The 56,466-nt window shown below is 64.0% G+C and carries 54 protein-coding genes (2 of these 54 running past the window's edge); 28 read left to right on the plus strand and 26 right to left on the minus strand.

Annotation, left to right across the window (positions count from 1 at the left end; genetic code table 11):
* Together QQK43_RS06695 and QQK43_RS06700 are read left to right on the plus strand one after the other, a co-directional pair.
* A protein-coding gene (locus QQK43_RS06695) for a hypothetical protein (protein ID WP_234266969.1) crosses the window boundary here: on the plus strand, positions 1-107 show its end. Its footprint begins 730 nt before the window's first position; 107 of the gene's 837 nt are visible here — the last part of the coding sequence; its start codon lies off the left edge, out of view; the stop codon is at positions 105-107.
* A 110-nt stretch (positions 108-217) separates the two neighbouring features.
* A complete protein-coding gene (locus QQK43_RS06700; protein ID WP_234266968.1) occupies positions 218-2,167 on the plus strand; it encodes a polysaccharide biosynthesis protein in 1,950 nt (649 codons plus the stop codon).
* 10 nt (positions 2,168-2,177) lie between these two features.
* Here QQK43_RS06700 and QQK43_RS06705 read toward each other — a convergent pair whose 3' ends face one another.
* Positions 2,178-3,467: a leucine-rich repeat-containing protein kinase family protein gene (locus QQK43_RS06705; protein ID WP_234266967.1), complete on the minus strand. Its 1,290-nt coding sequence runs from the start codon at positions 3,465-3,467 to the stop codon at positions 2,178-2,180.
* Between the two features lie 70 nt (positions 3,468-3,537).
* Positions 3,538-5,247: a glycosyltransferase family 2 protein gene (locus QQK43_RS06710; protein WP_284307169.1), complete on the minus strand. Its 1,710-nt coding sequence runs from the start codon at positions 5,245-5,247 to the stop codon at positions 3,538-3,540.
* 189 nt (positions 5,248-5,436) lie between these two features.
* On the opposite strand from QQK43_RS06710, the gene QQK43_RS06715 reads away from it, so the two are divergent.
* A complete protein-coding gene (locus QQK43_RS06715) occupies positions 5,437-6,021 on the plus strand; it encodes a DsbC family protein (protein ID WP_284307170.1) in 585 nt (194 codons plus the stop codon).
* Positions 6,022-6,039: 18 nt separating this feature from the next.
* On the opposite strand, the gene QQK43_RS06720 is transcribed toward QQK43_RS06715, so the two are convergent.
* The gene (locus QQK43_RS06720; protein WP_284307171.1) at positions 6,040-10,029 is read right to left on the minus strand and encodes a response regulator; all 3,990 of its coding nucleotides are present in this window, start codon (positions 10,027-10,029) and stop codon (positions 6,040-6,042) included.
* A gap of 218 nt (positions 10,030-10,247) precedes the next feature.
* Positions 10,248-10,715, minus strand: coding sequence for a MarR family winged helix-turn-helix transcriptional regulator (locus QQK43_RS06725; RefSeq protein ID WP_284307172.1), 468 nt, complete (start codon positions 10,713-10,715; stop codon positions 10,248-10,250).
* Between the two features lie 49 nt (positions 10,716-10,764).
* Here QQK43_RS06725 and QQK43_RS06730 point away from each other — a divergent pair, with 49 nt between their 5' ends.
* The 5 genes from QQK43_RS06730 to tnpA all read left to right on the plus strand — a co-directional run bounded on the left by QQK43_RS06730 (position 10,765) and on the right by tnpA (position 13,721).
* Positions 10,765-11,325 carry a PaaI family thioesterase gene (locus tag QQK43_RS06730; protein WP_284307173.1) on the plus strand — a complete coding sequence of 187 codons (561 nt, stop codon included), beginning with the start codon at positions 10,765-10,767 and terminating at the stop codon, positions 11,323-11,325.
* A 33-nt stretch (positions 11,326-11,358) separates the two neighbouring features.
* Positions 11,359-11,808, plus strand: a complete 450-nt coding sequence (gloA, locus tag QQK43_RS06735) for a lactoylglutathione lyase (protein ID WP_284307174.1) — start codon at positions 11,359-11,361, stop codon at positions 11,806-11,808.
* 716 nt (positions 11,809-12,524) lie between these two features.
* Complete coding sequence (locus tag QQK43_RS06740; RefSeq protein WP_057595609.1) at positions 12,525-12,815, plus strand: hypothetical protein; 291 nt, start codon at positions 12,525-12,527, stop codon at positions 12,813-12,815.
* 113 nt (positions 12,816-12,928) lie between these two features.
* Entirely contained in the window at positions 12,929-13,168 is a 240-nt protein-coding gene (locus QQK43_RS06745) for a hypothetical protein (RefSeq protein ID WP_057598560.1), read from the plus strand.
* 121 nt (positions 13,169-13,289) lie between these two features.
* Positions 13,290-13,721 carry an IS200/IS605 family transposase gene (tnpA, locus tag QQK43_RS06750; RefSeq protein WP_026437438.1) on the plus strand — a complete coding sequence of 144 codons (432 nt, stop codon included), beginning with the start codon at positions 13,290-13,292 and terminating at the stop codon, positions 13,719-13,721.
* Positions 13,722-13,791: 70 nt separating this feature from the next.
* Here the strand turns inward: tnpA and QQK43_RS06755 are convergent, their stop codons facing one another.
* From QQK43_RS06755 to QQK43_RS06780, 6 genes are read right to left on the minus strand one after another with little or no spacing between them, the layout of a single operon-like run.
* Positions 13,792-14,841 carry a KAP family P-loop NTPase fold protein gene (locus QQK43_RS06755; protein WP_273424626.1) on the minus strand — a complete coding sequence of 350 codons (1,050 nt, stop codon included), beginning with the start codon at positions 14,839-14,841 and terminating at the stop codon, positions 13,792-13,794.
* Complete coding sequence (locus tag QQK43_RS06760) at positions 14,838-16,031, minus strand: hypothetical protein (protein ID WP_172705556.1); 1,194 nt, start codon at positions 16,029-16,031, stop codon at positions 14,838-14,840. The genes QQK43_RS06755 and QQK43_RS06760 overlap by 4 nt, the downstream gene beginning before the upstream one ends.
* Complete coding sequence (locus QQK43_RS06765; protein WP_057595603.1) at positions 16,018-17,316, minus strand: hypothetical protein; 1,299 nt, start codon at positions 17,314-17,316, stop codon at positions 16,018-16,020. Before QQK43_RS06765 ends, QQK43_RS06760 begins: the two co-directional genes overlap by 14 nt.
* A gap of 40 nt (positions 17,317-17,356) precedes the next feature.
* Positions 17,357-18,274, minus strand: coding sequence for a restriction endonuclease (locus QQK43_RS06770; RefSeq protein ID WP_057595601.1), 918 nt, complete (start codon positions 18,272-18,274; stop codon positions 17,357-17,359).
* Complete coding sequence (locus QQK43_RS06775) at positions 18,271-19,185, minus strand: hypothetical protein (protein ID WP_057595599.1); 915 nt, start codon at positions 19,183-19,185, stop codon at positions 18,271-18,273. The genes QQK43_RS06770 and QQK43_RS06775 overlap by 4 nt, the downstream gene beginning before the upstream one ends.
* Positions 19,185-20,279 (minus strand): helix-turn-helix domain-containing protein, encoded by a 1,095-nt coding sequence (locus tag QQK43_RS06780; protein ID WP_057595597.1) that lies wholly within the window; start codon positions 20,277-20,279, stop codon positions 19,185-19,187. The genes QQK43_RS06775 and QQK43_RS06780 overlap by 1 nt, the downstream gene beginning before the upstream one ends.
* A 422-nt stretch (positions 20,280-20,701) precedes the next feature.
* On the opposite strand from QQK43_RS06780, the gene radC reads away from it, so the two are divergent.
* The 3 genes from radC to QQK43_RS06795 all read left to right on the plus strand — a co-directional run bounded on the left by radC (position 20,702) and on the right by QQK43_RS06795 (position 22,587).
* Entirely contained in the window at positions 20,702-21,223 is a 522-nt protein-coding gene (gene radC / locus QQK43_RS06785) for a RadC family protein (RefSeq protein WP_273424616.1), read from the plus strand.
* A 254-nt stretch (positions 21,224-21,477) separates the two neighbouring features.
* Positions 21,478-22,032, plus strand: a complete 555-nt coding sequence (locus QQK43_RS06790; RefSeq protein WP_273424613.1) for a thioesterase family protein — start codon at positions 21,478-21,480, stop codon at positions 22,030-22,032.
* 207 nt (positions 22,033-22,239) lie between these two features.
* Positions 22,240-22,587 carry a DUF2958 domain-containing protein gene (locus tag QQK43_RS06795; protein WP_273424610.1) on the plus strand — a complete coding sequence of 116 codons (348 nt, stop codon included), beginning with the start codon at positions 22,240-22,242 and terminating at the stop codon, positions 22,585-22,587.
* 33 nt (positions 22,588-22,620) lie between these two features.
* On the opposite strand, the gene QQK43_RS06800 is transcribed toward QQK43_RS06795, so the two are convergent.
* A complete protein-coding gene (locus QQK43_RS06800; protein ID WP_273424606.1) occupies positions 22,621-23,289 on the minus strand; it encodes a DUF6988 family protein in 669 nt (222 codons plus the stop codon).
* A 534-nt stretch (positions 23,290-23,823) separates the two neighbouring features.
* Here QQK43_RS06800 and QQK43_RS06805 point away from each other — a divergent pair.
* From QQK43_RS06805 to QQK43_RS06820, 4 genes are all read left to right on the plus strand, one after another.
* The gene (locus tag QQK43_RS06805) at positions 23,824-24,651 is read left to right on the plus strand and encodes a DUF932 domain-containing protein (RefSeq protein WP_284307175.1); all 828 of its coding nucleotides are present in this window, start codon (positions 23,824-23,826) and stop codon (positions 24,649-24,651) included.
* Between the two features lie 92 nt (positions 24,652-24,743).
* Entirely contained in the window at positions 24,744-26,756 is a 2,013-nt protein-coding gene (locus tag QQK43_RS06810) for a ParB/RepB/Spo0J family partition protein (protein WP_284307176.1), read from the plus strand.
* A gap of 342 nt (positions 26,757-27,098) precedes the next feature.
* Positions 27,099-27,851, plus strand: a complete 753-nt coding sequence (locus tag QQK43_RS06815; RefSeq protein ID WP_284307177.1) for a hypothetical protein — start codon at positions 27,099-27,101, stop codon at positions 27,849-27,851.
* A gap of 736 nt (positions 27,852-28,587) precedes the next feature.
* Positions 28,588-28,899 carry a DUF736 domain-containing protein gene (locus QQK43_RS06820; RefSeq protein WP_086920778.1) on the plus strand — a complete coding sequence of 104 codons (312 nt, stop codon included), beginning with the start codon at positions 28,588-28,590 and terminating at the stop codon, positions 28,897-28,899.
* A gap of 58 nt (positions 28,900-28,957) precedes the next feature.
* Here the strand turns inward: QQK43_RS06820 and QQK43_RS06825 are convergent, their stop codons facing one another.
* Positions 28,958-29,248 (minus strand): helix-turn-helix domain-containing protein, encoded by a 291-nt coding sequence (locus QQK43_RS06825; RefSeq protein ID WP_273424596.1) that lies wholly within the window; start codon positions 29,246-29,248, stop codon positions 28,958-28,960.
* A 312-nt stretch (positions 29,249-29,560) separates the two neighbouring features.
* Between QQK43_RS06825 and QQK43_RS06830 the strand changes: the two genes are divergently transcribed.
* The 10 genes from QQK43_RS06830 to QQK43_RS06875 all read left to right on the plus strand — a co-directional run bounded on the left by QQK43_RS06830 (position 29,561) and on the right by QQK43_RS06875 (position 36,797).
* Positions 29,561-29,914, plus strand: a complete 354-nt coding sequence (locus QQK43_RS06830) for a DUF2958 domain-containing protein (protein ID WP_273424594.1) — start codon at positions 29,561-29,563, stop codon at positions 29,912-29,914.
* A gap of 84 nt (positions 29,915-29,998) precedes the next feature.
* On the plus strand, positions 29,999-30,151 hold the full coding sequence (locus QQK43_RS06835) for a hypothetical protein (protein ID WP_273424592.1): 153 nt from the start codon (positions 29,999-30,001) through the stop codon (positions 30,149-30,151).
* A 57-nt stretch (positions 30,152-30,208) separates the two neighbouring features.
* Positions 30,209-31,030 (plus strand): DUF2285 domain-containing protein, encoded by an 822-nt coding sequence (locus QQK43_RS06840; protein ID WP_284307178.1) that lies wholly within the window; start codon positions 30,209-30,211, stop codon positions 31,028-31,030.
* Between the two features lie 84 nt (positions 31,031-31,114).
* A complete protein-coding gene (locus tag QQK43_RS06845) occupies positions 31,115-31,423 on the plus strand; it encodes a helix-turn-helix domain-containing protein (protein WP_284307179.1) in 309 nt (102 codons plus the stop codon).
* 35 nt (positions 31,424-31,458) lie between these two features.
* A complete protein-coding gene (locus QQK43_RS06850; RefSeq protein WP_284307180.1) occupies positions 31,459-32,304 on the plus strand; it encodes a replication initiator protein A in 846 nt (281 codons plus the stop codon).
* A 244-nt stretch (positions 32,305-32,548) separates the two neighbouring features.
* On the plus strand, positions 32,549-33,187 hold the full coding sequence (gene parA, locus QQK43_RS06855) for a ParA family partition ATPase (protein WP_284307181.1): 639 nt from the start codon (positions 32,549-32,551) through the stop codon (positions 33,185-33,187).
* Positions 33,184-33,456, plus strand: a complete 273-nt coding sequence (locus QQK43_RS06860; RefSeq protein ID WP_284307182.1) for a chromosome partitioning protein ParB — start codon at positions 33,184-33,186, stop codon at positions 33,454-33,456. Before parA ends, QQK43_RS06860 begins: the two co-directional genes overlap by 4 nt.
* A gap of 8 nt (positions 33,457-33,464) precedes the next feature.
* Complete coding sequence (locus QQK43_RS06865; protein WP_440589172.1) at positions 33,465-34,034, plus strand: DUF2840 domain-containing protein; 570 nt, start codon at positions 33,465-33,467, stop codon at positions 34,032-34,034.
* On the plus strand, positions 34,031-34,570 hold the full coding sequence (locus tag QQK43_RS06870) for a S26 family signal peptidase (RefSeq protein ID WP_284307184.1): 540 nt from the start codon (positions 34,031-34,033) through the stop codon (positions 34,568-34,570). The genes QQK43_RS06865 and QQK43_RS06870 overlap by 4 nt, the downstream gene beginning before the upstream one ends.
* A 271-nt stretch (positions 34,571-34,841) precedes the next feature.
* Positions 34,842-36,797, plus strand: a complete 1,956-nt coding sequence (locus tag QQK43_RS06875; RefSeq protein ID WP_056265729.1) for a relaxase/mobilization nuclease and DUF3363 domain-containing protein — start codon at positions 34,842-34,844, stop codon at positions 36,795-36,797.
* A 200-nt stretch (positions 36,798-36,997) separates the two neighbouring features.
* Here QQK43_RS06875 and QQK43_RS06880 read toward each other — a convergent pair whose 3' ends face one another.
* The 5 genes from QQK43_RS06880 to QQK43_RS06900 are packed head-to-tail and all read right to left on the minus strand — an operon-like array spanning position 36,998 to position 41,245.
* Positions 36,998-37,735, minus strand: a complete 738-nt coding sequence (locus QQK43_RS06880; RefSeq protein ID WP_284307185.1) for a maleate cis-trans isomerase family protein — start codon at positions 37,733-37,735, stop codon at positions 36,998-37,000.
* Between the two features lie 16 nt (positions 37,736-37,751).
* Entirely contained in the window at positions 37,752-38,741 is a 990-nt protein-coding gene (locus QQK43_RS06885) for a Bug family tripartite tricarboxylate transporter substrate binding protein (protein WP_056265723.1), read from the minus strand.
* A gap of 52 nt (positions 38,742-38,793) precedes the next feature.
* Entirely contained in the window at positions 38,794-39,708 is a 915-nt protein-coding gene (locus tag QQK43_RS06890; protein WP_284307186.1) for an amidohydrolase family protein, read from the minus strand.
* A 7-nt stretch (positions 39,709-39,715) separates the two neighbouring features.
* Complete coding sequence (locus tag QQK43_RS06895; protein ID WP_284307194.1) at positions 39,716-40,240, minus strand: cupin domain-containing protein; 525 nt, start codon at positions 40,238-40,240, stop codon at positions 39,716-39,718.
* Positions 40,241-40,267: 27 nt separating this feature from the next.
* Positions 40,268-41,245 (minus strand): Bug family tripartite tricarboxylate transporter substrate binding protein, encoded by a 978-nt coding sequence (locus QQK43_RS06900; RefSeq protein ID WP_056265712.1) that lies wholly within the window; start codon positions 41,243-41,245, stop codon positions 40,268-40,270.
* A gap of 502 nt (positions 41,246-41,747) precedes the next feature.
* Here QQK43_RS06900 and QQK43_RS06905 point away from each other — a divergent pair.
* From QQK43_RS06905 to QQK43_RS06915, 3 genes are all read left to right on the plus strand, one after another.
* A complete protein-coding gene (locus tag QQK43_RS06905) occupies positions 41,748-42,737 on the plus strand; it encodes a Bug family tripartite tricarboxylate transporter substrate binding protein (RefSeq protein ID WP_056265708.1) in 990 nt (329 codons plus the stop codon).
* A 112-nt stretch (positions 42,738-42,849) separates the two neighbouring features.
* Positions 42,850-44,565, plus strand: a complete 1,716-nt coding sequence (locus tag QQK43_RS06910; protein ID WP_370465233.1) for a thiamine pyrophosphate-binding protein — start codon at positions 42,850-42,852, stop codon at positions 44,563-44,565.
* The gene (locus QQK43_RS06915) at positions 44,562-46,064 is read left to right on the plus strand and encodes an aldehyde dehydrogenase family protein (protein ID WP_056265705.1); all 1,503 of its coding nucleotides are present in this window, start codon (positions 44,562-44,564) and stop codon (positions 46,062-46,064) included. Before QQK43_RS06910 ends, QQK43_RS06915 begins: the two co-directional genes overlap by 4 nt.
* Before the next feature lie 74 nt (positions 46,065-46,138).
* On the opposite strand, the gene QQK43_RS06920 is transcribed toward QQK43_RS06915, so the two are convergent.
* The 9 genes from QQK43_RS06920 to QQK43_RS06955 all read right to left on the minus strand — a co-directional run.
* The gene (locus QQK43_RS06920) at positions 46,139-47,434 is read right to left on the minus strand and encodes a citrate/2-methylcitrate synthase (protein WP_284307196.1); all 1,296 of its coding nucleotides are present in this window, start codon (positions 47,432-47,434) and stop codon (positions 46,139-46,141) included.
* Positions 47,435-47,733: 299 nt separating this feature from the next.
* Complete coding sequence (locus QQK43_RS06925) at positions 47,734-48,663, minus strand: LysR family transcriptional regulator (protein WP_235501430.1); 930 nt, start codon at positions 48,661-48,663, stop codon at positions 47,734-47,736.
* 763 nt (positions 48,664-49,426) lie between these two features.
* On the minus strand, positions 49,427-49,696 hold the full coding sequence (locus QQK43_RS23460) for a LysR family transcriptional regulator (RefSeq protein WP_082585976.1): 270 nt from the start codon (positions 49,694-49,696) through the stop codon (positions 49,427-49,429).
* Positions 49,697-49,927: 231 nt separating this feature from the next.
* Entirely contained in the window at positions 49,928-50,479 is a 552-nt protein-coding gene (locus QQK43_RS06930) for a hemerythrin domain-containing protein (protein WP_082585977.1), read from the minus strand.
* Positions 50,480-50,542: 63 nt separating this feature from the next.
* Entirely contained in the window at positions 50,543-52,054 is a 1,512-nt protein-coding gene (locus tag QQK43_RS06935; protein ID WP_056277395.1) for a tripartite tricarboxylate transporter permease, read from the minus strand.
* A gap of 18 nt (positions 52,055-52,072) precedes the next feature.
* A complete protein-coding gene (locus QQK43_RS06940; RefSeq protein WP_056277398.1) occupies positions 52,073-52,561 on the minus strand; it encodes a tripartite tricarboxylate transporter TctB family protein in 489 nt (162 codons plus the stop codon).
* Positions 52,562-52,793: 232 nt separating this feature from the next.
* Positions 52,794-54,161 carry a fumarylacetoacetase gene (gene fahA, locus QQK43_RS06945; RefSeq protein ID WP_056277401.1) on the minus strand — a complete coding sequence of 456 codons (1,368 nt, stop codon included), beginning with the start codon at positions 54,159-54,161 and terminating at the stop codon, positions 52,794-52,796.
* Positions 54,158-55,444, minus strand: coding sequence for a homogentisate 1,2-dioxygenase (gene hmgA, locus QQK43_RS06950; RefSeq protein ID WP_056277405.1), 1,287 nt, complete (start codon positions 55,442-55,444; stop codon positions 54,158-54,160). Before hmgA ends, fahA begins: the two co-directional genes overlap by 4 nt.
* 55 nt (positions 55,445-55,499) lie before the next feature.
* A protein-coding gene (locus QQK43_RS06955) for a tripartite tricarboxylate transporter substrate binding protein (protein ID WP_284307197.1) crosses the window boundary here: on the minus strand, positions 55,500-56,466 show its 3' portion. Its footprint extends 32 nt past the window's final position; 967 of the gene's 999 nt are visible here — the last part of the coding sequence; the start codon falls outside the window, past its right edge; the stop codon is at positions 55,500-55,502.

Below are 56,466 nucleotides of genomic sequence, written 5' to 3' on the forward strand. Positions count from 1 at the left end.
CCGGCATCCGGACTCCCGCGGGCTCCGGCGAACCCGAAGCACAACGCCGCCGCCAGGCGGTGCGGCATTATTTCGAGCACCGACGGGTGGCTTTTCAGCCCGGATGACCCCTGTGGTGGCGTCACCATACAACGCCTGACCGCGACCAAACGGTCAAAAAATAGGGCCGGGAGAGGCTGCAGGCGTAAAATCAGCCAGCTTCACGACACACCTGCCCATGCCCATCCACCGGCTCGCCCTGCCCATCCTGGGCATGCCCCGTGCGGCCAAACGCATCGTGGTCCTGGCGGTAGATGCCTCCCTGTGCATCCTGACCGTCTGGCTCGCCTACTACCTCCGTCTGGGCGAATGGATCACGCTCTCGGGTGATCCCGTCTGGCGCCCCATGTGGGCCGTCGGGGCCTCGCTGCTGCTGGCACTGCCCATCTTCATCGTCAACGGCTTTTACCGGGCCATCTTCCGGTACGCCGGCCTGACCGCGCTCATGACCGTGGTCAAAGCCATTGGCGTCTACGGTCTGGTCTACGCCACCATCTTCACCGCTTTCGGCATACCGGGTGTACCCCGGACCATCGGCCTGATCCAGCCCGTGCTGCTGCTGGTGCTGGTGGGCGCCTCGCGCATGCTGGCGCGCTTCTGGCTCGGCGGCATCTACCGCGACCAGTTGCGCACGGCCGCACTGCCCAAGGTGCTGATCTACGGCGCGGGCAATGCCGGCCGCCAGCTCGCAGCGGCCATGGCCAACAGCCACGAAATGCGCGTCATCGGTTTTCTCGACGATGACGACCGCCTGCACGGCCACGTGCTCAATGGCCTGGCGATCTACAGCCCCGCCGACCTGCCCAGCCTGGTCAACACCCTGAAAGTCAGCACCGTGCTGCTGGCCATTCCGTCGGCCAGCCGCCACCGCCGCAACGAACTGATCACGCGCATGCTGCAGGCCCATGTGCAGGTGCGCACGCTGCCCAGCGTGAGCGAGCTGGCGCAGGGACACGTGGGCACGTCCGACCTGCGCGAGCTCGATATCGACGACCTGCTCGGCCGCGAGCCGGTGCCGCCCAACCACATCCTGCTGGGCAAGAACATCGCCGGCAAGGTGGTGATGGTGACGGGTGCCGGCGGTTCGATCGGCAGCGAACTGTGCCGCCAGATCCTGGCCATCGAACCGGCGGTGCTGCTGCTGATCGAGCAGAGCGAATTCGCCCTGTACGAGATCCACCAGGAGCTGGAAAAACGGATCACGGCGGCCAGCAGCCCGGCCCGTCTGGTGCCTTTGCTGGCCTCGGTGCGCGACGAAGAGCGGCTGCGCGAGATCATGGCCGCCTGGCAGCCCCAGACCGTCTACCACGCCGCGGCCTACAAGCACGTGCCCCTGGTCGAGCACAACCCCATCGAAGGCATCCGCAACAACAGCCTGGGCACCCTGGTGGCGGCCCAGGTCGCGGCGCAGGCCGGCGTGAGCGATTTTGTGCTGGTGAGCACCGACAAGGCTGTGCGCCCCACCAATGTCATGGGCGCCAGCAAGCGCCTGGCCGAGATGGTGCTGCAAGCCCTGACCGAGACCCACCCCCGGACCCGGTTTTCCATGGTGCGGTTCGGCAACGTGCTGGGTTCGTCCGGCTCGGTGGTGCCCAAATTCCGGCAGCAGCTCCGAGATGGCGGCCCGATCACGCTGACCCACGAGGGCATGACCCGGTATTTCATGACGATTCCCGAGGCCGCCCAGCTCGTGATTCAGGCCGGCGCCATGGCGCGGGGTGGCGACGTGTTCGTGCTGGACATGGGTGAGCCCGTGCGCATCATGGATCTGGCCCGCCGGATGATCGAGCTGTCGGGCCTGACCGTGCGTGACGCGCAGAACCCCGAAGGCGACATCGCCATCCAGGTCACGGGCACCCGTCCCGGCGAGAAGCTGTACGAAGAACTGCTGATCGGCGACAACCCGCAACCGACCTCCCACCCGCGCATCATGAAGGCGCACGAGGAGTTTCTCGCCTGGGAGGTGCTGCAGCCGCGCCTGCTGGCGCTGCAGGAAGCCCTGGACCAAGGGCAGGTGCAACTGGCGCGCGATCAGTTGGCAGGTCTGGTGACCGGTTACACCCCCGACCGCGAACTGGTGGACTGGGTGCTGCTGGCCTCGCGCCGGCAAGCGACAGCCGGACACTGACGGCACACGGTCAGGCCCGCCTCAAACGCTCCCGGCACATCGCCATCGTGGGGCGCTCAGCGGGGTCTGTCTGCAGGCAAGCATCGGCCAGTTGCTGCAAAGACGCGCTGGTGGCGCTGTCCAACACGCCCGATGCCAGTTCCTCCACCAGGCAACCAAACGCACGCACCTCAAGGGCCATCATCTTCCCGGCCAAGTCGGGGCAATGCATGGGCAGGCGCGTGGCCGCCCCCAAATCGCAGAGGATGGCCTGGCCGGTGGCGGAGTCCCAGCGGATATTGTGGGCGTACAAATCACCGTGCATCACCCCGTGTGCATGCAGGTGCGCGACCGCAGAAGCCACGTCGCCAGCGAGGCGCCAGGCTTGTGCAGCCCCGATCCGCCACGGCACGGGGTAGACATCGCGCGTGCAGCGCTCAAGGCTGGGTGGCGCGGCCAGGTCTTGCCATGCGGCCGGCAGCAACGGCATCAGCACCCCCTTCCGGTGTTCCGGATGCCCCTGAAGCTGCGCCACGGGCGTCATCACGGCAGGATGGGCAGCCACACCAGCCCCCACCAACAGCTCATCGTCCGGCAAGCCATCGCTACCCATGGTGCCCTTGAACAGTTTCAGCGCCAGATGGGGCCGACAGCCGGCACGGACTTCGAACACCTCGCCAGAAGCCCCTTCGCCCAACCGATCGCGCACAGCGAGTTCGGACCAATCCACCTTCGGCAAGGCATCGCTGGCGGAGCCGGCCTCGCTACACGGATTGCCGGCCAGCGCGAGCCAGGCCAGACGGGGCAATTGCCCCAATTCGGTGGGCCAGCGACCCAACTGGTTGGCGGCCAGACGCAGCAGCTCCAGCGCCGACGCTGCGGCCAACGTCTCGGGCAAACCACACAGGCGGTTGCCCGTGAGCATGAGCTTCTGCAGATTCGGCATCAGCCCCAGGCGCTCGGGCAACCGTTCGAGCAGGTTGTCGGTCAGCACCAGGGAACGCAGCGAAGCGGGCAAGCTGGCCGCCGGCACCAGGCCAATCCGGTTGGCCCGGAATCCCACGGTTTCCAGGGAGGGGCAATCGCCCAGGGATTCCGGCACAACCGTGAACCGGTTGTTCGAGGCGAAGAGCACGCGCAGGCGCTTCAGCCGTCCCATGTCGGGCGGCAAGGCGTCCAGGTGATTGCCCGTGAGGTTGAGCACCTCCAGGCTGTCGGCCAGATCAAACACTTCGGCCGGCACCTGCGTCAAGCCGCAGGCCAGATCGAGACGGCGGGTCCCGGCCAGGGCACCACTGCGCAGTTGTTCGAGGGTGTGCATCAGGTCAGCCGGCAGGCGCTCTCAAGGACAGCACAGACCGACAGCCTGAGCAGCGGTGTCAACCCGAGGCTCAAGCGCCATGGGCCGTTGGCAGCCGATCGCCTTGTAGGTTCTGCGAGGAGCCTGGCGCAGCCGAACACCCCGGACTCATGGGCTGTGCGCCTTCGGCACTCGCTTCGGCGGCGCGCGGCTGCGCCGCGTGCAGAACCATCGCCGAATCGGGCGGCGCGGCCAAATCGAAGACCGCGACAAAACCACAATCCAGGGCGGCCAGCGGGTGGCAGGCCTGCACGTCAGGCCGCTCCACGCGCTGCAGCATGTGCGCTTCGACCACGAGGGAGCCGCTGCGCAACCACAGCCGCTCGGCCGGCTGGCAGCGATCCAGCAGCACCCAGCCTTCTGCCTGATAACGGCCATCCCGCACACGAACCTGGTCGACATGCCCGGTCATGCGGTTCGGAACCTCCGTTGCGCCCATGGCCAATGGAGACGTGTGCCCCCCACAAGCCGGAATGCCCCGCACCGACCACGGCCGCTCCAGAGACAGCGCGGCCACGTCCAGGCTGGCGACAAAACCACAGCCCAGGTCGCCATCCGGGTAATGGTCGAGCACATCGGGGCGCGCCACGGCGTTCACCAGCGGGACCGTCAACGCCGTCACCCCATCACTCACCAGCAGGGCCGACACCGCCTGCTGATTCCAGGCCAGCGCCCACCCGCGCAGCATGACCACATCCCGCTCAATCCAGAGATCATCCACCTGACCGACCGCCGGCCATGTCACGGACGTGGGTACCGAGCCCGATGGCAAGAGACGAAGCACGCCGGCCAGACCCGACAAGACCTCTGTGCACGTCGCCAGTTCGTGGTCAAGCTGCCGACAGAAGCTCACGTGGAGGTAATCCCTCATCACGCCAGTCCCCAGGGCCCCCGGTTTTTGCGCGGCCGAGCGGACCCCAGGGTCCTTCAAATGCAGCAAGGCCTGGCTCTTCATGAGTTCCAGCAGTTCGTGCACAGCATCAACGGCCTCGGGCGACGGCGGCCGACGGAGGAATCGCGACAGCATGCCCTCATAACCCACCAGGCAGCCCAGGTAGTTGGACAACGTCGAGCGGGAGGTCATGATCGAGCCCGGCCGGACACGGCGGCGGAACCATTTGTGCGGCAGCTCGCGCACCCGCTGCGCCGCCAGGCACACTTCGAAGGTGAACAGATTGTCTTCGTGCAAGCCTGCTTCCGGATACCTGATCGCGGCCGTTTCCAGCAATTCACGCCGAACCAGATAGATGCAAGGGGAACACCGGTACTGGCCTTGCGCGACCTTGCGCGCCAGAAACCCCTCGCCTGTCATCGTCTCCGTCGGACCATGCTCGCCGTCGAAATAGGTGAACATCTGCGGCCGTTGCGCCCGCATTTCGGCATCACCGAACGACGAAGCCCCGAACCACAAGGCGTCCAACTGGTGCTCATCTGCTTCGGCCACGGCCTGCGCCAACGCCTCGGGAGCGAGCAGATCGTCGCTGTCAAAGCAGTAGACATACCGGCCACGGGCCACCGACAGGCCGGCATTGCGCGCGGCACCGGGTCCGCCATTGGCCTGCCGGATGACACGGATCCGGGGGTCTTCCGCCTGAAAGCGCGCCAGGATGTCGGGACAGGCATCGGTCGACCCATCATCGACGCACAGCAGCTCAATGTCCTGCAGGGACTGCCCGCGTATCGACTCCAGCGCAGCCGGCAGGTACGGCGCAGCATTGAACACCGGCATGATGACGGACACGAGGGGCACAGAGACTCCGAAGACAAGAGATGGGACCGCCCGGCAGCGTTGGGGGCGAACAGCGATATTGTCGCTTTTCTCGCCCCTCGAGCAGCCCTCAAGAGGCCAGGGGTTGCGCACCCGCCAGCCGGAAAGGCCCGTCCGGTTCTGCGATGATCGGGCCTCTATCCGCTTCCATTGCGCTGCGCCATGAACACCCGTTTGTTTGCCCTGTCCCTTTCTCTGGCAATGGCCTTGGGACTGTCCGCCTGCTCGCGCGAAGAGTCCGGCAGTGCTGCCACCGCCCCAACCATCGCCACCCCGCAAGCCTACGAGGCCGTGGCAGCGCAAGGCAAAGGCTTTTCGGTCGGCGCCCTGATGAGCGCCCAGACCGTGTACGTGCTGTTCGACCCACAATGTCCGCACTGCGCCCACCTGTGGCAGGCCGCCCAGCCGCTGCTGGGCCAGACGCGCTTTGTCTGGATTCCGGTGGCCATTCTGGGACCCAAGAGTCTCCCCCAAGGTGCCGCGCTGCTGCAGGCTGCGGATCCGCAGGCCACCATGACGGCGCACGAACAGTCGGTGCTGGGCGGCAGCGGTGGCATCGCGGCATCGGCCAGCATCCCGGCCGAGGTGGAACAGGCCATCCGCGCCAACACCACCCTGCTCGGCCAGTTGGGAGCCGATGCGGTGCCGTTCATCGTGGCCCGCCACCGCCAGAGCGGACAGGTCGTGACCCAGGCCGGCGCCATGGCCACCGATGCGTTGGCCCGGTTGATTGGCGCGACGCCCTGACCGGGGCGCCTGCCGCCGTCAGAGCGGGACCGCGTCCCGCCAGTGTTTGAGCACCGTCCGCAGGGCGTCAGCATCCACCGGCTTGTGCAGGACCCCGAGCGAACGGATGCCATGGGCCCGCAGCAGGTGTTCCGCCGCCACAGGCAGGCGTGAGCGGGCACTGCACAGCAGCACGACCGCGCCTTCAAAGCGCCGTTCACCCAGGCAGCGGATCACCTCCAGCCCGTCCATCTGCGGCATCAGCAGATCGAGCAGCAGCAACACCCGGCGGGTATCGGTCGGTGGCAGGTGCGCCAGCAGGTCGCTACCGCGCAGGAAAGTCTGCGGCAGCGGCCCTCCCACAGCCTGAAACGCCGCCAGCAGGCCCGTCAGCACGGACGGTTCGTCGTCCACACACAGGACCGATTCGGCGCTCGCAGGCCCCAGCAAGGGTTCGACCCGCTCGCGCAGGCGGGCCACCGCACCCGATACCTGCCCGGCCAGTTCGGCCGCCACGTCGGAGCGTCCCTCGCGCACCGCCGCCTCCAGTTGTTCGAACAGATCGCCCAGTGCCATGGCCCCGGTGGCTCGCGCCGACGACTTGACCCGGTGCGCCGTGGCACCCACCGCTTTCCAGTCCTGCGTTTCAACACCGCGCTCCACCTCGGCGAGCGCCCGGTCCGCGTTCGCCATGAACTGTTGCCGCAGCTCCTGCAGCACCTGGGGGTCGTCCCCCACCAGGCGGGGCAGAACGGCGGGGTCATACACCTTGTCCGGCCGCTCGACGACAGCCTCGGCAGTGGGCATTGCTCGTCCCTGCCCACCCATGTCGCGGGCAAAAACCCCGGCCATCACCTGCTGCAGGCGCTCCATGGCCACCGGTTTGGTGAGGTAGGCGTTCATGCCGGCTTCCAGACAGCGCTCACCTTCGCTGCCCAGCGCGTTGGCCGTCAGCGCGACGATGGGCAGTGGCTCGCGGACGGAACGCGCCGCCGCCTCTTCGGCCCGGATTGTGCGGGCCAGTGTCAGGCCGTCCAGCCCCGGCATGTACAGGTCGGTCAGCAACAAGGCATAGCGCGCGGGCTCGCGGCGCCAACAGGCCAGGGCCTGCTGCCCGTCGGAGACCACTTCGCTGCGCAGCCCCATGCGGTCCAGCTGGTGGCGCACCACCTTCTGGTTGATGTCGTTGTCTTCCGCCACCAGCACACAGCGATCGCCCACCAGCGCCTGCAGATCGAGCAGGCTGGCGTCGAGCAGGTTCTTGCCGCCCTGACCCGCATCGCTGTCACCGACGCCGGCGGCCGGTTGCCGGCCACTGGCCATGGCGACAGCCTGCACGAGATCGTCCCGGTGCAGGCCATCGATGGACAGTGCCACCCGATCGTCGGCGAGCCGCCGGGGCAGATCGCGCGGCTGCCACCGGAGCAGCACCGTTGCCATCCCCGGACCGGGTTTCTGCCACAGGCCCATGGACTCCGGAACGATCAGCACTTGCGAGGGTGCCGGCGCAACCGGCCAGGTGGCGGTATCCGGCGCCATCAGGTGCACCTGCGCGCCGGCCGCGTGCAGGTAGGCGGACCAGTCGGCCAGCACCTCCGTGTCGTCGTACAGCAGGTGGCACTGCACACCCGTCAGATCGGCCAAAGGTGGTTCGGATTCAGTCACCAAGGGCTTGAGCGGCAGATCGACGATGAAGCTGGACCCACGGCCAGCCTCGCTCTGCACCACGATGCTGCCTCCCATCGCCCCCACCAGCCGCTGGCAGATGGCCAGCCCCAGCCCGGTGCCGCCGTACTGGCGCGTGGTGGAAGCCTCGCCTTGCACGAACGGGCGAAAGATCCGCTGCCGCACTTCGCCCGACATGCCGATGCCGTTGTCGCGCACCAGCAGCCGCAGGCCACCGCCCGGCGCCGGCTGCGCCCGCAGCGACACCCGACCCGGCCGCTCCAGGCCCGACGAGAACTTGATCGCATTGCCAACCAGATTCAGCACGATCTGGCGCACTCGCGAGGCATCGCCCATCCAGCGGGGATCCAGCCCAGGGTCGACAAAGGCGTGCAGCCGCACCCCCCGGGCTGACGCCACAGGCTGGAGCGCGTCGCAGGTTTTTTCGAGCACGCGGCGCAGCTCGAAGGGCGCCGGGGCCAGCTCCAGCCGGCCGGCTTCGATCTTGGAGAAATCGAGGATGTCGTCGATCAGCGTGAGCAGCGCCTGCGCCGACTCGCGGATCGTGTCCACCAGATCCTGCTGGTGGGCGTCCAGCGTCGACAGCTGGAGCACGTCGGCAATGCCGATCACCCCGTTCATCGGGGTGCGGATTTCGTGGCTCATGGTGGCCAGGAACGCGCTCTTGGCATGGCTGGCGGTTTCGGCCATCTGCTTGGCGCGCTCCAGCTCCTGGGTCCTTTGCGCCACCAGCTCGTCCAGGTGCTCGCGGTAGCGGCGCAGGTCCTCGCCCATGCGGCGCTTTTCGGTGACGTCTTCCTTGACCGCCAGAAAGTGCGTGATCCGCCCGGCCGTGTCCCGCACCGGGGTGATCACCGCAAACTCGATGTAGTGCGAGCCGTCCTTGCGCCGGTTGTTGAAGAAACCCCGCCAGGGCTTGCCCGCCATCAGGTTCAGCCAGAGGTCGCGGTAGCGCGAGGTGGGCGTCAGCCCCGACTGCAGCAGCCGCGAATTGCGGCCGATCAGTTCGTCCCGGGCATACCCGGAGGTCTCCACCATGGCCTGGTTGACGTACTCGATGTTGGCCGCAAGATCGGTGATGACGATGGCCTCCGATGCCTGCTCGGCGGCCTGGGACAGCCGGCGCAGCCAGTTGCTTTCGTCTCGCCGGTGGCTGGTGTCGGTCAGCACCACCACCTCCACCCCGTCGGCGAGGCGCTGGCGGCGCTCCTCGATGGCCCTGAGCCGCCCGGCCGGGTGCCAGTAATCCCACTCCACCACGCGCCCGTCCCCCAACGGCCGACGCAGCCCCCCAGGCATCGAAGCATCACCGGCCCTCAGGGCCGCCAGCTCACGCCCCTGGAGCTGCACGCGTGTCAGCCCGAGCAGGTGCTCGGCCTGGAAATTGGCGTCGGTGATCGCCCCCTCGGCGTCCAGTTGCAACACCGCCAGCGGCAGTGCCCGGAGCACCGAATGGGCCGACACCGCCTCCGATGTCAGCGCCTCGGTCAGGTCCAGAATCACGCCCTGCAGGGTGCCACCCCGCTCCTCTCCGGCGGGCACCGGCCCGCCGCTGTCGCGCACCAGGCGCCAATGCCCGTCGCCGGCCCGCAGGCGGTAGCACAGATCGAACGGCTCGCCGGCCCGCCGGCAGCGCGCCAATTCGTCCAGCACGCGACCGCGGTCCTCGGGATGCAAGGCATCGGCCCAGGCCTCGGGCTGGGCCAGCCATTGCTCGGGCTCATAGCCCAGCCGCCGCAAACGGGAACTGACGTACAGCATCGACCGCGTGGGATCGAGCGCAGCCCGGTAGACGATGCCGGGCATCTGGTCCAGCAAGGCCCGGTGCTCGCGCTCGCGGTGGCACAGCTGCAGCCACTCCCGCTGCCGAAGGAACCACTGCGCCACCCCGTCGGCCAGGTCGGTCAACAGGCGGACTTTCGACGGATCGGGGGATCGCGGTTGCGGGGCACCCAGGCACAGCGTGCCGACCACATGGCCGTCGACACGGATCGTCGCACCGGCAAAAAACCGCAACGACCAACCCGCAATCCATGGCACCTGTTCCCCCAGCACGGGATCGAGGGCCACATCCCGCACCACCAGCACGCCCCCCTGGCGGGCGGTCTGTACGTGAAACCGCAGGTCCACCGGCAACACGCCCGCTTCGACCCCGTGCACCGCCACCGCCCAGTGCCGGTCGGGGCCCTCGACGAACACGGCCGCCACGGGGCAGTCCCAGGCATGAGCAGCCAGCCGAACCAGGCCTTCGAGCGTGGCATCGGCATGAGGCTCCAGAGGCGCCAGCGACCGCAGGGTGTTCAGGCGATCGTGTGCTTCGGCAGCAGACGGAAGGTCAGACATGAAATGAAAGCGGCCAGCCTGCACAGGTTCCGCCCATGCCGACGCCCCAACGATAAGAATGGTGGCCGGCGCCTGAACGCCGCCCGAATAGTTTCAATCCGTAACAACTGCAAGGATGCCACACCTGCGCCCCCTGTGCGCAACACCGGCGAGCGCACCGGCAAGGATCGGGCAAAAACAGCGTTCGGAGGCGGACCGCGGTGCGCCGTGCAGGCGGATCAGGCCGTCATCAAAGCCAGTGATTCGTCCAGCAACCGATGCAGGGTCTGCACACGCTCAGGCCCGAGCGTGCTGTTGACACTTTCCTGTGCCGCGCGCCAACGGCGCTGGGCCTCCGCCCGCTTGGCCGCACCCGCGGGCGTGGCCCCGATCAGATGGCTGCGGGCATCGGTGCCCTGCCCTGTCTGCAACCAGCCGGCGGCCAGCAAAGGCTGAAGATTGCGCGACAGCGTGGACGGACTCATGCGCATGAGCTCGGCCAGCTCGACCGCCTTGAGCGGCCCGCTTTTGACCACGCAGGACAGCAGGGCGTACTGCGTGGCCTTCAGGCCTGCCCCGGACAGCGCCGCGTCGTAGCGCTGCGTCACCACCCGCATGAGCTGGCGCAGTTTCAGATTGGTGCAGCCGGTTGGCCGGGCCCCGGGTGCCAGCGTATCCGACCCTGACACGGTGGAGACAGTGTTCATCGGATTGATTGTATCTACAATGAATGCATATGCAACTTATTGATCACACATGACCACCGCCCTGCTCGACACCTGGCTGCACGAAGAAACCGAGGCCAACCGCCTTCTGGCCGCCGGCCCCGGACCGGGTGTGGCCACGCCGGCCCAGGTGGCCGGGCGCAATGGCCTCGAACTCATGCAGGCCATGCTCCGTGGCGAACTGCCTTACGCCAGCATCGCGCGCACGCTGGACTTCATGCTGATCAGCGTCGCCGAAGGGACTGCCGTGTTTCAGGGCATACCCGGCCCCCACCTCCTCAACCCCATGGGCACCATCCACGGCGGCTGGTTTGCCACCCTGCTCGACTCGGCCCTGGGATGCGCCGTGCACACCCGCATGCTCGCCGGCCGGGGCTACACCACCGCCGAGCTGAGCGTGAACATCGTGCGCGCGCTCACCCCCCAGGTCCCGCGCGTGCGCGCCATCGGCAAGGTCCTGCACTGCGGCCGCCAACTGGCCACCGCCGACGCCCAGCTCGTGGGACCCGACGGCACGCTCTATGCGCATGCCACAACGACCTGCCTGGTCTTTGATCTGCCCAGCCGCCCCGCCAGCGCCACCGCCCCATAATCGCGCCTTTTCCTTCCCGACAAGGACACCACGATGCGATTTCTGCACACCATGCTGCGCGTGGGCAACCTCCAGCGCTCGATCGACTTCTACACCCAGGTGCTGGGCATGCAACTGCTGCGCACCTCGGAAAACCCCGAATACCAATACTCGCTGGCATTCCTCGGTTTTGAGGGTGGCAACCCGGGCCAGGCCGAGATCGAGTTGACCTACAACTGGGGCACCGAGAGCTATGACATGGGCACGGCCTACGGCCACATCGCCCTGGGCGTGCCCGATGCCTATGCAGCCTGTGAAAAGATCAAGGCGGCCGGTGGCAACGTCACCCGCGAAGCCGGCCCGGTCAAGGGCGGCACCACTGTGATCGCCTTCGTCACCGATCCCGACGGCTACAAGATCGAATTAATACAAACAAAATCAACAACTTACGACAACAGACGCCAGTCGGACGCCAAAAGCACCGATCCATTGCACAGCGCGTAGTAGATATGCAACAGAAGCCCGCACAAGTGGGCTCCCTTGTTTGTCCGGTAGTGGTAGGCTATGAAGCTGTGCGGGCACATCCAGCCATAGCCATTGGACCGCTAGCGACAGCAGTCAGGGCTACCAACTTCCGCTCCCGATAGCGAAGTGCCGCCCGACTTGTGGTGCCGGCCGTCAGTTCAAGGACGGCTGCGCGAGATGAACGACTTCAGATGCCGCAACTAGTCCTTCGTGCTTCGAGCTCGCGTCAGGCCGCCAGTCGACCGCAGCCAGCCGCTTAGAAAGACTTGCCGCCGAGTGGCCATGAACGGCTGCTCTCGCGCGACGGGAACTGGCGCTCTGCGCCCATAGGCGGCGTCCTCGCCGCTAAATCGAACGCCCCGAAGCGGATGTTTGACTGTTTGACTTGACTCAGCCCTTTTGAAATTGCAGTCTCATCCAAACTCGTGTTCGAAGGGGGCCTCTGAAGGCAGCATGCAGTGCGCCGCTTCGCACGAGGCATTTTTCGTCTGTAACTAGACCACCGATGCGGTCAGTGGCAAAGCACGCAGTTCGCCACCCAGAAACGCCCGCCGTCCAGACGCAATCTCCTTCCTCAGCAAGCGATCAGAGGCGCAGCAGCCGCTTGGCGTTTCGTCCATTTGCTCATGCCCGTTTAGTTTTGGTGGGCCGAACAGTCGCTACCATGCACGTAAGCATCAGTAACGGGGGATGTAATGCTTTATCTGTTGGACACCGGCCGGATGGCCTACAAATTCGGCAAATGGCGTGGCGCGCTCTATCTGGTAGCGACTGCCGTGCCGTTTGCTATTGCGAATTTCATCACCAAGGTTTTCAGCATTCTGCCGGGCCAACCTCAGCCACCGGTGGCCTTCCAGTGGATCGAGATAGGTTTCTACGCCGTCGCGCTCCTTCTCTGGGGTTACGGCTGCTACCGGCTCTACCGGGACCACGCCCACCACGACTATTACCTCGAAGCGGACCACTACCAGCGTGAGGGCTGGTAAGCGCGGCGTGGGGCATGGTCCTCCACAGCCAAAAGTGGGGCCAGACCTGCCTTCGAGGAAATCGCTTTGGCCCCAGCGCTGGAAGCCGACGAGGAACGAAGGCGGTGCCGCTCATGACCTTGCACAAGAGCAAGGGGCTGGAGCGCCGCACCGTGAACTTCGTCGACCTAGGCGACTCGGCCTGGCGGAGCTACGCCCAGAACACCGCCGAGGCGACCGCCGGTTTCTTCGTGGCGTTCGCGTGCCAAACAGCGGGGGGCTTCACCAATTCGCCAGAGTGCGGCGGACGCAGCATCGCACTGCTGTACCCGCTGCTGGCGTTCGCCGGCGTGCAAACCCATTCGGTCACCTAGCTACCAAAAGGAGGCCCCCCGGCTCTGCCGGGGAGGCAGTAGAAGTTTGACTTTTCAGGAGGTTGTCCACCGTAGAGACTTTCAATCGTGAGCCGCCAAGCAAACGAAAGGAAGAAACACGATGGACAAGTATGAAAGTTTGAGTCACACGGCCTGGGATTGCAAATATCACGTGGTCTTCATCCCCAAGTGTCGAAGGCGAACGCTGTACAAGCAGCTACGCGAACACCTGGGTGAGGTATTCAGAAAGTTGGCCGCGCAAAAGGAATGCAGGGTTGAAGAGGGGCATCTGATGCCCGATCACGTGCACATGATGCTGTCGATCCCACCGAAGTACTCGGTGTCGCAGGTGGTGGGCTTTATCAAAGGCAAGAGCGCAATCCACCTTGCGCGGGTGTACGGAGAGCGAAAGCGCAACTTCGTGGGTCAGCACTTCTGGGCGCGAGGGTACTTCGTCTCGACGGTGGGACGCGACGAAGCGGTGATACGGGAGTACATCCGAAACCAGGAGAAGGAAGACGAGAGGTTGGACCAACTCGGTCTATGGAGGTGAGTAGCCACCGATAGGTGGCCCCAAGAATGAGGGGCCGCGTTAGCGACCCCTTACAGCCGCTTTGAGCGGCTCACATCCCGAATGCCCCCGGCTTTGCCGGGGGATGGTTACCTGCCGTCTTGACGGTCACAGCGTCCAGCCCGCCCGTTGTCCACGGGCGCTTCAGCTTCTCCCGCGCCACGGCGATCAGCTTCGCATAGTCCGCGTTATCTTCACCAATCTCCGCGCCGGCCAGCAGCAGCGTGACGTAGATGCGTGTCTCGGTTTCCCCCAGCGCAGGAATGCGGAACGGAACCTGAATCAGCTTTTCGAGGTAGTTGCGAGCGTAGTCTCTCGGTCCGGTGCTGTCCGGCAGGTCGGGAAAGTGCTTCCGCACCGCATATTCGATCATCGCCTCGTCGGCCGCGACCACAAACGCCGTCCGCGCAGTGAACACGAACAGCCGGATCGCTTCGAGCGTTTCGATCGCGGTGTCGGGCAGGCAGCGGTCGAGATCATCGATCAAGACGACCAGCTGCTTGATACCAGCGTCCTTCAAGAGCTGGTCGAAGGCCTTGCGGAACGCTTCGACCTCTTCGGGAACGTTCTTTGTTTCGCCTCCTTTCAGGATGCCCTTGACCTCCTCGATGGTCGTCTCGAGGTTCTCCTTCGTTGCAAGCTTGCCAGGGTCAGCCAGCAGGCCTTGAAGCGAGCCGACGATCGCGCCTACCTGCTCGGGCGTGGGAATGCCAGTGAAGGCAGTGACCGCCAAGCCACCTGCTCGCTTGGCGACCTTCAGCCAGTCGATCCGGCGAAAGACATCCTTGACCGCAACAGCAGCCTTGGTCAACGCCGGACGCTTCTCGACCAGGCCCGTGACGATCCCTTCGATCAAGGCGATCTTCGCGTCCTCGAAGCCCTGGAAGCGCCACCCGTTGAACTTGAGGCACAGGACATCGTTCTTATCGGCGAAGCCTGCCTCGATCATTTCGAGGACGCTGGACTTGCCGGCACCCCAATCACCATGCACTCCGATCGTCATCGGATGATCAGGTTTTGCGCGGAGCAACCCAATGATCGTGGCGGCAATGGCCTCGTTGTTGAGCAGATCGACCTTGGTTTCGTTGTCAGTGAGGATCATTTGTCCACCCCGGTACGTCTCTCCTCCAAGGGCGGTAGCGGTGCCAGCAAGGAAACCTGTTCCCCTTTGCCGACGCCTGCCATTCGCTGCTCGTCGCTTTGATCGGAGACGGCCTCATGCGTTGCCGCCAACAAGCCAATGATGGCGCGGGAAAACCCAATGTCGAGCGAGTTGCTCTTCACGAACAGAGCGAGGATGTCGGAAGCCATCTTCGCCGAAAGATTGGAATCACTGCCGCTCAGATGTCGCGGCAGCGTCGCCGAGCCGGCAGCGAAGTAATGCAATGCCAAATCGGTAATTCGAACAGCGTCGTTCAGGGCGTAGCGTCTGATCAATAGTCGATTAACCTCTTCGAGAAGGCGTGGAAACTCCTTGTGATCGATGGCCTGTTCAGCGTCTGCCTCACCTGTCAATCGGTGGATTGCGTCTGCAAAACGCACTTTCTGAGCGAGCGACTCCGCGCCTCCATGTAGCTCCTCACGCAGCCGCGCCTCAACTTTGAGCACGTCCACGACATTCAACTCACTTATCAACAGGCCAAGACTGATCGCTAGCGCACGCGTGGCAAGAAGAACGAGGCCGACGTGAGCCCGGTCGTCCAATCGCAGCTTTCGATGCAGATGATTCTGTTGGCCAAGGTTCAGCAAGGTCAGAACCCTGTGTGCGGGCTTTAGTGTCCAGAGTCCGGTACGGAGAAACTGAGTCAAGGCGCGGTACTCGCTGCCCTTCGGGAAGGTCAGCAGCGCTTCAATGCTCTCGTAACCAGTGCCGTCGAAATACGGCCCCTTCAGCCGATTCAGTCCCAGCCGTGCATCAAGTTCGTGCAACTCGTCTTCATCAATGCAATTGACCTTGAGTTCGTGCGCCAACCAGCGAGCGCTATCCGGGATTTTCTTCTTGAAGAGATATAGCTCCTCAAGATGCAGAACATCCTGAAGTCCTCTGACCCACAGGACCCGATCAACTGCACGACCACTAGCAGTCTTGCAATCGATCAGCAACCGAGACACGCTGCCGCTCGCGCTGAAGCGAAATCCAAACACATCCGCGTCGGTCAGGTCCGTTCCAGCTCTGGAGCTCGTATCTGGAGGCAGGGTCACGGGGACGTTGAGCAGTGGCACGTAGCCGAGGGCCCAGGCCATACGCTTGCCGAGCAACTTGTAGGAATGATCTTGATCACTTGATGACACGATGAATTCCTCGCAAGTCGTCGAGCAACGCCCGCCCGAGGCGAGCCGCAGTGCGTGTGTTTGGGTCCAATTTGCGTGTCGCGATGAGATCGCGCGCACGCCTTCTGTTTGCTTCCGGCAGAAGCAATCCGCCAGGCTCGGATCGTGTGAAATAACCCTTGACTTCGGCCGGCAAGAGCAGCGACGACGCGACATCCTCGCTTTGGCCAGAGCACATAGCAATCGCCATATCTACCGCGGCCAAGTTGTCCTCGGTGTCATAGAGGCGGAAGCGGAATCGACCATTCTCTGGCTCAATCCACCCTACCCCCATGTTTGCCGCTGCCGCGTACTGCGACTGGATATTGGAATGCGGCGTGCGCCCAATCATCTTCCTGTCCCGCAGCCCCCTCAAGATGGCGCTTGGATCGGAAATTTTGGTGATGGAGGAATAGCCTTCCCCATATCGGACGCACGCCAGAATGATGCGAGCCTTCTCCAAGATGGCCCGAGGGTGCGTCGTCTTGAACGGCGCAAAGGCAAACGACTGCGCACCACCCGATGACACGATTGCGGGTGCGCGCAGGATGTTCTCATTGACCAGTTCAAGAACCAACGGGTTGCTCTGTTCCAGCGCACTGATGGGTGCACCTGGGTGTGACTTCGCCGCTCGAAAGACTGCTTCGATCTCGCTGTGGGTGCCTGGATTCTTCGCGATGAAGTTCAACAGCGTCTCTGGATTCTCCTCAGTGAAGAGCGGCGCATAGAGAATCGGAACGCGGTCCTTTGGTGAGTCGTATTGCCGGAGATAGCCACCAAGGTCGCCGATGTCCACGACTGTCTGAATGTCGGCCGACTTCAAACCCAGCTCGGACGCTAAGGTCTCCAGCGGCACCGGCGCGACGGTGAGCCTATCGATGATGGCCATGGTCGCTTGTTCGAGCTCTCCGGGCTTGCGCAGAGACCACTGCTCGCCGAGCGCACCGTAGACCTCTTGGAAGTACGGAATGGTCTCTTCAATGCGCGTCGGCGCATATACGTTCGGAACAACGCGTATCCAGCCGATCTGCTCCAACGTGCCCAGCACGGTGGGCAGCGAATCCGACGAGATACCGAGATTACTGCAGAAGCCGTGGAATCCCACGATGTTCTCGATAGTGTCCAACCCACGGATGTGAACGGCGAGTTGCGCAGCCATGCCAATCTGCCGAGTGATCGGTATGGTGGCCGACACGCGCAAATCCGACACATCGCGCAGACCAGCCTGCACGTCCTGCGCCCGTCGGCCGATAGCTTCACGATCCATAAAAGTTCCCCCTTTTTGAATTTTCCGCCCCGTAGAGTAACTACGACTTCTTCTCGGCGCCCGAAATCGGATGAACGTAGATCAGTCCCTTCGTCTGGGCCGCCTTCACTTTGCGGTCGATCATGTCTCGCAGCGTGAGATGCCCCTCCAGCACCAAGATCAGGTCTTCGCCGTCGATGAAGAGCGTCTGGATCTCTTTGCCCAAAACAAGGCTGCGAACCACTTCGGGACTGAAACCATTTACCGAGATGAAGAGACCACGGCCATAGAGCTTCCCCGCCACCTTGCCCGCGAATTGGTATACAGGCTCATTGCTGGCAGCCCGTTCTTGCCACTTCGCTTCGATGAGGTAGTGCTCGCCTTCAAACTTCACAGCACCATCGACTTGCTCGCCGTTCACGCGAAAGGCCTCCGTGGTCTCCAGACGCGAGAGCCTCGACAACTCGGCCAGGATGCGTTCGAGCGCGTAGCCGCGCTGCTGTCGCGAAGTTTTGTTGGCGAGCAGGTCAAGATACTCAGCGCGCAGTTGTTCCAGCGACGCTTTCGGCTGTTGTCGCGCCACTTCGTCGGCAGCCCTTCGCTCGCGATCGGCCTTGATCTTGGCATCCCGGATCTCCTGCAGTTGGCGCAGGTGTTCTAGATTCTTGGTCGCAGCGCTTCGATCCAATTTGCGCAGTTTGTCAAAGTAGTACGGATCGAAGTGCGACCAATTCAGCAGTGACTGAAGCATCGCGCGGAAGGGGCCGAGTCCATCGTCTGACCGCGCCGCGAGCGCGGAGAACAATGCATCGACGATTTCGTGCCGCTTGAGAGCGCTCTCGCCTTCAAGCGGCACTGACGCAATCTCTGCCTTTGTGCATCCGTGCTTCTCAAAGAAGCCGACGATGTCCTTTCGCGGCCAGAAGAGCGACAGGATGCAGTCTTTCATGCAGCCTTTGATGTCGGCCGGGAAGGTCATACGGTGTCCCCTCCTTTGGCGATGTGCTCGAAAAGCTGATCAATCAAATCGCTGGCCTGCCGCTGCCGCAGCGCCCTTGCCTCTCGTTGCTCCGGCTCGTCACCTTCACCCAATTCAAACTTGGCTACCGAGACCGGGCCATCCTTGCGGTATCCATCAGTTTTATCGTCGCCAGAGAATCGGCTGCGCAGAATGGCCAGTGATGCATCAACCACGGCGCCATGCTTGCCGACGAGTTCCTGTCGAAACGCTGCGGCCACGGCGTCCAACCCTTCTGGCGCATGCTCGATGCAATAGATCAGATCGTGTGCATCCTTGCGCTCGAAGCGCTGGTCAAACGCGAAGGACTTCAAACAGGTGAAGCTGACGAGGTTGGCGTGTTTGATCTTCTCGGTGGCGACACCGTGGCCGCCCAGCAGCTCAGCCTGGATTTCGGCGACCTGGTGCAGGTCGAAGACAATGGACGAATGCGGGATGTTCAACGCCGAGATCGTGCCTTCGGTCGGCAGCGGCTGCACCTTGCCGCCAGCGATGTCGGGCGCATCGGCCAACAGCTCCAGCACCATCAGTGCGCCATGCTCGGTCCGGGTCTGCCAGCGCCATGAGAGCTTCTTTCCCGCTTCGTTCTCAGCGCGCTCAAAACCCATCCGTTTGAGGTTGTCCTCCAGCGTGTGGTATGCCTCGGTGTCGGCCAAGATCTGCAGGTCGATCACGATGTCCACGTCCAGGGTGCCCGCATGTGCGGGCACGACCGGTGGTCGCGCGGGGACGAGGTATCGCGGCGTGAGCCCACCGACCAGGTAGACAGAGTCCTTCCAGGGGCCCAGCCCGCGCAACAGCGTTACGAGGACGCGCTCGCAGTCCACCGTGTATTGGTCGCTGTAGCCGTCGAGCGTTGCGGGTTTGGCCATCAGAAGCCGATCCTTTCTTTGCGGAAGTGCTCGGCCATTTCCTTTGAACGGCCCTCGCCGCGAATCAGGTCGAGGTAGATCTGAATCGGGCTGGCCAACCACAGCCCATCCAGGCGCTCGCGGAACAACAGTTCGCCCGCTGACGTGGCCTCGATGACGGCCAGGTTGGCGCCCTCGGAGACTGTGCGTGCCCCCAACTCGGCAAAGGCGGCTTCGGAGGCCTGCCCGGGCAACAGCCGCAGACGCACTTGCGGCACATTGGACAGGAAGGGTGCCAACCGCTGGGCTGCAGCCTCGTGGCTGATGGCGTATTCAACGCCCCGGCCTTCCAGTGCCTCGGCGATGCGCATCGGCAATGCGTCTGGCTTGGTTGCCGGCACATAGTACCGGCTTAGCGCGGGCGCACGATCAGACTTCACCTGCTTGGTCCAGGCGTCGAGTAGAGCGGCAGGCTCACGAAGATTGCGCTCCTTGCTTGGTCCCTGCCCCCTCGATGCCAGCCAGTCGAAGCGCTCCAGCTCGCTCAGTACCTGCGATGCAGTGGCGGGCGATACCTGTGCCAGTTGCGCCAGTTCGGTGACACCGAACCACGCCTGACGATGCACGAGCAGCGCGTGCAGCACCTGGGCGCGTCGGCCGGAGAACAGCGAGCGGATCGACTTGACCAGCGTCTTGGGCGGTGGCTTGTCGATGTAGAGGTAGATGCCGGCTGCCGGCAGATAGAGGCTGCCTCCACTGTCGTAGTAGCCCACACCCTCACTGCGGAGCAACTCCTTCGCGCCGGGCGAGATCGACTCGGCTGCGATGAGCGATACAGCATCGCCAGAATGGCTGCTCGACCAGACACGGCTGGCGTCACGGATCTGCCAGATCACCTGACGCACATCTCGGGGATAGACCGCTTTCTTGGCTTCGACGAGTACGGCCAGCGACTTCCCTGCCACGTGCAGATCGACTTCGGCATCCAGTCCCCGCTCAGGACGCCCACCGCCCAGTTCCCAGCGCTCCACATTCGCGTGGACGTCGGGAAGCTCGCGCAACGCATCTACGAGGCGCGAGACCAACTGATGTTCGGTCATGGTCAGCTCAAGCATGCTTCTAGTCGGTTTACTGTACAGTGAATATTAACACTACACCGAATTTTCGACGATTTCCTAATATTTACTGCGCAGCGAAATTTGTGTGTACGAGCGTCTCGGCGTCCCGCCGCCGGGCTCGCGGGCTGCGCCCCGGGCTTCGTGCCGAATCCCGGCCATCCGGCTTTGATCCCTTGACGTCTCCGCGGCGTGGCCGCTGCGCGCTCCGCTTGCAGGGGCTGTTGTGGTGTGCGGGGGTGGCGGTCTTGCTGTGCCCTTTCAACCTACCACGCCGTTCTCGCCGTCAAGGGCTGCGCGTGCCTTGCACGCTGGCGTCCTGGCGGCCGTCTCTGGCTGCGCCTCCGACCCCTGACCGCTTGCGCTGCGGCGTGGGTGGCCGGTTCCGGGCAATCCCGCCCGATTCCGAACCGGAGCCGATCATGTCGCAGCTGTCTTCCCTGTCGTTCACGTCTTCCATCGATTCCTCGCTGCTCGTTCGCGATGTCGCGGGCAGCTACCGGCCGGCCGAGCCGGCTGAGGTGTTGCAGGCCGCGCTGCGGGTGCTGGCAGGCCAGTTGCGCGGCACCGAGATGCTGTCGTCTCCGCAGGCTGTGCGCGACTTCCTGCGCATCAAGCTGGGCACGCTGGAGCACGAGGTGTTCGCGGTGATCCACCTGGACGCCCAACACCGAGTCATCGAGTACGTCGAGATGTTCCGCGGCACGGTGACCCAGACATCGGTCTACCCGCGCGAGGTGGTCAAGGAGGCTCTGGCACACAACACAGCGGCCATCGTCCTGGTCCACAACCATCCGTCGGGCGTGGCCGAGCCCTCGCGGGCCGATGAGCATTTGACCCAGACCCTTAAGAGCGCGCTATCGCTGGTGGACGTTCGGGTCATCGATCACCTGATCGTGGCCGGACCGACGATTCTTTCCTTCGCCGAGCGCGGGCTGATCTGAGCCCGCGCAACCAGGAGCCACAACGGCTCCCGGTTTTTTGCTTCCTGCCCAACAGCGTGCCACCGCACAGTGGCACGAGCACTTCATGACATCAAGGCCGGAGGCGGTGGGGCTTCCTCCATCGGCCCCACGCGGACATCCGCATTGAGCCAGCTACGCTGGAGAACGCCTGGCTGGGTTGAAGACGCGATGTATCCGAACGAGGATCGAACGCTGTTTCCGTCCTCCCACTTTGACGTGAGGTTTCGGAGCGAATGCGCGTCATCAACCCATCTCCCCATCCCATGAACCACCAAGGCATCAGCGAAATCTCCTTTGAAGAAACCTACAGCGTGCCGCCCGAGCAGACGGCCCGGGCGCTGTTCTCCCGGCTCCCACATGGGAGTGACTACGCACAGCGGCTGATCGAATGCCTGGCGACCGGGTATCTGGTCGCCGTCGTCGAATCCATCTGCATCCGCGAAATGCAGCGGCATGTGGATGCCGACTCGGAGGTCGTGGTGGGCCGGACAATAGAACTGGAGCACAAGGGGCCGATCCCGCCGGGGTCAACCCTGAAGCTTCGCGGATGGGTTGAACGGCTGGGGGAGCGCAGCACGAAGTTCTTCGTTCAGGCATCCGATGACCATGAGGTGGTTTGCGAAGGCTCCGTCATTCTGGTGGTGGCTCCACGAGCACCGATGGAGTCGCGCATCGCCGTGAAAGTCGAAGCACTCACGACGAAATCAGACGGAGACATGGTTGACAGCGCCCTCGGCTGGCGTGCTCCGCCTGAGTTGCCCCGTCGCCAGGAATCGCAGATTTCCTGAACGCACTCCGCCCAATCGGAGCATCTGGGCAGTGGGGGCTGGCTTGCTGTTGCACCCAGCGTGCCACGCCGTTCTCGCCGTCAAGGTCGGCGCGCATCTGCGCTGCGCTGGCAGCCTGGGCGGCCGTCTTCGAACCTTGACCGCTGCGCTGCGCCGTGACCCGGAGGCTGCGGGCAATCCCGCCCGGCATTCCTTCTGGAGTTCACCATGAACACACTCATCACCGACGAGCAGCGCGTGCTGCTGCTGGCCAACGGCCGCGAATCGTTGCAGAACCCCGACTTCGACCCGGCGCCCGTGGTCAAGCTGTTCACACCCGACGCTGGCGCAACCTGGCTGCTGACCGAGATCGACCCGGACGACCACGATCATGCTTTCGGTTTGTGCGACCTGGGCCTGGGTGCGCCCGAGCTGGGCTGGGTCAGTCTTCAGGAGCTGGCCACCGTGCGTGGTCGGCTCGGATTGCCGGTTGAGCGCGATCTGCACTTTCGTGCCGAAAAGCGCCTGAGCGCCTACGCGCGGGAGGCGCGGCTTGCTGGGCGCATCAGCGTCTGACCCGCCGCCAGGGCGTCGCGGACGCCCTGGCTTTCAGGGTTTCAGCAGATCCGGCAGGCAGTCGGCGAACGCCGGCTGGATCTTGCTCATCGGCTTGACGATGGATTCGTCGCCGGTGAGCACCGCCATCGTCATGCCGGTCATCGTGCTCAGACCGTTGGAGTTGCGCAGCACCTGCAGGGCCAGGTGCACGGGGAAACCATCGGCGCTGCGCCGCAGCGGGTGGATGCCGCCGTGCACGAAGGAGTTCATGGCGTTCCAGGACACGTCCTTGAACTGGGACAGCATCCCGTGGGCCGCGGCAGGCACGCCCTGCCCGACCCGCTTGCCGATCTGATCGATCATCTCCTTTGCGCTGGGCAGGTTCTTGGCCGCCTGCTCGGTTTCGAGTGTGAGCGGTGCCGATAGCTTCTCGATGGCCGTGTCGCTGGCGGCATAGATGAGCCACATCGAGCGGGTCAGGGCTTCGAACTGCAGCCGCATCAAGCTGACCGCCGAGGTCGGCAATCCCAGCGCCATCAATGCACGCAAGGCAGTCCCGTGTTCCATGGCCACGACACACATGCCAAGCGCGGCCTCGCCACGCGCAGACCCGTCGAACGTGGACTCGTCGAGCAGTTCGTTCAGCCGTTCGTGCAAGGCATCCGAGCGCAGCAGCATCTGCTCCAGGGGATCGGGGTGGTTCTGGTCTTTCTCGGTCATGTCGTCATCGTAGACAACTCCATGCAACTGGGCGTCGCCGGCCCTGTGAGTCTGGCCGGCCGCGCTGTCGTGCTGCGCACCGAGCCCCCGGTCCCTGTAGTCCCGCGGTCTCGTCCCTCGCGGGCTTCCATCGTTCCCTTCCCTCCGGTCGGCTGACGCCTTCGGCCCGGCCTGGCGGCCGGTCCTGCGCGCTGCGCTTGCGCGGGGCCGGCGCCATCTGCGGCCAGGGGCCACTGGCGCCCTCTTCCCTCGTCCATCACCACTTGCGCGACCGTAGCCCGCCGCCCGGTGCCGTCAAGGCGCGCCAGGCCGTGTCCTCGGCTGCGCCTGCGGTCCGCACCAGCCCTGGCGCTTGCTTCCTTGACGGCACCGGGCGGCGCACTCCTTTGGTCGCGGGCGATGAACTCAGGAAAGACGGTGGCGAAGGGGCCGGCCCAGGTCTTTGCGCCGACCCCACCGGAAGACCCGAAGAGGGCTCCGAATCTAGGAATCCGGTGGGTTTTTCAACAGCCAGCTTCATTTGGAGAAATGACCATGCAACTTGCTTCCCGTTTCGCACCGCGTTCGCCGGTGCTGCGTTCCGAAACCCCGCTGTCGGATGACCAGATCCGCGCCGTGGCGCCATCTATCTTTGCCGAGGCGCCGCACGGCAGCCGCTCCGAGCGCTACAGCTACATCCCCACCGCCACCGTGCTGCAGGAGTTGCGCGGCGAGGGCTTCCAGCCCTTCATGGTGTGCCAGACCCGCGTGCGCCATGACGACCGGCGCGAGTTCACCAAGCACCTGATCCGGCTGCGCCACGCCAGTCAGATCAACGGCCGCGAGGCCAACGAAATCATCCTGCTCAACTCGCACGACGGCACCAGCAGCTACCAGATGCTCGCCGGCATGTTCCGTTTCGTCTGCCAGAACGGGCTGGTGTGTGGCGACACCGTGGCCGACGTGCGCGTGCCGCACAAGGGCGACGTGGCCGCGCAGGTGATCGAAGGCGCCTACACCGTGCTGCAGGGCTTCGGACAGGCACAGGAGTCGCGCGAGGCCATGCAGACCGTGGCACTGGACGCGGGCGAATCCGAGGTATTCGCGCGGGCCGCGCTGGCCCTCAAGTACGACGACACCGAGAAGGCTCCGCCCGTCACCGAATCGCAAATCCTGATGCCGCGCCGCCACGACGACGACCGGCGCGACTTGTGGAGCGTGTTCAACCGCACCCAGGAAAACCTGATCAAGGGCGGGCTGACGGGCCGCAGCGCCAACGGGCGCCGCCAGAGCACCCGCCCCGTGCAGGGCATCGACCAGAACCTGCGCCTGAACCGCTCCCTGTGGCTGCTGGCCGATGGCATGCGCCAGCTCAAGGCCTGAACCCGGACCCACTCGGCGCGCAGGGCCTGCCCCTGCCGCCGCCCTCCCCTCATCACTCCCCTTTTCACATCCCACCCGACAGGAGTTTCACCATGAACGCGCTCACCGATCCCGAAGCCCAGGCCCTGCACGCCATCCCCGCACCGCAGGTGCCCGCCCAGCCCTCGCAGCAGATGCTGCTTGTGCCGCTGTCGCGGCTGCGCCCGTCGCGCCGCAACGTGCGCAAGACCGTGGGCCCGTCCATCGAAGCGCTGGCCGCCAGCATCGAGCGCGTGGGCCTGCTGCAGAACCTCACCGTCACCCTGGGTGCGGACGGCGAGCATTACGAGGTGGTGGCCGGTGGCCGCCGCTTCGCTGCCCTCAAGCTGCTGGCCAAGAAGCGCCGCATCGCCAAGGATTGGAACGTGCCCTGCCTGCTGGTGGCCGACGCGAGCGCGCGCACCGCCAGCCTGACCGAGAACGTGCAGCGCGAGGCCATGCACCCGGCCGATCAGTTCGAGGCTTTCGCTGCCCTGGTGGCCGAGGGGCGCCCGGTGGAAGACATCGCGGCCGATTTCGGTGTCATACCGCTGGTCGTGCAGCGCCGCCTCAAGCTCGCCAATGTCTCGCCGCGTCTGGTGGCCGACTACCGCGCCGACACGGTCAGCCTGGACCAGTTGATGGCGCTGGCCGTGACCGACGACCATGCCGCCCAGGAAGCCGCGTTCTACGAGGCGCCCGAATGGCAGCGTTCGCCCGCTGCACTGCGCCAGCGCCTGACCGAGCGGGAAATCGACGCCGACCACGCACTGGTGCGCTTCGTCGGGCTGGAAGCCTACACCGTTGCCGGGGGTGGCATTCGCCGCGACCTGTTCACCGACGACGATGACACCGGCACCACCCTAACCGATGCCGCGCTGCTGGAACGGCTGGTGCGCGACAAGCTGGAGTCACTGGCCGAGCCTGTGCGCGCCGAGGGCTGGGCCTGGGTGGAATCGGTGCCGCACCTGAGCCCGGCCGAGCGGCAGGCATTCCAGAACGCACCGCGTCAGCGCCGCGAACCCACGGCGCGCGAGTCCCGGCGCATGGAGGTGCTGCAAGGTCGCATCGCCCGCACCGATGCCGCGCTCGAAGAAGCCTACGACGCGGACGACGAAGACAAGGCCGAAACCCTGCACCAGCGGCGCGAGGCCCTGGTGGCCGAACTGGAAGCCGTGCAGTCCCAACTGAGCGGGCATGCGCTTGAGGTCCGCGCGATGGCCGGTGCCATCGTGACGCTGGACCGGGAGGGACGGGTTCTCATTCACCGTGGCCTGCTGCGCGAGGCCGAAGCCAAGGCGCTGCGCGCGCTGGACGCGGCACGGCAACGCGCCGCCACCGGCTCAGGCAACGACGGCGGCGGCAGTGGCGAGTCGGATGAATCGACCACGGGTGATACGCCACACGGCGCCGAACACCTTTCCGACCGGCTGGCCCAGCGCCTGAGCGCGCACCGCACCGCCGCCATGCAGATCGAAATGGCGCGCCAACCGCAGGTGGCGCTGGCTGCGCTGGTCCATGCCTTGGTGCAGCAGGCCCTGCAAGGCGGCTATCGCAACGCCCTGCCCTTGGGCGTGCGCCTGAGTCTGCGCGCCCGGTTGGAAGACCTGGCACCCGACTGGCCAGAGTCGCCGGCCGCAGTCGCGCTGCGCGAGCTGCGGCAGACCTGGGCCGACAAGCTGCCGCAGGAACAGGGTGAACTGTTCGCGGTGTTGCTGGAGAAGTCTCAGGAGGAGCTGATTCAACTGCTGGCACTGTGCACCGCCCCGGTGGTGGATGTGGTGACACCCCGCGCGACCGCCAGCCAGCCCGGCGCCGAACTGGCGCAGGCGCTGGGCCTGGACATGGCCGCGTGGTGGAAGCCCACGGCCGACAGCTATTTCCAGCACGTTCCCAAGACCACAATACTGAACGCAGTGGAGCAGTTCGCGCCGACCGAAGTGCAGCGCCTGTCCAAGCTCAAGAAATCGGAAATTGCGCAGGAGGCCGAACGATTGGCCGAGGGCAGTGGCTGGATGCCTGCCGTGTTCGGTCGTCAGGTGCCTACAACGGTGAATGGCACGGGTGCGCCAGGCTCGGAAGACTGACAGAGGAAACACCAACCTGTCCACTCATGGCCCCGGCGCTTTGCGCCCGGGGCTTTTTCGCGTGCGCGCAGGCTCGCGACCGCTCGTGCCAAACGCGGTCACAAAACCGCCACGCCGCCGCCTTTGATCAGGCGGCGGCGTGGCGGCGCGCAAGGGCTTGCGCGGGCGCTGGTGCCAACCCTGTCGGCGTCAGCGCATAAAATACCGAGACAGCCGCGTCACGCTGAACCTGCTGCCGGGTTAAACGACGTTTCTCGCTTCCCTCCTCTGATCGCAGACCGTGTCCATTCCTCCGGTCGGTGCGTAATCGGCAGTCATCGACCATGCACAAAGGAATTTGGCATGTCTGATTCGACATTCTTCGTCTCCAAAGCGGCGCTGCGCAATCTCAAGCACAGTGCCCAGCACCGCGTGAGCGGTGTCCCTTCCGCACATCTCAGCGAAGCCCTCGCGTGGGCGCTCGGGTTCAAGACGCATGCGGCACTTCGCGCTGCGCTGGACGGTCGTGTCACCGTCGAGGTACACAAGCCCAACAATGCGCGCATGGTGCGCCGACTTCAAGAGCTGGGCTACAACGCCACGGCGGATCTGCGCCTGGTCCCGGAGTTCGAACACTCGTACTCGCCATTTCGCAACTTCCCGTTGAGAAAGAAGCGCAGCACGCGCTGGGTGGGCTGGCGCAACCTGGTGGTCGCCGCCATCAATGCCGGGCTGGAGCAGCGCCTGTTCGGCCTGGAGCCCAGCGACAACTGGTGGCCGTGCGGCAATCCACACAGCCAGCGCTGCAAGCGGCACATTTACCGCTTCGAGCTTGAGGACGGCCATGCGGCCGTGGCCAGTGTGGATGCCATCAGTGGTGACGAACTGACGATCAACGTGGTGCTCCACCCGCGGCACGAGGGAATCGAGCCCGACCGATTCAATGGTCTGCGCGATGGCGACGCCCATGCACACGCCTGGGTGGAGCGCCGCCTGGGCGCGTGGGTTCAGGACGGCGGTGAGGACTTTTCCTGCAAGCGGGCGGTACAGCCCTGGCTGGCTCAACTCAAGATCGACACCAAGGGCTACTCGGACCAGGGCAGCTTCTTCATGTGACTTTGGTGACGGTGAATCCCGGGGCCGGGCGTGTCGGCGCCCTGCGCCGCCAGGCTCTCGGGCTGCGCCCCGTGCCGTCATAGCCGTCACGGCCCTTCGGCTTCGATCCTTCACGCCTGCGCGCTCCGCTTGCCTGTTCGGGCCGGAAGGGTTCGTGATCCGGCATCCGGCCCTGCATCACCTCGCCATATGAGCCGGGTGCTACGCCCTTGCTCGCTGCGCTGAGTTGCCGGGCATGCCGTCTTCCCTCACGCTGGCGGGCAGTTGGCCGAGGTGATCGCAACATACCGCATGGGTATTGGCACCGTACTGGTCGAACCTGACAGGCGACGTGCGATGCGAGACGCTGGGTGGAGGCGGCAGTGGCTTCTCGCGTCGTTGCGACTCTGACCAATGGCGCAAGGGTAGTGGCCGCTGAAGTCTTGCCAAAGGCGTGATGAACGTGCTCGGCCAGGAGGCCTTTCGGGAAAGGTGCGTCCCAGGCGTCCTTGTCTCGTCGTGAATCCTGGCGGGGTCGCGGCTGCGCCTCGGGCTTGATGGCTGCAACCGTACGGCCCAAGAAATTTCCCCTCCGCTGGGCGGATTCCTCGCGAGGCAAATTTCCCGTGCCTGCCGGTCCTCCACGCTGTTGCGGCCCCTTCACTGCGCTGCGGGGTGCAGCCTGCCCGTCCCCCGCCTGACGGATCACAACAAGGACGCGATGGGCGCGACCTTGGCAACCCGAAAGGAAATCATCATGGCCAACATCGGCACCTTCACCGCTCAGAACGACGGCTTCATCGGCACCGTTCGCACCCTCACGCTCAACGTCAAGGTCAAGTTCGTGCGCAACGACAAGGGCAGCGAGAACGCCCCCGACTACCGCATCCAGGCCGGCACCGGTTACGACATCGGCGCCGCCTGGAAGAAGGTCAGCCAGTCCGAACGCCCCTACCTCTCGGTGACGCTGGACGACCCCTCGTTCCCGGCCACCATCTATGCCCGCCTGATCGAGGAAGAAGACGGCACGCACAACCTGATCTGGTCGCGCAGCAAGCCTACGGCCTGACGGCCGGTCCGATCCCGCCGCCCTGGCGGGATCGCTGCTGCGGGCCGAGCCTGCAGTCTCAGGCCGCGCTCGAACCCAGTTGGGCTTCGGTCGCGGCCATCAGGTCGGTCGCACCGCACTCCAGCGCTGCCGCGATCTTGAAGATGAGCGGCAGCGAGGGGATGTGCTCGCCGCGCTCGATCTTGCCCATGTGCGAGCGCTCGATACCCGCCCGGTGCGCCAGCGCCTCCTGAGCCATGCCCTGCCCCGAGCGCAGCGCACGCACCGCCGCGCCGAAGGCTTGCGCCAGTTCGGCATCGAAGGTGGTGGCACCGGCCGGACGGCCAGCCTGGACAGGACGCTTCTGCATGGACAGAAGCGTCCTGTCGAGAGACAATTAAAACCACGTTATCTTTAACTCATTAGCGATTTGCGCTGCCGCTTTGGTGAATCTCCGTATGGGTGCTTTCGTGCTTTTACGTAACACTCGTGTATCTACGTAAAGCTTCAAAGCCACCCTTGCTCATTCGAGCATTCACGTCATGCCGACTTTCAGCCTTCGTGCAAGGGTGCATTTCTGCAAAAGCGCCACTGCGCCTTTGCGGGGACACACGAAAGCGGTTTTGCGATTCGGTGCTTCTGATGCAACACGTGTTCCCGCACAGCGCCACGCACTCTGACCATGCCGACTGAATCCCTTGTCACCGACGAGCAGCGCGCGCAGCTGCTGGCCAACGGCCATGCTCGCGCTGCTGACGCGCAAATCGACCTGTGGCCCGTTGTGCGCCTGTTCACGCCGGACGCGCACGCGACCTGGCTGCTCGCAGCGCTCGACCCTGCCGATGGCGACACCGCTTGGGGTCTGTGCGACGTGGGCATCGGCATGCCCGAGATGGGCAGCATCAAGCTGTCGGACCTCGCGACCATCGTCGGCCCTCAGCGGATACAGGTGCGGCGCGACCTGCACTTCCATGCCGTGCGGCCAATGTCCGAATACCTGCGGCTGGCACAGGCCAACGGCTCGATCATGGATTGAGCAAAGGATCGACGTGCATGTCAGACCTCTTGGGTCTGACTGCTGCTCACGCCAGTCTCGGTCACTATCCAGACCGAAATAGACATGACAACCGCGCTGCACCACGCCATGGTCAGCCTTGCCACGATGGCCATCGAGCCACGTGGCCGTCGCTTCGGGCGCGTTTTTGGCGAGCCCGGCCACCATCGGACGATGAAGTACAGCGCAGACCTTCACGACCGGATCGCCGACCGATGAACCCGTAGCCCTTGCCGGCCGATGCGACGTTCCTGCACAAGAACAGGGAGTTCGCATATGGTCCGATTCAACGACGGTCAGCAGGCCTCCCGGCCGCCGCCCTGGCATGCCAGCGCGGCCTACCTCTACGTTCTGCACCTGGACGGCCCTGCACTGGCCTGGGAGTACCTGCGGCGCCATCCCGGCTACCGCCAGGCCTGGCGCGCGCAGGCCGCTGACGCCGCGCAGCCCTGGGGCTTGCGCACGCTGGTAGACCCAGCGCTGGATGCGCGCGAAGCGCTGCCCTACTGGCTCAACACCCGAGCCTGCACGATTCGCGTGATACCCGACGATGACCCTGCGCCCGAGGCCTCCCCCTTCGAGCTCTGGCGCCTGCCGGGTCGCAAGCAGTTGCAGCACGATGGCCGAGGCCTCGTGCTCGCCGTGCGCTGGCCCGGGAGTGGTGTGCGCCTGATACTGGCGCCCGAGTTGCACGATGGCATGCCGCACGCCTTCACCATGCGTGCCTACCGAGAGCCTTGTGCGCGTTACCGTGACATGGCGAACGATTTGGATCAGCTGGCCGCCGCCAGTAGCTGCGAACCCTCGGCCGCAACCTGTCCACGGCCCAGCCCCAGTGCCCTGCAGGCGCTGCTGACCCTTCAGGCCCTGGACGCCAACCAGGCAGGCGCCTCGCTGCGCAAGATCGCCGAAGGGCTGTTTGGCTCGACCGAGGTCGCAACCGACTGGTACGCCGACAGCGCACTGCGTGCCCGCGTGCGGCGCCTGGTGCAGCGTGGCCGTTCTCTGGTGGATGGCGGCTACCGAGAGCTGGCGGGTCTCGATCAGCTCGCCCCTCCGCCCCTGGGACGAAACAGCCCCACTTCAGATCGTCCCTGAGCAGAACGCCCGCGCTCCCTGAGACTGCCTCCACCCGCCTGCAATCCTGCAGGCGGGCCTTCCTGACCGATGGAGGCGCCTCTCATGCGACCCTTTCCCTTGCGGCCTGCCGCCGCACCCGCTCACACGCCGCAGGCCTCTGCACAAGCTGCGGCCAAGCCGCAACCGCCGCGTTACCTCACCAACGACGAGGCCGCCGACTACCTGCGCCTGTCGCCGCGTACGCTGGAAAAGCAGCGCGTCATCGGCGGCGGACCGCGCTTTCGCAAATTCGGCCGGCGAGTCATGTATGCGGTCACCGACCTCGACACCTGGGCCGACCAGCGCAGCTTCGAGGCCACGTCCGACCCCGAGTACGCCGAGCACCACTCGGCCGACAGCCGTGCACGCTAAGGGGTGCTGCGCGCCCTCTCCCTTGCCAACGGCCGATGACCTTGCCTGCGCCCAGCCCCCAGCGCCCGGCGGAACAGCTCGACCTGTTCCGCGCGCTGCCGGGCGACATGGCACCGCGCGACAGCCAGGACCTGATGGCCTACCCCTTCTTCTCGCTGGCCAAGTCCCGACGCACCAAGCCCATCGACTTTCGCAGCGGCAACGTCGCCATCCGCGTGGAAGGCACGCAGGAACACGGCATCGCCACCATCTGGGACGCCGACATCCTCATCTGGGCCGCCAGCCAGATCGTCGAGGCGCGCGATGCCGGCATCACCACCTCGCGCCTGATGCACGCCCGGCCCTACGAAATCCTGCGCTTCATCGGGCGCGGTGTCTCGCTACGCGACTACCAGCGCCTCAAGGCGGCACTCGACCGGCTGCAGTCCACCACAGTGGCCACGTCCATCCGCGAGACCACTGGCCGGCGTCTGCACCGGTTTTCGTGGATCAACGAATGGAAGGAACTGGCCGACGCCCGCGGCACACCGCTGGGCATCGAGCTGATCCTGCCGGACTGGTTCTACGCGGGCGTGCTGGACGCCGCCCTGGTGCTGACCATCGACCCGGCCTACTTCGACCTCACCGGCGGCATCGAGCGCTGGCTCTACCGCCTGGTGCGCAAACACGGCGGGCACCAGCCCGCCGGCTGGCAGTTCGACTTCAAGCACCTTCACCGCAAATCGGGCAGCACCGCCAAGCCACACGACTTCGCCTGCGACTTGCGTGCCCTGGTGGCGCGGCAGTCCATGCCCGGCTACCGCCTGAGCATCGTCCGCATGCCGGGCACGGGCGCCGAGGTGCTGACGTTCCGGCCGGTGCCGCCCACGGCACGGGGATAAGCGGTTCATGGCCTGTGGACGGGCTCGTGCTATCGGGCGTGCGCAGCCACGTGCCATCAGGCGTGTGCCCATCGTGCCATCAGACGTGCCGATCGGCCGCCAGCCCAATGGCGGCGTGGCTTTGCACCGCCCGTAACTACCCTAACCACAATCATCTAACTGGTAGTGGGAGCGCGCCGTTTCGGTGGACAAGTGCGGACCGGCACGCAGTTGCCGCCACGCTTCGAGCAGAAGGAGCGACGCCATGATCCTGGCCCTGCTCAACCAGAAAGGCGGCGTGGGAAAGACCACGCTGGCCACCCACATCGCGGGCGAGCTCGCGCTGCGCGGCCAGCAGGTGGTCTTGCTCGATGCCGACCCGCAGGGCTCGGCATTGGACTGGACCCAGCGCCGCAGCCAGCAGGGGCTTCCCCGGCTCTTCAGCGCCGTCGGCCTGGCCCGCGAAACCCTGCACCAGGAGGCGCCGGAACTCGCCCGCCGGGTCGATCACGTCGTCATCGACGGTCCCCCGCGCATCGCGGCGCTGGCGCGCTCCGCCTTGCTGGCGGCCGACCGCGTGGTCATCCCGGTACAACCCAGCCCCTACGACCTGTGGGCCAGCGCCGAGATGGTAGCGCTGATCCGCGAAGCCCAGGTGTTCCGCCCGGCACTGCGCGCGGCCTTCGCCATCAACCGGCGCGTCAGCACCACCGTCATCGGTCGCGAAGCCCGCCAGGCGCTGGCAGAACAGCCGCTGCCCGCGCTGCGCTCAGAAGTACACCAGCGCATCGTCTTCGCTGACAGCGTGGCCGCCGGCCGGCTCGCTTGTGAAACCGCGCCCGACAGCGCCGCTGCGCGCGAGGTGGCCGCGCTGGTCGATGAACTGCTTCGGTGGCCGTCATGACGGAAGAACGCACGCAGCGTAGCAAACGCATCGCCATTGGCTCGCGTCCGCCCGCCAACCCGCAGGCTGAGGCATGGGTGCGTCAAGGCGATGGCGAAAACCTGCAGAAAGGCGATCTGTTCACCGCCCGCCTGACGCTGGACGTCACGCCCGCCATGCGTGCGCGCATCAAGGTCTCGGCGTTTACCCAAGGCACCACCGTGGCCGAGTTGCTGCGCGCCTTGCTGGAGCGCGAATTCCCCCAATCCCGTTCGGAGACATCCCCATGAACATGCACATCACGCCCGATGGCACGGTTGCGCCCAGCGCAGCACGCTCGTCACTGCTGCAGCCCCTTGCGCTGCAGCACAGACCAGCCGATACCCCAGCACTGACCCGCGTCTCGCTGGCCTATGTCCACCAGCGGTTCAACCTGTACCTGCGCTTTGGACAGCCGGAGCACACCGTGCAGCTTGACCACTGGCGGCGCTGCGCGGTCTTCAAACCGTTGGCCAATTTCTGCCGCGTGCGCTGGCAGGCCAATGACCATGGCACGACGCTGTGGCAGTTGATGGTGCTGCAGGCCGGCGCTCCACTGGACACCTTGCAGCGTCTGCCCGGCGTGCGCCCGGGCGCTCGCCTGTTGCTGCACGCCGAAGGCGAACTGAAGGTGCGCACCGTGATGCAGCAGATCGACGCCATCGAAGCCCAGGGCATCGACGCTTGTACGGTCGCCGCCGCGTACTGGTGCACGCTGGGCAACCGCCTGGCTGCCTGGACTTCTGGGCCATCGACCGCACCGCTGCAACTGCCGGCCTACACCACCGACCGCCATGCTCCATTGCTGTCCACAAGGGCCCTGTCATGACCGGCTCACAAGCATCCCGAACGGCAATCGCCTGTTCCGCCGCCATCGGCTTGGCTGCACTCGCCTGGGCCTCGTTCGCCAAGCCCTTGCCGCACCTGGTCTACAACCCGTCGAACAGCGTTCCGGTGGGCTGGTACCGCGTCGAGCCGCTTCTGCGGCAGCCCAACCAGTTGCGGGTCGGCAGCATCGTGCTCGCCCACCTGCCGGCCGAAGCCGCTGCACTCGCCGCGCAGCGCGGCTACCTGCCGCCGCACGTGCCGCTGCTCAAGCGCGTGGGCGCCGTGGCGCCACAACGCGTGTGCATCACTGGCCAGGTTGTGCGCATCGACGGGCACACCTTGGCCACCGCATTGAGCGTAGACCGCATGGGCCGCCCACTGCACGGCTGGCCGCAGTGCCGCCGCCTGCAGGCTAACGAGGTTTTCCTGCTCAGCGCGACAAACCCGGCGTCGTTCGACAGCCGCTACTTCGGGCCGGTGCGCGCCGCCGATGTGATCGGCATTGCGCAGCCGCTGTGGCTGCTGGAGCAGCCATGACGGCCGCAAGACGACAGTCGTCGTCGCCGCCGATGCATCGCCTCACCGTGCCCGTCGGCCCTGTGGACGGCGCAGGCACACGGGGAAAGATGCAGGGCAAGATAAAAGGTCGCGGCACCCGGCCGCTTGAAAACCCTGTCTGCACAAGGGGTTGGCGCGGCACGCGCCAAGGGGTAGCGGCGTGCCGCGAGAGTGCGCAATGCCGCATCGGCATTGGAGAAGGCGCGTGCTTCGCCCGCTTGACTGCGCCGGTCTTGGATGGAGTCGCCCGATGAGCCACAGCAATGACGACCCCTTTCGGCTCCGTCCCGGCACGCCGAAACAGCGCGGCGACGCTTTCATCAACAAGGTGCTGCGCCAGACCAACAAGGCCGGCGCCAAGCTCGGCAAGCGGGTCGGCGAAACCGGTCAGCGACCCGGTTCCCGGCTGGGGCGCGGCCATGTCGCGGCCCGGTTCGCCGGGGCCTCGCTCACGCCCAACGCCCGCCGCGTGACGATCAAGGCGCGACTGCTCCATCTGGCCAAGGTCGGGCCGCGCTCAACCGTTACGCACCTGCGCTACATCGAACGCGAAGGGGTTGATCGCCAAGGCGGGCCGGGCCACGCCTATGGTCCGACCACTGGCGCGGCGGACACCGCCGCTTTCGAGGAGCGCGGACGCGAGGATCGCCACCAATTCCGCTTCATCGTCTCGCCCGAGGACGCCGAACAGCTCGACGATCTGCGCACCTACACCCGGCACTTGATAGCGCGCATGGAGTCGGACCTGGGCACCCAACTGGACTGGGTGGCGGTGGATCACTGGAACACCGACAACCCGCACACGCACGTCGTCCTGCGCGGCAAGGACGACACCGGCAAAGACCTCGTCATTTCCCGCGACTACATCGCTGTGGGGATGCGCTACCGGGCCACTGAACTGGCAACCGAGTGGCTGGGGCCGCGCACCGAGTTGGAGATCCAGCACGCCATGCAACGCGAAGTCGACCAGGAGCGGTGGACGAGTTTGGATCGTACCTTGCAGCGCGTGGCCAAGGACGGTCTGGTGCTGCCGGAGACGCTAGCCGATCCCCGGTTGCAACGTCAGCGGCAAATGCTGATCGGACGCCTACAGCGCTTGCAGCGCATGGGGCTGGCGACTGAGCAGAAGCCCGGCGTGTGGGCCATTCATCCCGAGACCGAGCCGACACTACGGGCCATGGGTGAGCGCGGTGACATCATCCGCACCATGCAGCGCGCCATGAGCGGCAAGCAGCGTGAGTTGGCCGTGTTCCAGCCCGGGGAGGGAGGCCGTTCCATCGTCGGCCGCGTGGCCGCCAAAGGGCTGGCAGACGAGCTGTACGACAAGGGCTATCTGGTCATCGACGGGACCGACGGCAAAGCGCACTACATCGCTCTGCCGCCGCAGTCGGAACTGGAGCAGTACCCGAGCGGCGCCGTGGTGGAGGTGAAAGGTGCAACCGAAGTGCGCGCCGCCGACCAGAGAATCGCCTCGCTCGCGGTGGGCGGCATCTATCGCACCGACCATCACCTTGCGCTTGCGCAGAGCCAAGCCCCACCCGACCGTGACCCGCGCGAGGTCGTGGCGGCGCACATCCGTCGGCTGGAAGCCCTGCGCCGCGGCGGCATCGTGGAGCGCATGGTCGAAGGCGCCTGGCGAGTACCTGATGACCTGGTCGAGCGAGGCCGCCAATACGATGCCCAGCGCCTGGGCGGTGGCGTGGTGGTGGAGCTGAAATCGCATCTCCCGATCGAGCAGCAGTCCCACGCGATCGGCGCTACTTGGCTCGACCAGCAATTGATCGGTGGCGGTAATGGGCTGGGCGACGTGGGCTTTGGCAGCGAGGTCAAGGATGCACTGCAACAGCGTGCCGAGTTTTTGGTCGAACAGGGGCTGGCAGAGCGACGCGGGAAGCGTGTGATTTTGGCGCGCAATCTGTTGGCGACGTTACGCGGACGCGAGTTGGCAAAGGCCGCACAGGACATTGCGGCTGAAACCGGACGGGAACATCGCCCGGTGACAGATGGCAACCGCGTTGCTGGCATCTATCGCCGCAGCATCATGCTCGCCAGCGGGCGCTTCGCGATGCTTGATGACGGCGTGGGGTTCAGTTTGGTGCCGTGGAGGTCGGTAATCGAGCCTTGGCTAGGACAGAAACTCGCAGTGTCTGTGCACGGCAACCAAGTCTCCTGGGAGTTCAGGCGGCAGTTGGGGACAGTGATATAGATCAACGATGATTACCTGATAGGTACCGACACGTCAGAACTGAAATTGAGGCTTCTCCCACTACACTGGCCTAATGCTGCACCGCGAGGACATCGCCCGCACATCGACACGATCTACGTCAAGCTCTGGGAGCCGTGGACCTGCCACTCGTTGCGGATGTGATGGTGCGGCAATCTGCCAATAAGGAGACGACAGCCGCTTCAGTGGCCTGCAACGTGTCCGAGTAGGCGGCCATAGCCGGGCACAACCGCGCTTATGCCGAGCCTACGCATGCAATCCCAGGCAACTGCCGAATTGCTGGTGATGACAGGGCTTCCAAGGGAGCACTCCAGAGATTCAATAGCTTCGGCTGTCCGTACGGTCGTGCAGCTAAGTACGTACGCCTCAGCCTCGGTTTGGACCTGTGACAGGGCAAAGGCTTGCCATGCCTCAGGCGTAACGGCCATCATCTCTCGGCCAGTACTGCAATTCAGGCCGACATTTCCCAACACATCGAACCCCCGTCGAACGAAGTAGGCAGTCTCTCGCTTGTTGACCTCTTCCGTGTAGGGTGAGAGCAGCACCACCCGGCGTGCCCGCATGGCATCCAGCGCAGCCACCAGAGATTGCGATGTCGCCGTAGCCGGGAGTCCCGTGGCAACACCGATGCGCTCCAGGATTGACGCCTCCAGCTCCGCGCTGTAGGTCGAAACCGCGGTGCAATGGAGTACCACGAGATCGACGCCCGCGTCCGCAAGCAGTGCGGCCGCAGCTTCGACATCGTGCGTCATGCTGAGCAAGCCCAGCTCGGAACTGTCCACCAGCTTCAGTCGCGTGACGGCGATGCCGACGTCCCTGGGCAGCATCGCCCGAATCTGGGGCTCGGCGGCCTGATTCACGGAAGGCAGCAGCAGACCGATTCGCCCGCGCGATCCATAGTCGAGAACGGGTGTTTCCATTTCGGCCCCCTCTTCCCTAGTTCAATTTCAGGCCGAGTTCCTTGATCAGAGGAGCGTATCGTGTTGTTTCCCGTTGAATGGTGGCATCCATTTCCTCCGGGCTGGTCCCGACTGTCTCAAGCCCGAACGCCATGAGCTGCTCCTTGACATCCTTGCGGCGCAGCACCTCCACCACATCTCGGTTAATCTTGTCGATGACTCGCCTTGGGGTACCGGCGGGTGCCGACAAGGCGTTCCACATCACGACCTCATAGCCCTTGAGTCCTGCCTCCGCCAGCGTGGGCACGTCGGGCAGTGCCGGCGAGCGAAGGGGCCCAGTTGTTGCGAGTGCGCGGATCTTTCCGGACTGAAAGTGCGGGATATTTGAGGCGATTCCGTCGAAGCTGACCTGGACGTCACCCGATAACATGCCCTTGAGCACCTCTGAGGCACCTCGGTACGGTACGTGGACCAAGCGGGTGCCAGTCTGTCGCATGAAAAGCTCGCCCGAAAGCTGCGTGGACGTGGTGCTCGACCCGTAGTTGATGCCTCCCGGGTTGGCCTTCGCCGCAGCCACCACGTCGGCCACTGTCCTGAAGGGCGTGCGGTCGGTCGCAGTGAGGACCAGTGACTGCCGAGCCACGATCGAGATGGATGCAAAGTCTTTGACAGGATCGTAGGGCAACCGAGAGTAGAGAGCCGGATTCAGGGTGTAGGTCGAATCCAGGGGCATGAACAACGTATAGCCATCGGGTGCTGCTCGGGCAACTTCCTGCGCGGCAATCAGCGTATTGGCGCCGCCCTTGTTGTCGACGACCACGGGCTGGGCCCACTTGTCCGACAAGCGCTGTGCAATCGCGCGACCCAGCACGTCGGCGGGCCCGCCCGGGGGGAACGGGATGACCAAGCGAACCGGTTTGGACGGAAAGTCGGAGGCAGACTGATCCTGTGCCACTACAGCCGAAGTGGCGAGGGCCAGGAACGGTGCGAGCAGCGCCGCACGGCGCAGCAATCGGATCATGGACATGGGTTCTCCTTGGGATGGAATGGCTACGGTGTCGAGGGAGCAGACAGCCCGCTCAGAATCCGTAGAGTTGTTCGGGATTGAGCACGAGGATCCGGTGGCGCAGCCGCTCGTCCGGCACCCAAGTTAGCAATTGATCTAGCAGGTCAGCGGTATTGGGCATCAGCCCCTTGAAGGACACGTGAGGCCAGTCGCTGGCCCATACCAGGCGATCCGCTCGCGCGGCGAGCAACGCCTGTACATAGGGCACCATGTCATCGTAGGGCGGCGGCAAGGCTGACATCCGGTAACCGCACGAGAGCTTGACCCAGCACCGCCCGGTGTTCACCAGCCTCAGCAATGCTTGGAACCCGGGTTGATCCAGCCCTTCAGTTGGCCTCAACGAGCCCATGTGGTCAATCACGACGTCCGTAGGGAGTTCACGCAGCGTCGCCTCGATGTCAACCAAGGGGACGCGGCCTTGGTCGTCCATGACATGCAGTTGCACATGCCAGCCCAGGCGGGCGATGCGTGCCGCCAGCGCTGGCATCTCAGCCAACGGTACGGCACCTGCATGGCCAATGTTGTAACGCACGCCACGCACTCCGGCCTCATGCATCCGGTCCAACTCGGCATCCGGCACCTCGGCCCGCAACGCGGCGATGACACGCGCCGGACGTCCAAGTTCGGCCACAGCCTCTAGGTGCCGGCGATTGTCGGTGCCGTAGCCGCTGGGCTGCACCAAGACCAGGCGCTGGACTCCAAGGATGTCGTGCAGTTCCCTCAGCTTGGCGGGCAGTGCGTCGGGCACGTCGAAGGCACGGGTCGCTGCAACAGGATAGCGGCTGGCGGGTCCGTAGACATGCACATGGCAATCCGTCGCACCTGGCGGACAGGCCAGTTGGGGCCGGCGGAAAACTGGATCGGGAGGCTGACAGAGCGGAATCATGGAGGGATTGAGCAAAATCGACGAAGCGGGGATGACTACCAATACGCGATCATTCGAAGATGCGATCCTCGTGAAGCACCACTGGCACTTCCTTGTTCTTCTCCGAGTAGCCGTCGAAGGGTTTGCCCTCCAAGTCGATGCGAGCGAGCACATCGCTGTCTGGGTCGATATGCGCACCGATGCGCAAAATGACAAGTGGTTCGTCGTCTTCCTTGGCCTGGAACCAGTAGAAAACTCCCGCAGGTAGCAGTACGCAGTCGTTTCTGCCCGCTTCGCGCGCCTCTCCGTTCGGCCCATGGAATGTCGCTCGGCCTTGCAGGATGACGAACACATGGTCCTCGTTGGAGTGCGCGTGGATCTCGTTTTCGCCGCCGCTGGCGTAGGTCTTGAGCACGACGTTCATGTAGCGCGAGGCGCCCAGCACCTGGTTGGTCCGCCCCTGCATCGGCAATTGGGCACGAATATGGAAGAAGCTGGGCTGCCCCGGCCGGGTGAGACGTGCCATCTCCGCGCGCCATTCAGCTGCACTGTGGACGATCGGAGCAAAGCTGCGAGAAAGAGAAGTGGCGCTCATGGTTGGTTCCTTCAGGAGTGGAGAAAGTCAATCGATCTTGATACCGGCGTCCGCAATGACGGGACGCCAGCGCGCGGCCTCTGAGGCAATGAAACTGCGCAGTGCCTGGGGCGAACTGACGTCGGCCAGCAGGCCCGCGGCCAGGAGCTTTTCCTGTACGTCCTTGGCGGCGAGCGCCTGCGACAACGCCTGGCTGAGCTTGTCCACCACGTCCGCCGGCGTGCCCCTGGGCGCGAGCAATGCCATCCAGACATCAATATCGGGCAGCTTGACGCCCACGTCGGCCAATGTCGGCACATTCGGAAGCGACGGGATGGACCTGGTGCTCAGCCGTGCCAACGGGCGCAAGGTGCCCTTTTCAAAATGGGGCATAGCGGCCGTGATACCGTCGATGGTGAACGTGACGTCCTTGGACAGCAGACCCTGCGTCGTACCCGCACTGCCTTTGTATGGCACAGAGACGACCTCCTTGCCCAGCGTGCGTTTAAGCAGCTCTCCAGAGAGCTGCGAGGTAAATGTGCCAAAACCATAACTCAGCGCGGAGGGATCGGCCTTTGCCTGCGCCACCAGCGCTTGCATCGACTGCGGTCCGGTCTGATGGGTCACGATCACCAACGGGGTGGTGGCCACTTTGCCGATCGGCTCGAAGTCTCGGATGGGGTCGTAGGGCAGCTTCGCATAGAGGTACTGATTCATTACCAGCGTGCTGTCGATTGCCATCAGCAGCGTATAACCATCCGCAGGGGCTTTGGCGACGGCATCCGCGCCGATGATGGTGTTGGCGCCTGGCTTGTTGTCCACAACGATGGTCTGACGCATCGCCTGACCCATGCGCTGCCCCACCAAGCGGGCCAACAAGTCGGTGGGACCTCCGGCAGGGAAAGGCACGACCAGTCTGATGGGTCGATCGGGAAAATCGCGAGGGCCTTGCGCTTGCGCGAGGACCGGTAGGGCGGCGCAACAAAACGACGCGACAAAAGTGGCTGCGACCTTGGAAATCTTCATAGTGTTGTCTCCTGTGGCTGTTTCCGGTAACCGCGATTCGTTGTCACGGTGGCTTCCTGTTCCGAGTGAATTCTGTTGGGCCGTTGCAGGCAAGGCAATGCGGTGCAATCAATTCTCTGTATCGAAGAAATGAATGCAGAGCCGCTTCTCGCATGCAGACATGGGTAGCAGTTGTGGTGCGCAGCACGCCATGTACCGCGTACCGCAACGCTAGCAGGCTGCCAGGGTTGCTCGGTATGCCTTGCGGACCGGCGCCGCGCATACACACTTCCGCGTCGATGCAGCTAGGCAAAGCTCAAGTAACTGTGCTGCTGCCGGTTTCAACAACGCGGATTGAGTCTCCAATCAACCTAGGAATTGCACTGATGCCCCTGTGGATGCAGGCACTTTCCACAGCATTTTTCGTTGGTTGAGAGTGCATTCAAGCTTGATGACATCCAAAGTGGTTCCTAGGATTCGAGACTTCTTAGGAAGCCTCGAATTACCCACCACCGGAGACACCATGAAACTATCGATACCTTCGCGTCGCTCACTCCTCGCGACTGCGTCCATCCTCGCCGCGATCATGGGCCACCCTGCCATCGCGCAAGACAACTACCCCAGCCAGCCCGTCACCCTGGTCGTACCGTTCACGCCGGGGGGCAGCAACGATGTCATTGCCAGAATGATTGGTCAGCGGCTCAGCCAGATCTGGCAGCAACCGGTTGTCGTGGAAAACAAAGCTGGCGCTGCGGGCAGCATTGGCACCGACCATGTGGCCAAGGCCACTGCGGACGGCTACAAGCTGCTGATCACCAACAACAACACCATGTCGATCAATCCGGTACTGCTGCCGAACACGCCGTACGCCGTCGCGCGTGATTTCACCCAGATCACTCAGCTCGGCGTGGTTCCCGTTGTTCTGGTTGTGAACGCCAACGTGAAAGCCAAGACCGTCAAAGAGCTCGTCGACCTTGCAAAGTCCGCGCCTGGGAAGCTGTCCTATGCTTCTTCGGGCACGGGCAGCCCGCAGCACCTGTCAGCAGAGCTCTTCAAGTCGATGACGGGCACCGACATCATTCACGTCCCCTACAAAGGCGCGGCGCCGGCGATCACTGACCTGCTGGGAGGCCAGGTGGATCTGCAGTTCGGTGCCATCAACTCGCTGCTGCCGCACATCCGTAGCGGAAAGTTGCGCGCGCTGGCCGTCGGCGGCGCCCGGCGCGCGAGCCTGCTGCCCGATGTGCCCACTGTCGCTGAGGCAGGACTGCCCCGCTACGACAGCGAGATCTGGCTCGGCCTTGCTGCTCCTGCGAGGACGCCTGCTGCGGTCATCAAGCGGATCAGCACCGATGTCATCGGAGTCCTGGCGGAACCCGCGGTGAAGGAAAAGCTCGCCGAGCAAGGCATCGAAGCGCGATCCAGTACTCCTCAGGAGATGACCAAGCTCGTCGAGAAGGACACCGAGCGCTGGGCGAGCGTGATCAAGAGCGCAGGCATCAAAGCCGAATGAACGGAGCACTCAATTGAATTCCAGGCGACCAACCCCACTGCGCCGCGACGTGCCTGTCCCTAGCCATGGCCATGGCTACGGTAGCTTGTGGGCCAGCGACGCGATCGCGGAGATGATCCGCGCGCTCGACATCCCCTATGTCCTTCTGAACCCTGGTTCTAGCTTCCGGGGACTGCACGACAGCCTGGTGAACCATCTCGGGAACGTCGATCCCCAGATGCTCGTGGTTCTCCATGAGGAGCATGCGGTAGCCATCGCCCATGGCTATGCGAAGGTGACCGGAAAGCCCCTCGCGGCCATCGTTCACAGCAACGTGGGTCTGATGCACGCATCCATGGCGATCTTCAATGCGTGGGTGGACCGTGTGCCGGTCGTGGTCCTGGGCGCCACCGGCCCGGTGGATGCCGCCAAGCGGCGCCCCTGGATCGACTGGATGCACACCGCGCAGGACCAGGGCGCGCTCATCCGCGACTTCAGCAAGTGGGATGCGCAGCCGGCCTCCGTCGGCGCGTCTTACGAAGCGCTGCTAAGGGCCAAACAGATCGCACTGACTGCGCCCGCAGGTCCGACCTACGTGTGCTTCGATGTCTCCCTCCAGGAAACGCGGATCGACGCGATCCCCCCGCTGCCAGACGTCAGCCGCTATCCGGTTCCTTCGCCTGCGGCGCCCGCGCAGGAAGCGTTGGCACGGGCAGCGGACCTCCTTTCCTCTGCGGTTCGTCCGGTCATCCTCATGGGTCGGGTCTCCAGGTCGAGCGAGGCCTGGCGTCAACGCATCGAACTGGCCGAGAAGCTCAACGCGCAGGTTCTCACGGATCTGCGGGCCGGCGCTGCGTTCCCCACGGATCACCCGTTGCACGCGGCGGTGCCGGGCGTGTTCCTGACGCCGGACGCGGCCCGCACGCTGCGTGCGGCCGACGTCGTCCTGAGTCTGGACTGGTACGACCTGAGCGGGACGCTACAGCAGGCGTGGCGCAACGAGGACGTGGACGCCAAGGTGATCCAGATCTCGCTCGACCACTACAGCCATCGCGGCTGGAGCATGGACCACCAGGGCCTGCCGCCGGTCGACGTGTTCATGCCGGTCGAACCCGACGTCGCTGTTCCGCTGCTGTGTACCGCTTGCGCGAGCCGACCGGCCCGCAATGAGGCCGTGACGGTCACGGTCACCAGGTCGCCATCGCCGGAGGACGGCACCATCAGCATCGCGATGGTCGCGGATGCCCTGCGCCGGGCGGCCGGCAGTCAGCCCGTGACGCTGATCCGCGTGCCGCTGGGCTGGAGCGGAGAGATGGGCCATTTCCGGGATCCGCTGGACTACCTGGGCATGGATGGCGGCGCCGGCATCGGATCCGGTCCGGGCATGGCGGTCGGCGCGGCGCTGGCGCTGCGCGCCAGTGATCGCCTGCCCGTGCTGATGACGGGCGATGGTGACTACCTGATGGGTCTGACGGCGCTCTGGACGGCAGCGAACGCCGGCATCCCCCTGCTCACCATCGTCTGCAACAACCGCTCGTTCTTCAATGACGAATTGCACCAGGAGCGCGTCGCGCGTGACCGCGACCGCCCGGTGCAGAACCGCTGGATCGGGCAGCGGATCGGAGACCCGGACCCGGACCTCGCCCAGCTGGCGCAGGGCCTGGGACTGCAGGGCTTCGGACCGACATCCGACCCCGCCGAGCTCGACGAGGTCCTGGCTCGCGCCGTCGCTGCGGTGCGAGAAGGCTCGACCGTGGTCGTCGATGTGCGGGTGACGCCGGGCTACAGCGCCGCCATGGCGTCGGGCATGACACGGTCGCATGAGGATGCGCAAGGAGGTGGAGCATGAGCACGGATGCCATCGTCCTGCCGGACAGCGGCGACCTGAGCCCCTACGTCAAGGGCATCCTGCCCCGGTCGAGTGGCCTCTTCTGGGCGGGCCAGTGGCAAGGGGGCTCGGGGCAGACCATCCCGACCTTCAATCCGTCGACGGGCGAGCTCCTGGCCGAGGTCAACGCCGCAGCGGCGGCGGAGGTCGGCGCCGCGGTCGCCTCGGCGAAGGCCGCCTTTGCGGCCTGGGCCGACACGCCCCCGCTCCAGCGCGGCGCGCTGCTGCGGGAAGCTGCACGCCGCGTGCGGCAGCACGCGCGCGAGCTGGCCCTGCTGGACGCCGCCAACTGCGGCAACCCGGTGCGCGCCATGCAGATGGACGCCGAGATCGCAGCCACCCAACTGGACTATTTCGCGGGCTTGGTTCTCGAGATCAAGGGAGAAACCATCCCGACCGCGAACGGTGCGCTGAACTACACGCTGAGGGAGCCGCTCGGCCCCGTGGCCCGGATCTTTCCCTTCAACCATCCGTTCATGTTCGCTGCGGGGAAGATCGCCGCGCCGCTCGCGGCGGGCAACACGGTCGTCATCAAGCCGCCGGAACAGGCGCCGCTGTCGACCATTCGGTTGATGGAGATCCTGGACGGCCTGTTCCCTCCCGGCGTGCTGAACTGCGTCACGGGTGGCCGGGAGACCGGCGCCGCGCTCTCGGCGCATCCGGATGTCGCCGCTGTTGCGTTGATCGGAAGCGTCGGCGCGGGCAAAGCGGTCCTGAGGTCCGCCGCCGACACGATGAAGCACACGCTTCTTGAACTCGGCGGCAAGAACGCGATGGTCATCTATCCGGATGCCGATCTGCGCAGCGCGGCAGAGGGCGCCGTGCGCGGCATGAACTTCACGTGGTGCGGGCAGTCCTGCGGATCCACCAGCCGCTTGTATGTGCACCGGTCCATCCACGACGAATTCATGCAGAGCGTCGCGCGGGAACTCGCGCAGAAGCATCGGCCGGGCATTGCGACGCACTCGGACACGACCATGGGGGCGATGGCCAGCCGTGCTCAGTACGAACGCGCGCTGCACTACATACAGGCGGGCATCGAGGACGGGGCCACGCTGTTCACTGGCGGCAGCGCGGCGCGCGAGGCGCATCTGCAGGCCGGCCTCTTCGTCGAACCCACGATATTCACCGATGTGCGTCCCAATATGCGCATCGCTCGGGAGGAGATCTTCGGGCCCGTGCTCTCGGTGTTCTCCTGGGAGGACGAAGACCAGTTGTTCGCAGATGTCAACGCCATCGAGCTGGGGCTGACGGCCTCGGTCTGGACCACCAGCCTCAACACTGGTCTGCGTGCGGCCAAGCGCATCCAGGCGGGGTACTTGTGGATCAACGAATGCTCGATCCACATTCCGGGCGCGCCGTTCGGCGGCTACAAGCAGTCCGGTGTCGGCCGGGAGGAGTCCAAGGAAGAGCTGCTGGAGTTCACACAACTCAAGAACGTCCACGTGAAGCTCCGCTAGTAGGGGCCACTGCAGGCACGCCGGGGCCCTGCCCTTGACCGCGCTTCGCCCGCAGCAGGCTGAGGAGAGCCCGGCTAGCTGCCGCGCTCCGGCGTCGGAACGTACCGGGCGCGCGGTCGCCAGAGCCCGGTCGCGCCGCGCTGCTCCTGCACATGCGCCGCCCACCCGGCCATGCGCGCCACCAGGAAGATCACGCCCGCGGACCAGACCGGCAGCCCGAGCGCGCGCACCAGGCACACGACCCCGAACTCATGCCGCGGGTGATCGCCAAGCTCCTCTTGAGCCCATCGCACGAAGGCGGCCACCCGATCCATGTTGAACGCGTTGCCGGACAGCTCGGCGGCGAGGGACAGCAAGCACCTCGCGCGCGGGTCGCCGCGCGGGTAGAGGGGATGGGTAAACCCCGGGATGCGCTGCCCGTGTGCATGGAGGCGCAAGGCCTTCTCGCGCAATGCCGCTGCGGCGGGCCTAGCAGTGATGAACCGGTCCACGACCTCGTAGTGACGGGCAATCTCCGTCCCGGCGCTCGCGCAGATGCCCACCGCGATACAGTCGAACAGGCTCGCACCGCCCGAGGCGGCTGCGCGGACCGCCAGCGTGCCCGGCGGCAATTCATGGTCGGCGAGCAGCACGAGCGCCGCGTTCATGGCGTGGACTCGCTCCGGCGAGCTCTCGCGTCCGAATGCCCGGAGCAGGTTCGAAGCAATCGGCTCCGAGGGGTTCGGCCGCGTCGGCACACTGCCTGAACCGAGGTACCCGATCGCCTCGGCCACGACGCAGATCAGAAAGCGTGCATCGTGGGCGACGGCGCCCGCCGGATCGCTGGCCGCTGCACGCCCGCTCGCTCGTCCCAGCTGCAGGGCCAGCATGGCCAGTGCTTCATACACGAAATGCGGATCCCCACCCTGCAGGATCCCCCGGCATGCATCGGCAATCCTCGCCTGGTCGCGCGGGTGAATCCGCCACGCAGCGACTCCCGCAAGATCGAGCGGAGCTCCCCAGAGCAGTTCGCAGACCCTCTCGAACGGGACGTTCTGCTGCGCGAGCTCGCTGGCCAGATGGCCTCTGTAGCTGGGGCCAGCCTCGGTGATCTCCGTGATGCCGCTGCTCACGATGGGGGGCCCGTGGTCCATCGCGCCGGCCGCCACCGCCCCATGCCCCGCCCGCGCCGCAGCGCGTGCGACAACGCGCTCGATGTCCGCTCGGCTGTACAGGTGCGCCTTGGTTCCGGGCTGGGGAATGCTGCGGATGGCTCCCCGGCTCACATAGGCATAGAGCGTCTGCGGACGAACGCCCAGGAGAGCGAGACTGGCCTTCGCATCAATGAAATCCGGGGGCCGTGAAGGCGCGGGATCAGGGCGTGGGGTCATGAGGTCTCGCACGATTCCAGCTTATGGTGGTAAGACATGACCAAGAACCGCGATATGCCTCCACCGAAATAATTCGTCATCTAATTATTTCATATGCTATCGCTTGGTGGGAGTACTGTGCCCTACGGGCCCGATCATGGAGAAATTGGAGTGCTCGGGTTTTCAAGGGAACTTCACCAAGAATAAGGTGCAGTTGCAAACCAGACCTCGCAAGCTTGGACTTCATCGCCAGCAGAGTTAAATGCAACCTGCTCTTTGAGTGTGTTTTGCAAACTTTCTCCATTCCAGTCAACCACACCCTAGCCAATTACTCGCCTTTGTAAGGTATCCCGCACCAAGGTCCGCAGCCATCGATGGGAGAGATCCTCATGGTTTCGCTTATGCCAGATCTGGATGACTTCGACGCTCGGCGAAGCGAATGGCAGCGGCAGGGCGGTGATGCCCTCTTTGCCTTCGAATGCACTGATCAGGTCCATGGGAACGATGGCAGTCAGTCCAGTCTGGGGAATGATGGTTAAAAGGCCGAGATAGTGGGGAATCGTGGCCACCACGTTCCGATGAATCCCCATGGCAGCCATCGCCTTCTCGATAACTTCCTGGCTTCGGCCTTCCGTCCTGACGGCGATATGGAGCGCCGTCTGGAACGAGACAAGATCGAGTTCGCCACGCGCCGCAATATCCTTGTCGCCCGTAATGCACAGGAACCCGCTGTTGCGCAGTAGCCGCTGTTGAAACACGCCACCGTTCGTGATGTCGGGGAAGTACCCGATCGCTAGGTCGACGCCGCCGGATTCGAGGCCCTCCTCGAGCTTCTCCACGATCGGAGATACTGTTCTCAGCCGGACGCCCGGCGCATGGTTGCGCACCGCGTTGATCACCATTGGCATATAACAAGTCTCGCCGACGTCCGTCATACAAATCGTGAACTGCCGAGAGGACGTTCGCAAGTCCAGAGCTGCCCGGGAGAAGATCTGCCGGCGCGCGAGAGAAAGTGCCTGCCGGACCGGCTCGGCGACCTCCAAAGCCTTCAAGGTCGGCTGCATCTCGTTCTTGACGCGCACGAACATCGGGTCGTCGAAAGCCCTCCGCATCTTCGAAAGCGCATGGCTCATGGAAGGTTGGCTCAGGTTCAGTCGCTCCCCGGCCTTGGACACGCTGCGGGTCTCCATTAACGCCTCAAAGATAATGAGCAGATTCAAATCTTTGTCTGTGGGGTGCATCTTGTTCATGCTATGAACGCGTGTTTAGCACTGAGCCAGAGGTCGCGTGCCGCAAGTTTGAGGGTGCTGTAACCCGGCCCCTGCAACCGCAGTTTCTGAACATCTGACGCTTCACCACCTCGCCTGCATCGAGGTCACTGTGGTCTTCAGCACCGGGTAGCTTTCGAGCGTGGTATGCACCCGTTCGCTGCCACACAACAGAACGACCCCGTTAGCCACTAAAGCATCAAAGTCTGAGACGGCATTGAGGCGAGGTACCGCTGTCCGGATGAGGAGGACATCATTCTTTCATTAAGTCACTTTGGTAGTAGACGCATTCTGAAAAGCGTCGCTCACGACATTGTTTGCTCGACACCATTGTTTTGCCAGCAAGCCTGGTCGACTAGCGCCATCCACAGGCGGTACTGGCCCTACACATGCGTTAAAGCCCCTTCAAAGAAGTCTCAGGACGTGCAAGGTTTTCCGATCGTGAATTTGTAGAGCTTGCAGTTCTTCGCTCGACCCGTTGGTGCAGAGAGTTCTGCCCCGCCGACCTTAATGTCGTTCATCAATGATCCTCTTATTATCTTGTCTCAGCTAGCACCATTTGTCACTACCTGATTACACCATCCCGAATTTTTAACTCACTGACACAAGTGACCCATTGATCAAATCAAATTCTTGTCCTCTTGGTCGACGGACTCCTTTGAAACTCGACCATGGAAAGATCATTAGGCCATCTCAGCCGCTTTGTACCGCAGGAGACGTAAAGAGAAAGTTTACGATCCTGTGATCATGACTGCGAAAGGCTTTTTTCAATGGCTACGACCGCTGAGACAGGACCCTGAACATCCTCGAGCAATGCACGCCCTTCCTTTGTAAGAGCAATTCCTCGAAAATTGCGCTCAACCAAGCGTTTCCCTACGCACTTCTCGAGACGCGTTAGGCGTCTGCTCAGCGCTGGTTGAGCGAGGCGAAGCACTATTGCGGCTTCAGATATGCTCCGACAGTGGGCCACGACAACAAAAGCGCGGAGATCATCGAATACAAGAGTCGTCTGCATATTCCTAATTATCCCAATTGGCGTGATGCACTCAGTCTATTGGGAATAATTCAGTGATCGAGGGCGGCAATTTTTTCTTACGCCACTCCTTCGATCTGGGTGTGGGCATGCCTTTTCTCATGACGCTTTCAATCTGCTTGACACGAAAATTTTAAAAACAACCGCGAATGTTACAAGCATGTAGCCAATTAACTATTTACCCCCACAACTTCCGACTCTTGTGGCTTATTATCAAGATCCCCGCAAGCCGCGACGTGCAGCACGAAAAGCGTGGCGTGTGTGCAAAGCGAGTCCAAGTGCTGCCATTTTGGGATCCCTCCGGCCAAGAATTTTCTCTGCCAGAGGCAAGAATTCGCGTTCTTCCAGCCTCGCATGAGCTGTATACTGATCTACGAGTTTCTGAACAGCTGCTTCATCGATTTCGACAATGTGTCCTTTCGCGAGCTTCACCAGCTTGGGCTCTAAACGTACCCATTGAGACTCAATTTCCCTATGCTCTGCTGTAAGTCCATCCACCAACGTCCGAGCAATGGACTGTTCCTCTCCAGGCTCTGCATTGGCCAGGACAGCAGGAAACAAATCTCGCTCTTCTTCTGAGTGATGGTCAAACACTGCCACTCTGAAGAACGCTACAGTATCCTCAGCTATCTTCCGGGCACTGGTTGCCGCCTTAACAAGACTAGTGATTTCGCCAAACCTATTTAAGTGTGAAATAATTCCATCATGACAACTGGAAAAGCTATCAATGGGAGAATTACTGCTCAAGTTTGAGTCGGCGGTCATGCTAATGTCCTCATGAATTAATCAGGGTGATGTATGGCTATACTGAACGCCTCAGAGTAACCTTCAATCCTCGACGAAGGCCTCTTCGCGCTTCTTCTTCACGGCCGGCAGCAGGACGATCGTCAACAGCACCAGCGCCACCACCAGCAGGCTGGCCGAGATCGGACGGGTCACAAATACTGACCATTCACCTCGCGAGATTAACAAGGCGCGCCGCAGGTATTCCTCCATCATGGGCCCCAGGATCAGGCCCAGCAGGAGCGGTGCGGGCTCGCACCCCAGTTTGATGAAGACATAGCCGATCAGGCCGAACAAGGCGACCATCCAGATGTCAAAGCTGTTGTTGTTGGTCGAGTAGACGCCGATGGCACAGAACAGCACGATGGCCGGGAACAGCCACTTGTAAGGCACGGTCAGCAGCTTGATCCAGATGCCGATCAGCGGAAGGTTCAGGATCACCAGCATGGCGTTGCCGATCCACATCGAGGCGATCAGGCCCCAGAACAGTTCGGGGTTGCTGGTCATGACCTGCGGACCCGGCTGGATGTTGTGGATGGTCATGGCGCCGACCATCAGTGCCATCACGGCGTTGGGCGGAATGCCCAGCGTGAGCAGCGGGATGAACGAGGTCTGGGCGCCCGCGTTGTTGGCAGCTTCGGGCGCGGCCACGCCGCGGATATTGCCCTGGCCGAACGGGATCTCGCCTGCCTGCAGTTTGGTCTTCTTCTCGATCGTGTAGGCGGTGAAGGCCGAGAGCAGCGCGCCACCGCCGGGCAGGATGCCCAGCGCCGAACCCAGCGTGGTACCACGCAGCACGGCAGGCAGCATGCGCTTAAAGTCCTGGGCGGTCGGGAAAATGTGGTCTACCTTGCCGGTGAACACCTCGCGCTTCTCGTCCGGGTGCGACAGGTTCTGGATGATCTCGCCGTAGCCGAAGATACCCATCGCGATGGCGAGAATGCTGATGCCGTCTGTGAGCTCGGGGATGTCGAAACTGTAGCGGGCCACGCCGGAATTCACGTCGGTGCCGACCAGGCCCAGCAGGAGCCCCAGCACGATCATGGACAAGGCCTTGAGCAGCGATCCGGAGGCCAGCACAACGGCCCCGATCAGGCCCACCACCATCAGCGAGAAGTACTCGGCGGGACCGAATTCCAGCGCTACCTCCGTCAGCGGCGCGGCAAAACCGGCCAGGATCAGCGTACCCACGCAACCGGCAAAGAAGGAGCCCAGGCCGGCGGCCGCAAGGGCCGGGCCTGCCCTGCCCTTGCGTGCCATCTGGTAACCGTCCAGCACCGTTACTACGGAGGACGATTCGCCTGGCAGATTCACCAAGATGGCGGTGGTCGATCCGCCGTACTGCGCACCGTAATAGATGCCAGCGAGCATGATGAGGGCCGCCACAGGCGGTAGGCCATAGGTCGCCGGCAGCAACATGGCGATGGTGGCCAGCGGGCCGATGCCGGGCAGCACACCGATCAAGGTGCCCAGCAAGCAGCCGACGAAGGCGTAAATCAGATTCTGGAAGGTGAACGCGACGCCAAAACCCAGCAGCAGGTTGTTGATCAGATCCATGTTCTTGTTCTCCTCGGATCAGTTGGCCAGGAACCAAGGCAGCACGGGAAACTGCAGATTGAGCAATTTCACGAAGGCCACATAGCTGCCAACGGCCAGGATCGTCGCCAAAATGATCGACTCCCTCAGTTTGCAGCCTTGTCGGGCGTAACCGGACAATGTGACTAGGCCGAAGATGGCGACGATGAAACCGAATGGAGGCAGTCCAAAGGATGGCACGCCCACCAGCAAGGCACCGAACAGCAGGTTGGCGCCCAAGATGAACACCAGAGGGCGCCAAGCGATCGAACCGATCCGGTCGCCACCCGGAGGGCCGCTGCGGAATGAATTCACAGCGACCAGTGCACCCAGGCCGACCAGAATCAGGCCGAGCATGAACGGAAAATAACCGGGCCCCATGCGGGCCGCTTGTCCAATCTCGTAGTCCACGGCACCCCAGGCGAACGAACTTCCGACGATCATGAACATGAGGCCGGACAAAAAATCTCTCTGACTAACCAATGGCACAACTTGTCTCCTAATTTTCTGCATGCTTCTTAGTTATCGAAGATTATTATTTTATACCTAAGCATTCAAGGAATAACGTTAGGGTATACACCTAGGAAAGGTAACGCGACGCCCTTATCGACAGAGTTGGTATCTAACTTCGCCGGATCCACTTTCCACTTGAGGTGTGTCCTTCGAAGCGTTACGCGAAAATCAGCGGCGCGGACTCCGGGTACCAGAAGCGAGCAATGGCTTAGTCGCCGTGGGGATGGCCGGTTTGAGCTGGGTGCAAGGCGCCTGGAGTGTCGAATGGGGCCGCCCGGATAGTGCCGACGCATTCTCCAAATCCGATCCGCTGTGCTCCTTCGCGCTCGCACCAAGCGCGCAAGGAAACCGTATCTCCATCCTCCAGGAAGATTCGACTCTCTCCCGAAGGCAGCGTGATGGCTTCGCGCCCTCCGATGGTTTTCTCGATCAGTGAGCCAGCCTGCGAGGGATGTGGTCCGGACAGTGTGCCGGAGCCGAGCAGATCTCCTGCGTTGAGATTGCAGCCCCCGGCCGCATGGTGTGTCAGCAGCTGGGAGGGCGTCCAGTAGGCGGCTTCCACGAAGCTTGAGCGTGACAGGCACACAGGCTGGCTGCCCACATGCTTCATTTTCTCTGTTTGGAGCAAGACCTCGAGTTGGACGTCGAGCGAGCCGCGGGCCATGTTCTCGTCAGACCGCAGGTAGGGCAGCGGCTCGGGATCACCCTGTGCTCGCCGGCAGTAGGCCCGAAACGGTGCCAATGCCTCAAACGTCACGATCCAGGGAGACAAGGTGCTGGCGAAGTTCTTGGACAGAAACGGACCCAGAGGCTGGTATTCCCAGGGCTGGATATCCCGAGCAGACCAGTCGTTGAAAAGCGCCACGCCAAACAGGTGGCTTTCGGCATCTTCGATGGGGATGTGCGCACCTCGCCGATTGCCCGGGCCTACAAAGAAGCCGAGTTCCAGTTCGTAGTCCAGGCGCTTGCTGGGCCCAAAGTCTGGCGTGTCGGCGGTGCCCTTGCTCTGGCCGTGTGGGCGGTAGATGGGCTCACCGCTGACAACCACCGAAGAACTGCGACCGTGGTATCCGATGGGCACCCACTTGTAGTTCGGAAGCAGTGGGGTATCTGGTCTGAAAAGCCGACCAACGGCCGTGGCATGGTGGATGCCGATGTAGAAGTCGGTGTAGTCGCCGATGGTCGCGGGCAGTGCATGCTCCGCCGCCGATTGCGCAACCAGGCATGCTTCCAGCGCATGGCGCTCGTTCGCGCCTTCACGCAGCGCGCGCGACAGCGCCAGTCGCAGCGCGGACCAAGCGGATGTGCCCATGGCCATGAAATCGTTGAGCCGTTCGCGCGATGCCGAGACCGCTGCGCCCTGAGCCAGACCGTTGAAGACACCTCGATGAACCGCCGAAGCCAAGTCGAGGATCTGGTCTCCGATCGCAACGCCTCCTCGAAACGACTCGTTGGATCCGCGTCGCCGAAAGATACCGAAAGGCAGGTTCTGAAGGGGAAAGTCCGTCGCGCCGTCGTTCGCCGAGGCCACCCAACTGCGCAGGTCAATCGAGTGGGTTTCGTTCAAGGGCGTCATGCTTGTGTCGGGTTGAAGTGCTTCTTGAGGTCTTGCCAGCAGCGGTAGTAATCGTGTTGCAGCTGAGCGGACTCCATGGCGAACCTCGTTGGCCTGAGTACTTCGTTTGACTCGAACATGAAGGCCATGGTCTCGGTCAGATAGTCCGCTCGCGCTGTGTCTGCAGCGCTGGCTTTGGCAAACGTGTCTGCGTCAGGGCCGTGCGCGCTCATGCAGTTGTGCAGGGACGAACCACCCGGCACGAAACCTTCCGCCTTGGCGTCGTAGGCGCCGTGAATGAGCCCCATGAATTCGCTGGCGACATTGCGGTGGTACCAGGGTGGCCTGAAGGTGTCCTGCGCTACGAGTATGCGAGGCGGAAAGATCACGAAATCGATGGTGTCGACACCCGGGGTGTTGCTGACGGATTGCAGCACGAGAAAGATCGAAGGATCTGGATGGTCGTAGCTGATTGAACCGATGGTGTTGAAACGCCGCAGGTCGTACTTGTAGGGGGCGTGGTTGCCATGCCAGGCAACCACGTCCAAAGGGCTGTACCCGATGCGCGCGCTCCAGAGATTGCCCTGGAAGCGGGCGACCAGTTCGAAATCGCCTTCCCGGTCCTCGTAGGCCGCGACGGGGGTAGAGAAGTCGCGCGGGTTCGCCAAACCATTGGAACCGATGACGCCGAGGTCCGGCAGCTTCAGGGCGGCGCCGAAGTTCTCGCACACGTAGCCGCGCGCGCGGGCGTCTGGTAGCCGAACCTGAAAGCGCACGCCTCGGGGAATCACGGCGATCTCCTGGGGTTCCAGGAGCAGGCGCCCCATTTCCGTTGCCAGCTCAAGGCGACCCTCCTGGGGGACGATGAGCAACTCCGCGTCGGCGTCGTACAGGAAGCGATCTTCCATCGACCGGTTGGCGGTGTACACGTGAATTGCACAGGCCGCATTCACCGCCATGGTGGTCATGCCATCGATGAAGTCGGTGGGCTGCCCAGGCAAAGGGAGCGGATCCCAGCGCAACTGGTTCGGCGTCACCGGCGCATCGTCGGCCCGGCTGATCCATCGACCTGAATCCAAAAGCACAAAAGGCTGGTGCATGGTGGATGGTCGAATGCGGTACAGCCAGGCGCGGCGGTTGGCATGCCGGGGCGCGGTGAACGCCGTGCCAGAAATCTGCTCGGCATAGAGCCCATAGGGTGCGCGTTGTGGTGAGTTGCGCCCTTGAGGGAGCGCCCCGAGGAGCGCTTCAGAGGCAAACTCGTTGCACATACCCGTTTGGTAGGTGATGGGAATGTCCGGCATGATTTCGTCACTCGGTGATTCGTGATGGCATGAGGAGGGAACGAAGCGTTTCAATTCATTCGGCACGCGCGCCGGTTTCTTTGATGACCTTGGACCAACGCACCGTGTCTTCGTGCATGAGTGCCTTGAGGGCAGCCGGGGTCGACGGAGTCGGCTCCAGCCCTTGCGCTTCCAGAGAGGCCTTTACGGCAGGGTCGCGCAAAGCCCGGCCGACAGATTCTTCGATCTTGGCAGCGATGTTGGCTGGTACACCTGTGGGGGCGACGAGGCCAATCCAGACCTCGCTGCGGAAGTCTTTGAAGCCGGCGCTGGCCACGGTCGGAACGTTCGGCAGGTAGGACAGAGGCTGCTCGCCACCCACCGCCAGCGGGCGCAGGGCGCCGGTCTTGATGTGGGGCAGCACCGAGTTGGCGACGCCAAAAAGCACCTGGATCTGGCCACCGAGCAGATCCGCGACCACGGGCTGCGCACCACGGTATGGAACGTGCACCATATCGATACCAGCCATGCTCTTGAAGAGTTCCCCAGTCAAATGGTGTGGCGTGCCGACACCAGCGGAACCATAAGACAGCTTACCTGGCTGGGCTTTGGCCAGCGCCACCAGCTCCTGGGTCGACTTCGCAGCGACATCGGGGTTGACGACGAGGACAAAAGGAACGCGCCCTAACTGGGTGATGGGAACGAATTCCTTGACCGGGTCATAGCCAGCGCGCCCATCTGGATAAAGGAAAGGGTTGGTGACGAAGTTGTTGGCAACCACCAGCAAGGTATAGCCGTCAGGTGCCGCCTTCGCGGCCAGCTTTGTTCCAAGATTGCCGCCAGCCCCGGGACGGTTTTCGACGATCACCGGTTGCTTCCAGTACTCGCTGAGCTTTTGTCCTACCGTGCGGGCAAGAACGTCGTTGCTTCCGCCGGCGGTGAAGGGAACCACGATCGTGACGGTCTTGCTGGGGTACTCGTCGGCATGGGCCGGCAGCGCAGCGTTCAGCCCGAGAAGCGCAAGCACAAGCGCTTTGGTGGCG

The organism is Hydrogenophaga electricum (genome assembly GCF_030160815.1).
GTDB classification, from domain to species: Bacteria; Pseudomonadota; Gammaproteobacteria; order Burkholderiales; family Burkholderiaceae_C; genus Hydrogenophaga; species Hydrogenophaga electricum.

What these genes read in the sequence shown, in the direction of transcription:
- QQK43_RS06700 (WP_234266968.1), top strand. Translation starts at nt 218, where the DNA reads ATGCCCATCCACCGGCTCGCCCTGCCCATCCTGGGCATGCCCCGTGCG.
- QQK43_RS06830 (WP_273424594.1), top strand. Translation starts at nt 29,561, where the DNA reads ATGCCGACTGAATCCCTTGTCACCGACGAGCAGCGCGCGCAGCTGCTG.
- tnpA (WP_026437438.1), top strand. Translation starts at nt 13,290, where the DNA reads ATGGACAAGTATGAAAGTTTGAGTCACACGGCCTGGGATTGCAAATAT.
- QQK43_RS06885 (WP_056265723.1), bottom strand. Translation starts at nt 38,741, where the DNA reads ATGTCCATGATCCGATTGCTGCGCCGTGCGGCGCTGCTCGCACCGTTC.
- fahA (WP_056277401.1), bottom strand. Translation starts at nt 54,161, where the DNA reads ATGACGCCCTTGAACGAAACCCACTCGATTGACCTGCGCAGTTGGGTG.
- QQK43_RS06860 (WP_284307182.1), top strand. Translation starts at nt 33,184, where the DNA reads ATGACGGAAGAACGCACGCAGCGTAGCAAACGCATCGCCATTGGCTCG.
- parA (WP_284307181.1), top strand. Translation starts at nt 32,549, where the DNA reads ATGATCCTGGCCCTGCTCAACCAGAAAGGCGGCGTGGGAAAGACCACG.
- QQK43_RS06840 (WP_284307178.1), top strand. Translation starts at nt 30,209, where the DNA reads ATGGTCCGATTCAACGACGGTCAGCAGGCCTCCCGGCCGCCGCCCTGG.
- QQK43_RS06825 (WP_273424596.1), bottom strand. Translation starts at nt 29,248, where the DNA reads ATGCAGAAGCGTCCTGTCCAGGCTGGCCGTCCGGCCGGTGCCACCACC.
- QQK43_RS06880 (WP_284307185.1), bottom strand. Translation starts at nt 37,735, where the DNA reads ATGGAAACACCCGTTCTCGACTATGGATCGCGCGGGCGAATCGGTCTG.
- QQK43_RS06820 (WP_086920778.1), top strand. Translation starts at nt 28,588, where the DNA reads ATGGCCAACATCGGCACCTTCACCGCTCAGAACGACGGCTTCATCGGC.
- QQK43_RS06875 (WP_056265729.1), top strand. Translation starts at nt 34,842, where the DNA reads ATGAGCCACAGCAATGACGACCCCTTTCGGCTCCGTCCCGGCACGCCG.
- QQK43_RS06720 (WP_284307171.1), bottom strand. Translation starts at nt 10,029, where the DNA reads ATGTCTGACCTTCCGTCTGCTGCCGAAGCACACGATCGCCTGAACACC.
- gloA (WP_284307174.1), top strand. Translation starts at nt 11,359, where the DNA reads ATGCGATTTCTGCACACCATGCTGCGCGTGGGCAACCTCCAGCGCTCG.
- QQK43_RS06800 (WP_273424606.1), bottom strand. Translation starts at nt 23,289, where the DNA reads ATGACCGAGAAAGACCAGAACCACCCCGATCCCCTGGAGCAGATGCTG.
- QQK43_RS06905 (WP_056265708.1), top strand. Translation starts at nt 41,748, where the DNA reads ATGAAACTATCGATACCTTCGCGTCGCTCACTCCTCGCGACTGCGTCC.
- QQK43_RS06835 (WP_273424592.1), top strand. Translation starts at nt 29,999, where the DNA reads ATGACAACCGCGCTGCACCACGCCATGGTCAGCCTTGCCACGATGGCC.
- QQK43_RS06910 (WP_370465233.1), top strand. Translation starts at nt 42,850, where the DNA reads ATGATCCGCGCGCTCGACATCCCCTATGTCCTTCTGAACCCTGGTTCT.
- QQK43_RS06730 (WP_284307173.1), top strand. Translation starts at nt 10,765, where the DNA reads ATGACCACCGCCCTGCTCGACACCTGGCTGCACGAAGAAACCGAGGCC.
- QQK43_RS06930 (WP_082585977.1), bottom strand. Translation starts at nt 50,479, where the DNA reads ATGACCGCCGACTCAAACTTGAGCAGTAATTCTCCCATTGATAGCTTT.
- QQK43_RS06780 (WP_057595597.1), bottom strand. Translation starts at nt 20,279, where the DNA reads ATGCTTGAGCTGACCATGACCGAACATCAGTTGGTCTCGCGCCTCGTA.
- QQK43_RS06725 (WP_284307172.1), bottom strand. Translation starts at nt 10,715, where the DNA reads ATGAACACTGTCTCCACCGTGTCAGGGTCGGATACGCTGGCACCCGGG.
- QQK43_RS06900 (WP_056265712.1), bottom strand. Translation starts at nt 41,245, where the DNA reads ATGAAGATTTCCAAGGTCGCAGCCACTTTTGTCGCGTCGTTTTGTTGC.
- QQK43_RS06845 (WP_284307179.1), top strand. Translation starts at nt 31,115, where the DNA reads ATGCGACCCTTTCCCTTGCGGCCTGCCGCCGCACCCGCTCACACGCCG.
- QQK43_RS06770 (WP_057595601.1), bottom strand. Translation starts at nt 18,274, where the DNA reads ATGACCTTCCCGGCCGACATCAAAGGCTGCATGAAAGACTGCATCCTG.
- QQK43_RS06895 (WP_284307194.1), bottom strand. Translation starts at nt 40,240, where the DNA reads ATGAGCGCCACTTCTCTTTCTCGCAGCTTTGCTCCGATCGTCCACAGT.
- QQK43_RS06755 (WP_273424626.1), bottom strand. Translation starts at nt 14,841, where the DNA reads ATGATCCTCACTGACAACGAAACCAAGGTCGATCTGCTCAACAACGAG.
- QQK43_RS06810 (WP_284307176.1), top strand. Translation starts at nt 24,744, where the DNA reads ATGAACGCGCTCACCGATCCCGAAGCCCAGGCCCTGCACGCCATCCCC.
- QQK43_RS06705 (WP_234266967.1), bottom strand. Translation starts at nt 3,467, where the DNA reads ATGCACACCCTCGAACAACTGCGCAGTGGTGCCCTGGCCGGGACCCGC.
- QQK43_RS06870 (WP_284307184.1), top strand. Translation starts at nt 34,031, where the DNA reads ATGACCGGCTCACAAGCATCCCGAACGGCAATCGCCTGTTCCGCCGCC.
- hmgA (WP_056277405.1), bottom strand. Translation starts at nt 55,444, where the DNA reads ATGCCGGACATTCCCATCACCTACCAAACGGGTATGTGCAACGAGTTT.
- QQK43_RS06790 (WP_273424613.1), top strand. Translation starts at nt 21,478, where the DNA reads ATGCGCGTCATCAACCCATCTCCCCATCCCATGAACCACCAAGGCATC.
- QQK43_RS06850 (WP_284307180.1), top strand. Translation starts at nt 31,459, where the DNA reads ATGACCTTGCCTGCGCCCAGCCCCCAGCGCCCGGCGGAACAGCTCGAC.
- QQK43_RS06740 (WP_057595609.1), top strand. Translation starts at nt 12,525, where the DNA reads ATGCTTTATCTGTTGGACACCGGCCGGATGGCCTACAAATTCGGCAAA.
- QQK43_RS06775 (WP_057595599.1), bottom strand. Translation starts at nt 19,185, where the DNA reads ATGGCCAAACCCGCAACGCTCGACGGCTACAGCGACCAATACACGGTG.
- QQK43_RS06715 (WP_284307170.1), top strand. Translation starts at nt 5,437, where the DNA reads ATGAACACCCGTTTGTTTGCCCTGTCCCTTTCTCTGGCAATGGCCTTG.
- QQK43_RS06815 (WP_284307177.1), top strand. Translation starts at nt 27,099, where the DNA reads ATGTCTGATTCGACATTCTTCGTCTCCAAAGCGGCGCTGCGCAATCTC.
- QQK43_RS06915 (WP_056265705.1), top strand. Translation starts at nt 44,562, where the DNA reads ATGAGCACGGATGCCATCGTCCTGCCGGACAGCGGCGACCTGAGCCCC.
- QQK43_RS06935 (WP_056277395.1), bottom strand. Translation starts at nt 52,054, where the DNA reads ATGGATCTGATCAACAACCTGCTGCTGGGTTTTGGCGTCGCGTTCACC.
- QQK43_RS06795 (WP_273424610.1), top strand. Translation starts at nt 22,240, where the DNA reads ATGAACACACTCATCACCGACGAGCAGCGCGTGCTGCTGCTGGCCAAC.
- QQK43_RS06745 (WP_057598560.1), top strand. Translation starts at nt 12,929, where the DNA reads ATGACCTTGCACAAGAGCAAGGGGCTGGAGCGCCGCACCGTGAACTTC.
- radC (WP_273424616.1), top strand. Translation starts at nt 20,702, where the DNA reads ATGTCGCAGCTGTCTTCCCTGTCGTTCACGTCTTCCATCGATTCCTCG.
- QQK43_RS06765 (WP_057595603.1), bottom strand. Translation starts at nt 17,316, where the DNA reads ATGGATCGTGAAGCTATCGGCCGACGGGCGCAGGACGTGCAGGCTGGT.
- QQK43_RS06925 (WP_235501430.1), bottom strand. Translation starts at nt 48,663, where the DNA reads ATGAACAAGATGCACCCCACAGACAAAGATTTGAATCTGCTCATTATC.
- QQK43_RS06805 (WP_284307175.1), top strand. Translation starts at nt 23,824, where the DNA reads ATGCAACTTGCTTCCCGTTTCGCACCGCGTTCGCCGGTGCTGCGTTCC.
- QQK43_RS06920 (WP_284307196.1), bottom strand. Translation starts at nt 47,434, where the DNA reads ATGACCCCACGCCCTGATCCCGCGCCTTCACGGCCCCCGGATTTCATT.
- QQK43_RS23460 (WP_082585976.1), bottom strand. Translation starts at nt 49,696, where the DNA reads ATGCAGACGACTCTTGTATTCGATGATCTCCGCGCTTTTGTTGTCGTG.